Annotated in this window: 51 protein-coding genes and 1 pseudogene (2 of these 52 cut by a window edge); 28 read left to right on the forward strand and 24 right to left on the reverse strand. The window is 71.4% G+C overall.

Annotated features, from left to right (window positions below; translation table 11 throughout):
• The 9 genes from ACIBBB_RS31700 to ACIBBB_RS31740 all read left to right on the forward strand — a co-directional run.
• Positions 1 to 2,473, forward strand: the 3' portion of a protein-coding gene (locus ACIBBB_RS31700; protein WP_398988117.1) for a S8 family peptidase. It extends 1,307 nt beyond the left edge of the window; only the last 2,473 of its 3,780 coding nucleotides appear in the window; the start codon falls outside the window, past its left edge; the stop codon is at positions 2,471 to 2,473.
• A gap of 140 nt (positions 2,474 to 2,613) precedes the next feature.
• A complete protein-coding gene (locus ACIBBB_RS31705) occupies positions 2,614 to 3,618 on the forward strand; it encodes a helix-turn-helix domain-containing protein (RefSeq protein ID WP_398988119.1) in 1,005 nt (334 codons plus the stop codon).
• 186 nt (positions 3,619 to 3,804) lie between these two features.
• Positions 3,805 to 4,656, forward strand: coding sequence for a HipA family kinase (locus ACIBBB_RS31710; RefSeq protein ID WP_398988121.1), 852 nt, complete (start codon positions 3,805 to 3,807; stop codon positions 4,654 to 4,656).
• Positions 4,653 to 5,036, forward strand: coding sequence for a DUF3037 domain-containing protein (locus tag ACIBBB_RS31715; protein ID WP_398988123.1), 384 nt, complete (start codon positions 4,653 to 4,655; stop codon positions 5,034 to 5,036). Before ACIBBB_RS31710 ends, ACIBBB_RS31715 begins: the two co-directional genes overlap by 4 nt.
• Positions 5,037 to 5,199: 163 nt before the next feature.
• Entirely contained in the window at positions 5,200 to 5,961 is a 762-nt protein-coding gene (fabG, locus tag ACIBBB_RS31720; RefSeq protein ID WP_398988125.1) for a 3-oxoacyl-ACP reductase FabG, read from the forward strand.
• 17 nt (positions 5,962 to 5,978) lie between these two features.
• Positions 5,979 to 6,755 carry an SDR family oxidoreductase gene (locus ACIBBB_RS31725; RefSeq protein WP_398988127.1) on the forward strand — a complete coding sequence of 259 codons (777 nt, stop codon included), beginning with the start codon at positions 5,979 to 5,981 and terminating at the stop codon, positions 6,753 to 6,755.
• A 107-nt stretch (positions 6,756 to 6,862) separates the two neighbouring features.
• Entirely contained in the window at positions 6,863 to 8,443 is a 1,581-nt protein-coding gene (locus ACIBBB_RS31730; protein WP_398988129.1) for an ABC transporter substrate-binding protein, read from the forward strand.
• A 69-nt stretch (positions 8,444 to 8,512) separates the two neighbouring features.
• The gene (locus ACIBBB_RS31735) at positions 8,513 to 9,196 is read left to right on the forward strand and encodes a uracil-DNA glycosylase (protein WP_398988131.1); all 684 of its coding nucleotides are present in this window, start codon (positions 8,513 to 8,515) and stop codon (positions 9,194 to 9,196) included.
• Positions 9,197 to 9,317: 121 nt separating this feature from the next.
• Positions 9,318 to 9,773 (forward strand): hypothetical protein, encoded by a 456-nt coding sequence (locus tag ACIBBB_RS31740; protein ID WP_398988133.1) that lies wholly within the window; start codon positions 9,318 to 9,320, stop codon positions 9,771 to 9,773.
• A 10-nt stretch (positions 9,774 to 9,783) separates the two neighbouring features.
• Here the strand turns inward: ACIBBB_RS31740 and ACIBBB_RS31745 are convergent, their stop codons facing one another.
• A complete protein-coding gene (locus ACIBBB_RS31745) occupies positions 9,784 to 10,218 on the reverse strand; it encodes a hypothetical protein (protein WP_398988135.1) in 435 nt (144 codons plus the stop codon).
• A gap of 245 nt (positions 10,219 to 10,463) precedes the next feature.
• Between ACIBBB_RS31745 and ACIBBB_RS31750 the strand changes: the two genes are divergently transcribed.
• On the forward strand, positions 10,464 to 11,369 hold the full coding sequence (locus tag ACIBBB_RS31750; protein ID WP_398988136.1) for a Gfo/Idh/MocA family protein: 906 nt from the start codon (positions 10,464 to 10,466) through the stop codon (positions 11,367 to 11,369).
• On the opposite strand, the gene lnt is transcribed toward ACIBBB_RS31750, so the two are convergent.
• From lnt to ACIBBB_RS31770, 4 genes are all read right to left on the reverse strand, one after another.
• A complete protein-coding gene (lnt, locus tag ACIBBB_RS31755; protein WP_398988138.1) occupies positions 11,293 to 12,894 on the reverse strand; it encodes an apolipoprotein N-acyltransferase in 1,602 nt (533 codons plus the stop codon). The two genes, ACIBBB_RS31750 and lnt, sit on opposite strands and share 77 nt — an antisense overlap.
• A 139-nt stretch (positions 12,895 to 13,033) precedes the next feature.
• Positions 13,034 to 13,495 (reverse strand): nuclear transport factor 2 family protein, encoded by a 462-nt coding sequence (locus tag ACIBBB_RS31760; RefSeq protein ID WP_398988140.1) that lies wholly within the window; start codon positions 13,493 to 13,495, stop codon positions 13,034 to 13,036.
• A 187-nt stretch (positions 13,496 to 13,682) separates the two neighbouring features.
• Entirely contained in the window at positions 13,683 to 13,853 is a 171-nt protein-coding gene (locus tag ACIBBB_RS31765) for a hypothetical protein (protein ID WP_398988142.1), read from the reverse strand.
• 247 nt (positions 13,854 to 14,100) lie between these two features.
• Complete coding sequence (locus ACIBBB_RS31770; RefSeq protein WP_398988144.1) at positions 14,101 to 14,973, reverse strand: undecaprenyl-diphosphate phosphatase; 873 nt, start codon at positions 14,971 to 14,973, stop codon at positions 14,101 to 14,103.
• A gap of 382 nt (positions 14,974 to 15,355) precedes the next feature.
• Between ACIBBB_RS31770 and ACIBBB_RS31775 the strand changes: the two genes are divergently transcribed.
• The 4 genes from ACIBBB_RS31775 to ACIBBB_RS31790 are packed head-to-tail and all read left to right on the forward strand — an operon-like array spanning position 15,356 to position 21,525.
• Positions 15,356 to 17,236, forward strand: a complete 1,881-nt coding sequence (locus ACIBBB_RS31775) for a methylmalonyl-CoA mutase family protein (protein WP_398988146.1) — start codon at positions 15,356 to 15,358, stop codon at positions 17,234 to 17,236.
• Positions 17,233 to 19,434: a methylmalonyl-CoA mutase gene (gene scpA, locus ACIBBB_RS31780; protein WP_398988148.1), complete on the forward strand. Its 2,202-nt coding sequence runs from the start codon at positions 17,233 to 17,235 to the stop codon at positions 19,432 to 19,434. The genes ACIBBB_RS31775 and scpA overlap by 4 nt, the downstream gene beginning before the upstream one ends.
• Positions 19,435 to 19,438: 4 nt before the next feature.
• Positions 19,439 to 20,455 carry a methylmalonyl Co-A mutase-associated GTPase MeaB gene (gene meaB, locus ACIBBB_RS31785; RefSeq protein WP_398988150.1) on the forward strand — a complete coding sequence of 339 codons (1,017 nt, stop codon included), beginning with the start codon at positions 19,439 to 19,441 and terminating at the stop codon, positions 20,453 to 20,455.
• Complete coding sequence (locus ACIBBB_RS31790; RefSeq protein ID WP_398988152.1) at positions 20,452 to 21,525, forward strand: enoyl-CoA hydratase/isomerase family protein; 1,074 nt, start codon at positions 20,452 to 20,454, stop codon at positions 21,523 to 21,525. The genes meaB and ACIBBB_RS31790 overlap by 4 nt, the downstream gene beginning before the upstream one ends.
• 118 nt (positions 21,526 to 21,643) lie before the next feature.
• Here the strand turns inward: ACIBBB_RS31790 and ACIBBB_RS31795 are convergent, their stop codons facing one another.
• The 5 genes from ACIBBB_RS31795 to ACIBBB_RS31815 form a co-directional block, all read right to left on the reverse strand.
• On the reverse strand, positions 21,644 to 22,552 hold the full coding sequence (locus tag ACIBBB_RS31795; RefSeq protein WP_398988154.1) for a class I SAM-dependent methyltransferase: 909 nt from the start codon (positions 22,550 to 22,552) through the stop codon (positions 21,644 to 21,646).
• An 82-nt stretch (positions 22,553 to 22,634) separates the two neighbouring features.
• On the reverse strand, positions 22,635 to 23,744 hold the full coding sequence (locus ACIBBB_RS31800; RefSeq protein WP_398988156.1) for an NAD(P)-dependent alcohol dehydrogenase: 1,110 nt from the start codon (positions 23,742 to 23,744) through the stop codon (positions 22,635 to 22,637).
• A complete protein-coding gene (locus ACIBBB_RS31805; RefSeq protein WP_398988158.1) occupies positions 23,741 to 25,150 on the reverse strand; it encodes an aldehyde dehydrogenase family protein in 1,410 nt (469 codons plus the stop codon). Before ACIBBB_RS31805 ends, ACIBBB_RS31800 begins: the two co-directional genes overlap by 4 nt.
• Positions 25,151 to 25,158: 8 nt before the next feature.
• Positions 25,159 to 25,935 (reverse strand): (5-formylfuran-3-yl)methyl phosphate synthase, encoded by a 777-nt coding sequence (locus tag ACIBBB_RS31810; RefSeq protein ID WP_398988160.1) that lies wholly within the window; start codon positions 25,933 to 25,935, stop codon positions 25,159 to 25,161.
• A 238-nt stretch (positions 25,936 to 26,173) separates the two neighbouring features.
• On the reverse strand, positions 26,174 to 26,923 hold the full coding sequence (locus ACIBBB_RS31815; protein ID WP_398988162.1) for a TVP38/TMEM64 family protein: 750 nt from the start codon (positions 26,921 to 26,923) through the stop codon (positions 26,174 to 26,176).
• 140 nt (positions 26,924 to 27,063) lie between these two features.
• Here ACIBBB_RS31815 and ACIBBB_RS31820 point away from each other — a divergent pair, with 140 nt between their 5' ends.
• From ACIBBB_RS31820 to ACIBBB_RS31835, 4 genes and pseudogenes are all read left to right on the forward strand, one after another.
• The gene (locus tag ACIBBB_RS31820; protein WP_398988165.1) at positions 27,064 to 27,762 is read left to right on the forward strand and encodes a DNA alkylation repair protein; all 699 of its coding nucleotides are present in this window, start codon (positions 27,064 to 27,066) and stop codon (positions 27,760 to 27,762) included.
• Between the two features lie 97 nt (positions 27,763 to 27,859).
• Positions 27,860 to 27,997 carry a hypothetical protein gene (locus ACIBBB_RS31825; protein ID WP_355187196.1) on the forward strand — a complete coding sequence of 46 codons (138 nt, stop codon included), beginning with the start codon at positions 27,860 to 27,862 and terminating at the stop codon, positions 27,995 to 27,997.
• Positions 27,998 to 28,093: 96 nt separating this feature from the next.
• Positions 28,094 to 29,268 (forward strand): annotated as a pseudogene (tuf, locus tag ACIBBB_RS31830) (elongation factor Tu).
• A 96-nt stretch (positions 29,269 to 29,364) separates the two neighbouring features.
• Positions 29,365 to 30,210 (forward strand): spermidine synthase, encoded by an 846-nt coding sequence (locus ACIBBB_RS31835; RefSeq protein ID WP_398988167.1) that lies wholly within the window; start codon positions 29,365 to 29,367, stop codon positions 30,208 to 30,210.
• A 96-nt stretch (positions 30,211 to 30,306) separates the two neighbouring features.
• On the opposite strand, the gene ACIBBB_RS31840 is transcribed toward ACIBBB_RS31835, so the two are convergent.
• Positions 30,307 to 31,362: a hypothetical protein gene (locus ACIBBB_RS31840; protein WP_398988169.1), complete on the reverse strand. Its 1,056-nt coding sequence runs from the start codon at positions 31,360 to 31,362 to the stop codon at positions 30,307 to 30,309.
• Positions 31,363 to 31,455: 93 nt separating this feature from the next.
• Here ACIBBB_RS31840 and ACIBBB_RS31845 point away from each other — a divergent pair, with 93 nt between their 5' ends.
• The gene (locus ACIBBB_RS31845; protein ID WP_398988171.1) at positions 31,456 to 31,908 is read left to right on the forward strand and encodes a DUF4442 domain-containing protein; all 453 of its coding nucleotides are present in this window, start codon (positions 31,456 to 31,458) and stop codon (positions 31,906 to 31,908) included.
• Between the two features lie 223 nt (positions 31,909 to 32,131).
• Positions 32,132 to 32,818, forward strand: a complete 687-nt coding sequence (locus ACIBBB_RS31850; RefSeq protein ID WP_398988173.1) for a DedA family protein — start codon at positions 32,132 to 32,134, stop codon at positions 32,816 to 32,818.
• Between the two features lie 10 nt (positions 32,819 to 32,828).
• Here the strand turns inward: ACIBBB_RS31850 and ACIBBB_RS31855 are convergent, their stop codons facing one another.
• The gene (locus ACIBBB_RS31855; protein ID WP_398988175.1) at positions 32,829 to 33,359 is read right to left on the reverse strand and encodes a gamma carbonic anhydrase family protein; all 531 of its coding nucleotides are present in this window, start codon (positions 33,357 to 33,359) and stop codon (positions 32,829 to 32,831) included.
• Between the two features lie 205 nt (positions 33,360 to 33,564).
• Here ACIBBB_RS31855 and ACIBBB_RS31860 point away from each other — a divergent pair, with 205 nt between their 5' ends.
• A complete protein-coding gene (locus ACIBBB_RS31860; protein WP_398988177.1) occupies positions 33,565 to 34,791 on the forward strand; it encodes a cytochrome P450 in 1,227 nt (408 codons plus the stop codon).
• A gap of 83 nt (positions 34,792 to 34,874) precedes the next feature.
• Here the strand turns inward: ACIBBB_RS31860 and ACIBBB_RS31865 are convergent, their stop codons facing one another.
• The 5 genes from ACIBBB_RS31865 to ACIBBB_RS31885 all read right to left on the reverse strand — a co-directional run bounded on the left by ACIBBB_RS31865 (position 34,875) and on the right by ACIBBB_RS31885 (position 39,529).
• Positions 34,875 to 36,173 (reverse strand): cytochrome P450, encoded by a 1,299-nt coding sequence (locus ACIBBB_RS31865; RefSeq protein ID WP_398988179.1) that lies wholly within the window; start codon positions 36,171 to 36,173, stop codon positions 34,875 to 34,877.
• Complete coding sequence (locus ACIBBB_RS31870) at positions 36,170 to 36,784, reverse strand: GTP-binding protein (RefSeq protein WP_398988181.1); 615 nt, start codon at positions 36,782 to 36,784, stop codon at positions 36,170 to 36,172. The genes ACIBBB_RS31865 and ACIBBB_RS31870 overlap by 4 nt, the downstream gene beginning before the upstream one ends.
• Positions 36,765 to 37,124 (reverse strand): DUF742 domain-containing protein, encoded by a 360-nt coding sequence (locus ACIBBB_RS31875; protein ID WP_398988183.1) that lies wholly within the window; start codon positions 37,122 to 37,124, stop codon positions 36,765 to 36,767. The genes ACIBBB_RS31870 and ACIBBB_RS31875 overlap by 20 nt, the downstream gene beginning before the upstream one ends.
• Positions 37,121 to 37,552: a roadblock/LC7 domain-containing protein gene (locus ACIBBB_RS31880; protein WP_398988185.1), complete on the reverse strand. Its 432-nt coding sequence runs from the start codon at positions 37,550 to 37,552 to the stop codon at positions 37,121 to 37,123. Before ACIBBB_RS31880 ends, ACIBBB_RS31875 begins: the two co-directional genes overlap by 4 nt.
• 156 nt (positions 37,553 to 37,708) lie before the next feature.
• On the reverse strand, positions 37,709 to 39,529 hold the full coding sequence (locus ACIBBB_RS31885) for a sensor histidine kinase (protein ID WP_398988187.1): 1,821 nt from the start codon (positions 39,527 to 39,529) through the stop codon (positions 37,709 to 37,711).
• A 364-nt stretch (positions 39,530 to 39,893) separates the two neighbouring features.
• On the opposite strand from ACIBBB_RS31885, the gene ACIBBB_RS31890 reads away from it, so the two are divergent.
• Positions 39,894 to 40,637 (forward strand): acyltransferase, encoded by a 744-nt coding sequence (locus tag ACIBBB_RS31890; protein WP_398988189.1) that lies wholly within the window; start codon positions 39,894 to 39,896, stop codon positions 40,635 to 40,637.
• Positions 40,638 to 40,659: 22 nt separating this feature from the next.
• Here the strand turns inward: ACIBBB_RS31890 and ACIBBB_RS31895 are convergent, their stop codons facing one another.
• Entirely contained in the window at positions 40,660 to 41,526 is an 867-nt protein-coding gene (locus ACIBBB_RS31895; protein WP_398988191.1) for an EamA family transporter, read from the reverse strand.
• 95 nt (positions 41,527 to 41,621) lie between these two features.
• Between ACIBBB_RS31895 and ACIBBB_RS31900 the strand changes: the two genes are divergently transcribed.
• Together ACIBBB_RS31900 and ACIBBB_RS31905 are read left to right on the forward strand one after the other, a co-directional pair.
• A complete protein-coding gene (locus tag ACIBBB_RS31900; protein ID WP_398988193.1) occupies positions 41,622 to 42,194 on the forward strand; it encodes a helix-turn-helix domain-containing protein in 573 nt (190 codons plus the stop codon).
• A gap of 53 nt (positions 42,195 to 42,247) precedes the next feature.
• Entirely contained in the window at positions 42,248 to 42,811 is a 564-nt protein-coding gene (locus ACIBBB_RS31905) for a YbaK/EbsC family protein (RefSeq protein ID WP_398988195.1), read from the forward strand.
• A gap of 36 nt (positions 42,812 to 42,847) precedes the next feature.
• On the opposite strand, the gene ACIBBB_RS31910 is transcribed toward ACIBBB_RS31905, so the two are convergent.
• Entirely contained in the window at positions 42,848 to 43,255 is a 408-nt protein-coding gene (locus tag ACIBBB_RS31910; protein ID WP_398988197.1) for a CoA-binding protein, read from the reverse strand.
• A gap of 78 nt (positions 43,256 to 43,333) precedes the next feature.
• Here ACIBBB_RS31910 and ACIBBB_RS31915 point away from each other — a divergent pair, with 78 nt between their 5' ends.
• Genes ACIBBB_RS31915 through ACIBBB_RS31925 form a run of 3 tightly spaced genes read left to right on the forward strand, consistent with a single transcriptional unit; the run spans position 43,334 to position 48,196 of the window.
• Positions 43,334 to 43,960 carry a YigZ family protein gene (locus ACIBBB_RS31915; RefSeq protein WP_398988199.1) on the forward strand — a complete coding sequence of 209 codons (627 nt, stop codon included), beginning with the start codon at positions 43,334 to 43,336 and terminating at the stop codon, positions 43,958 to 43,960.
• A gap of 49 nt (positions 43,961 to 44,009) precedes the next feature.
• Positions 44,010 to 45,176, forward strand: a complete 1,167-nt coding sequence (locus ACIBBB_RS31920; RefSeq protein WP_398988201.1) for an exonuclease SbcCD subunit D — start codon at positions 44,010 to 44,012, stop codon at positions 45,174 to 45,176.
• Complete coding sequence (locus ACIBBB_RS31925) at positions 45,173 to 48,196, forward strand: AAA family ATPase (RefSeq protein WP_398988203.1); 3,024 nt, start codon at positions 45,173 to 45,175, stop codon at positions 48,194 to 48,196. Before ACIBBB_RS31920 ends, ACIBBB_RS31925 begins: the two co-directional genes overlap by 4 nt.
• A gap of 242 nt (positions 48,197 to 48,438) precedes the next feature.
• On the opposite strand, the gene ACIBBB_RS31930 is transcribed toward ACIBBB_RS31925, so the two are convergent.
• Together ACIBBB_RS31930 and ACIBBB_RS31935 are read right to left on the reverse strand one after the other, a co-directional pair.
• Complete coding sequence (locus tag ACIBBB_RS31930) at positions 48,439 to 50,121, reverse strand: DUF885 domain-containing protein (RefSeq protein ID WP_398988205.1); 1,683 nt, start codon at positions 50,119 to 50,121, stop codon at positions 48,439 to 48,441.
• 43 nt (positions 50,122 to 50,164) lie between these two features.
• Complete coding sequence (locus tag ACIBBB_RS31935) at positions 50,165 to 50,665, reverse strand: Lrp/AsnC family transcriptional regulator (protein ID WP_398988207.1); 501 nt, start codon at positions 50,663 to 50,665, stop codon at positions 50,165 to 50,167.
• Between the two features lie 69 nt (positions 50,666 to 50,734).
• On the opposite strand from ACIBBB_RS31935, the gene ACIBBB_RS31940 reads away from it, so the two are divergent.
• Complete coding sequence (locus tag ACIBBB_RS31940; RefSeq protein ID WP_398988288.1) at positions 50,735 to 51,985, forward strand: trans-sulfuration enzyme family protein; 1,251 nt, start codon at positions 50,735 to 50,737, stop codon at positions 51,983 to 51,985.
• Here ACIBBB_RS31940 and ACIBBB_RS31945 read toward each other — a convergent pair.
• The 3 genes from ACIBBB_RS31945 to ACIBBB_RS31955 all read right to left on the reverse strand — a co-directional run.
• Complete coding sequence (locus ACIBBB_RS31945) at positions 51,906 to 53,321, reverse strand: GNAT family N-acetyltransferase (protein ID WP_398988209.1); 1,416 nt, start codon at positions 53,319 to 53,321, stop codon at positions 51,906 to 51,908. The genes ACIBBB_RS31940 and ACIBBB_RS31945 overlap by 80 nt on opposite strands.
• Positions 53,322 to 53,532: 211 nt before the next feature.
• The gene (locus ACIBBB_RS31950; protein ID WP_398988211.1) at positions 53,533 to 55,137 is read right to left on the reverse strand and encodes an alkaline phosphatase D family protein; all 1,605 of its coding nucleotides are present in this window, start codon (positions 55,135 to 55,137) and stop codon (positions 53,533 to 53,535) included.
• Between the two features lie 187 nt (positions 55,138 to 55,324).
• Positions 55,325 to 55,924, reverse strand: the end of a protein-coding gene (locus ACIBBB_RS31955) for a PLP-dependent aminotransferase family protein (RefSeq protein WP_398988213.1). The gene runs 924 nt beyond the window's last position; the window shows 600 of its 1,524 coding nt (coding positions 925-1,524); its start codon lies beyond the right edge, outside the window; the stop codon is at positions 55,325 to 55,327.

The following is a 55,924-nucleotide window of genomic DNA, read 5'->3' on the forward strand; positions in this document are numbered from 1 at the left end:
GGACGAGAGCTATGTGGCGGCATCGGGGACGTCGATGGCCACGCCCCATGTGGCGGGAGCCGCGGCTCTGCTGGCCCAGCGGTATCCCGACTGGTCGGCCGCGCGGATCAAGGACGCGCTGATCAGTACCGCGCGCACCGTCGCCGGCCAGCAGGTCACCGAACAGGGTGGTGGCCGTATCGACCTGGCCGCCGCGGCGCTCGGTCCGGTGACCGCCACCGGCACCGTCGCGCTCGGCCCGTTCGAGGCCGGTACAGGTGAGACCCGTACCAGAACGCTGCGCTACACCAACACCTCCGAGGAGGAGGTCACGCTCTCGCTCGGTCTGAAGCTGGCGACCACCGGTGGCCGGGAACCCGCGGCCGGTGCTGTGCGCCTGGGCGCCGACTCCGTACGTGTCGGGCCCGGCTCGACGGCCGAGGTGCCCCTCACCGTGGACCCCGCCCGCGCCGCGCAGGGCGACTACTACGGGCACGTGACCGCGACGCCGTCGGACGGTTCGGCCACCGTCCACACCACGGTGAGCCTGGTCGTGCAGGGCCCCACCCACAAGCTGACCGTCAGGACGTACGACCACGAGGGCCAGCGCGTCCAGGCGCTGCCGACGATCTGGGGCGCCAACGGGTTCGTGGGGTACACCGATACCGAATCCGCCGTGGCCGAGGTCGAGGAGGGCACGTACCAACTCGACTACTCCACCCTGGACACGGCGAGTGACGGACAGGAACTGCGTCATGTCGTCCTGCCCGAGGTGAAGGTCACCAAGGACATGCCCGTCACCCTCGACGCGCGCCGTACGACGCTGGTCGACATCCGCACACCACGCCCCGCCGAGCAGCGGGGCATCCTCAGCTACCAGACGTACCGGAAGATCGACGGACACGGCCTGATCCAGGGCACGATGTACTTCGACCTCGCCAAACGCCTGTACGTCAGCCCCACCCCCGCCGTCACGGACGGCACGTTCGAGTTCGCGTCCCGCTGGCAACTCAGCGCGCCTCTCCTGGAAACGACGGTGCCGGGTACCGAACTCGACCTGAACGCCTACTACATGCCCACCTCCCCGCTGTTCGACGAGCAGGGAGCGCGTCTCGCCGCAGTCGACGCGGGCGGCGCGAATGACCCCGAGTTCGGGAAAGCACGCGGCAAACTCGCCGTCGTCACCAACGAGGAGGGGAAGGACGAGGGCGAACTCGCCGAGAAGGCGGCGGCGGCCGGTGCCCGTGGTCTGATGCTCGTCCACTTCAGCGACATCGCCTGGACCCGCTGGCGGCCGGACGGCGAACGCCGGGCTCTGCCCACCGTACGGGTCGGCGCGAAGGTGGGCGCCGAGCTGCTGAAGCGGATCGAAAAGCGCTCCACGTCGGTGCGGTTCAGCGGCACCGCGCGCAGCCCGTACCTCTACGACGTCATGCAGGTGTCCTCCCAGCGGATTCCGGAACGTGTGGTGCACACGGTGTCGGAGCGCAACAGCGCGGTCGTGCGCACCTCGTACGCCGACAACGGCGGATCACCGTGGGCGGCCGAACAGCGTTTCGCCCGGCGGCCCTACCAGGACGCGGCGTGGTTTCAGTACACCCGCCACGTACCGACCGGCTTCGAACGCACCGAGTACGTCAGTGCGGGCGACACCAGCTGGCAGCATCTGGTGCACCACGAGACCACTTTCGACGTCGACGCGCCGCTGAACGCGGGCATGAGGGACACGGCCCGCACCTACCGGCCGGGTGAGCGCACGTCCGAGGTGTGGCAGGGCGCGCTGGTCCGGCCGTCCATCCCGCGCGGCACGAGGAACCCGTCGGTCCGTGAGGGGAACGTGCTCTCGCTGCGGATCCCGGAGTTCACCGACTCGACGGGCGGGCACTGGTCGCGGCTGCTCGCCGGCGGCGGCGGGATCGGCACCTCCGGTCAGGCGCGGAACGGTCAGCCGGGCGACACCGCGGCGGCCGTGCTGTACCGCGACGGGAAGAAGACCGCCGAGGCCGAAAGCGCCTGGACGGACTTCACCGTGCCGTCCGGCGCGGCCGACTACCGGCTGGACCTGACGACGTCACGGGTGTCCCCCGAGTGGGCCTTCGGGACGGCGACCGAGACTTCGTGGTCGTTCCGCTCCGGGGCCGCGAGTGGGACGGCGGCGCTGCCGCTGCTCCAACTCGACTACGACGTGCCCGTCGACGTCCGCAACTCGGTCGGCCCCGGCCGGTCCCATTCCGTGGGGCTGACCGTCCGCGCCCAGGACGGACTGGCCGCGCCGCGCGGTGTGAGCGTCGATGTCGAGGCGAGTTATGACGACGGCGACAGCTGGGAGCGTGCCACGGTGAGGAGCCGCGGATCCGACACCTTCTCGGCGAAGATCTACGCACCGAAGCGGCAACGGGACGACGCCTACGTCACGTTGCGTGTCACCGCGAAGGACTCCGCGGGCAACCGTGTCCGGCAGACCGTCGAACGCGCGTATCTCCACCGCGGATAGCGGGGAGCCGTTGCGCACGGGTGGGCAGGCGGTGGAAGCCGTTTGCCCACCCGTGCGCTGTGCACACGATGCAGTACGGTATTCAACGTTCGAGGGTGCGTGAATTGAGCGCGTGGGGGCCGAGGTCTCAGGAGGGCGCAGTGGCGCTGGAGGCCGCCGGGGTGTCGGCAGTCGAGGAGGTCGTCTACCGGCTTCTCATAACGACCGGTCCGCTCAAGGCCGCCGACGTCGGCGAGCGCGTCGGTCTGGAGGTCGTGGAAGCCCGGAGCGTGCTGACCGATCTCGCGGCCAAGGGCATGGCCAGCCACACCGACGGTGTGCCGCGTCAGTACCGGGCGACTCCCCCGGACGTGGCGCTCACCCCCCGGCTGAAACGCAACTCCGACGCGTTGGACCGGGCCCGCGTCGAAGTCACCAGTCTCCTGGAGACCTACCGGGACACCGCACGCCGCCAGGACGCGGGCCAGCTCATCGAGGTCATCACCGGCGGTGAGGCCCTGCGTCAGCATCTGCGGCAGATCCAGGCGAGCGCGCGCGACGAGATGCTCTGGTTCTGCAAGGCCCAGTACGTGGCCATGCCGTCGGGCAGCAACGACGCGGAGTTCGACGCGCTGGGCCGGGGCGTGACCTACCGGGTGCTGTACGAGAAGGCCTTCTTCGACGACGAGGGCGCGGTCGACAACGTCGTCGAGGGCGTGCGTGCCGGGGAGATCGCCAGATCCGTCCCCCATCTGCCGCTGCGGCTCGCCGTGGCCGACCGTGCCATCGCCGTCTGCCCGTTGGTGCCCGGGGGGCCGCAGGGCAGCCCCGACGAGCCGACGGCCGCGCTGGTCCGGGACAGCAACCTCCTGGCCGCCCTCATCGCCCTGTTCGAACGCTACTGGGAGGACGCCGTCCCGCTGGACGTCGACGACTCGGGGGCGGTCGCCGGGACGGACGGGGTCGGCGCACCGGACCCGCTCTCCTCCATCGACAGGCGGCTGCTGTCCCTGCTCGTGGCGGGCGTGGCCGACAAGGCGATCGCCAGCCAGATGGGGCTGAGCCGGCGCACCGTGCAGCGTCATATCCAGCACATGATGGAGCTCGCCGGAGCGACCACCCGTATGCAGCTCGCCTGGCAGGCGGCCAGGCGGGGCTGGCTGTGACGGGGCCGGGGTGAATACGTCGGGGCAAGCCGGTGGGGCGGGGGAGTCCGTCGTGACCTTGGCGCGGTGGCTCGGGCATCCCTCACCCGCGATCACCCTCGGTTACTATGCTCACTTCATGCCGGAGGCCGGAAGCAGGGCGCACCGCGATCGACGGACCACTGATGAGATGGATGGCCTGAGAAAGTGTTGAACGAGGTCGCTGCGACCCGCTATGTCACCCCCTTGCGTGAGGGCGGCTCGCTCCCCGGGATCGTCGAGGCCGACGATCTCGGGACGTACGTCATGAAGTTCACCGGCGCGGGGCAGGGGCGCAAGACGCTCGTCGCCGAGATCATCTGCGGGCAGTTGGGGCGGCGGCTCGGGTTGCGGGTGCCGGAGTTGGTGACCATGCAGCTCGACCCGGTCATCGGTCTCGGGGAGCCCGACGAAGAGGTGCAGGATCTGCTGAAGGCGAGCGGTGGGCTGAACCTCGGGATGGACTTCCTGCCCGGGTCGCTGGGTTTCGATCCGCTCGCGTACGAGGTGGGGCCGGCCGAGGCCGGCCGGATCGTGTGGTTCGACGCGCTCATCAACAACGTCGACCGGTCCTGGCGCAACCCCAACATGCTTGTCTGGCACGGCGATCTGTGGCTCATCGACCATGGCGCCACCATGATCTGGCACCACAACTGGCCCGGCGCCCAGGCGTCGGCCGCGAAGCCGTACGACGCGTCCGACCATGTCCTCGCGCGGTTCGGCCCCGACATCGCCTCGGCCGCCGCCGAACTCGCGCCGCTCGTCACCGAGGAGCTGCTGACCGAGGTCACCGCCGACGTGCCGGACGAATGGCTCGTGGACGAGCCCGGGTTCGACACCACGGACGCGGTACGGCGCGCCTACGTCGCGGCGCTGCTGCCGCGCGCGGCGACCATCCATGAACGTCTCACCCTCGACGCGCCCCCCAATGCGCGCCCCTCGGGGGCACCCGGCTGGCTGACCGAGCACCTCACGCCCTGGCCGCATCCCACGAAGAAGGCCGGAGGAGAGGGCCGATGAACGGACGCGATGTGTTCGAGTACGCGCCGCTGCGCGTCGTACCGAGGGTCGAGCGCGGGGAGTTCATCAACGCGGGCGTCCTCGTGTACTGCCGTGCCAAGTCGTTCGTTGCCGCCCGTACGCACCTGGACGAGTCCCGGCTCAAGGCGCTGGCGCCGGACGCCGATGTGGCGGGCGTACGGGCCGCGCTGCGCGCCGTCGAGAACGTCTGCGCGGGCGGGGACCCCGCCGGGCAGGCCGCGCGCGACGACGCGGGGCGGCGGTTCCGCTGGCTGATCGCCCCCCGTTCGACGGTCGTCCAGCCCGGTCCCGTACACACGGGGCTGACGCTCGACCCTGCGGCGGAGGCCGAGCGGCTGCTGGACCTGCTGGTGCGGTAGGACCCCGGCGGGCGGGTGGGCTCCCGCGGTGTGACATACGTTCACCGCCCCGTGTGCCGTTGACACCGGGTGTCAGGGCTTCTAGCGTCACGGCAGCTGAATACTAAGCGGTCGCTCAGTGCACTCGTGCCGACACCGCGATCCAAGGACGAGGAGAAGCAGCATGTCCACCACCGAGCAGCGTGTCGCCGTCGTGACCGGCGCGGCGCGGGGGATCGGCGCCGCGACCGCGGTCCGTCTCGCGGCCGAGGGCCGGGCCGTCGCCGTACTCGACCTGGACGAGGCGGCCTGCGAGGAGACCGTCGGCACCATCACCGCCGCGGGCGGCAAGGCCCTCGCCGTCGGCGGCGACGTCTCCGACTCCGCCCAGGTCGAGGCCGCCGTCGCGCGCGTCGCCGCCGAGCTGGGCGCGCCCACGATCCTCGTCAACAACGCGGGCGTGCTCCGGGACAACCTCCTCTTCAAGATGAGCGAGTCCGACTGGGACACCGTGATGAACGTGCATCTCAAGGGCGCCTTCCTGATGGCCCGCGCCTGCCAGCAGCACATGGTGGAGGCCAAGTTCGGCCGTATCGTCAATCTGTCGTCCAGTTCGGCGCTCGGGAACCGCGGCCAGGCGAACTACTCCGCGGTCAAGGCCGGCCTCCAGGGCTTCACCAAGACCCTGGCCAAGGAGCTCGGCAAGTTCGGCGTCACGGCCAACGCCGTGGCCCCCGGGTTCATCGTCACCGAGATGACGGCCCAGACCGCCGCCCGCGTCGGCATGGGCTTCGAGGAGTTCCAGGCGGCGGCGGCCACCCAGATCCCCGTCCAGCGGGTCGGCGTCCCCGACGACATCGCCAACGCGATCGCCTTCTTCACGGGCGAGAACGCCGGATTCGTCTCCGGCCAGGTGCTGTACGTCGCCGGCGGACCCCTCAACTGAAGCGGAAGGTGTCGGACATGACGGAACAGCCGAAGGAAGCGGCCCGGCCCGACAGCGGCAAGGTCGCTCTGATCACGGGCGCCAGCCGGGGTATCGGTTACGGCATCGCCGAGGCGCTCGTCGCCCGCGGCGACCGGGTGTGCATCACCGGACGGAACGAGGAAGCGCTCAAGGAGGCCGTGGAGCGTCTGGGACCCGACCGGGCCATCGGCTTCCCCGGCAAGGCCCACGACGAGGCCCACCAGGCCGCCGCGGTCGACCGCGTCATGGAGGCGTTCGGCCGCGTCGACTTCCTGGTGAACAACGCCGGCACGAACCCGGTGTTCGGCCCGATCGCCGATCTCGATCTCAACGTGGCGCGCAAGGTGTTCGAGACCAACGTCATCTCGGCCCTGGGCTTCGCCCAGCTGACCTGGCGCGCCTGGCAGAAGGATCACGGCGGTGCGATCGTGAACATCGCCTCGGTCGCGGGGGTGTCCGCGTCGCCGTTCATCGGCGCGTACGGGATGAGCAAGGCGGCGATGGTCAATCTGACCCTCCAGCTGGCTCACGAGTTCGCGCCCGGCGTGCGCGTCAACGCCATCGCGCCGGCCGTGATCAAGACCAGGTTCGCGCAGGCGATCTACGAGGGCCGGGAGGCGGAGGCCGTGGCCGCCTACCCGCTGGGGCGCCTCGGTGTGCCGGAGGATGTCGGCGGCGCCGCGGCGTTCCTCACGTCCGACCAGTCGGACTGGATCACCGGGCAGACGCTGGTCGTCGACGGCGGAATTTTTCTCAACGCTGGTGTGCACTGACATATTTTGTCAGTGAATGCTCCAAGTGCCCCATCAGACCTGCATATTGAACCGATGGGGCGCTGCGGTATGGTCGCCCGACTCGTGGCTGAACAAGGAGCGTGCACGTGTTCAACCGGACCAGTCTGCAGGCGGCTGCAGCCCTCGCGTCCATATCCCTGCTGGCCGGATGTGGCCTGTTCTCGGCGGACAGCGCCGGCGAGGACGAGAAGATCACGATCGGTACCACCAGTGAGCCGAGCACGCTCGACCCGGCCGCCGCGTGGGACAACTCGTGGGAGTTGTACCGGAACGTCTTCCAGACCCTGGTGGCGTTCCCCACGGGTAGTACGACTCCGCAGCCCGACGCGGCCGACAACTGCAAATTCACGGACTCGACGAACAAGGTCTACCGCTGCGAACTCCGCGAGGGGCTGACGTTCTCCAACGGCCACAAGCTCGACGCCGAAGCCGTCAAGCACTCGTTCGACCGCATCGTGAAGATCAACGTGAACGGTGGTCCCAACGGACTCCTCGCGTCGCTCAAGGGCGTCACCACGGACGGCGACCTGACCGTCACGTTCACCCTGAACAAGCCCGACGCCACGTTCCCGTTCGTCCTCGCCGCCCCCGCGATGTCCATCGTCGACCCGGAGGAGTACCCGGCCGACAAGCTCCGGGAAGACGGCAAACTCACCGGCTCCGGCCCGTACACGCTTGAGTCGTACACCGCGGGCAGCAACGCCGAACTGGCCGAGAACACCAGCTACAAGGGCTTCGCCGACCGTAAGAACTCAGCCGTCAAGATCCAGTACTTCCAGGACTCCGACAAGATGTTCGGCGCCCTGAAGAAGAAGGAGATCGACGTCATCTACCGAGGCCTGACCTCGGAGGAAGTCGTCGAGCTCGAACAGAAGAAGGAAGAGAACGATCACCTTCAGCTGATCGAGACCGTCGGCGCCGACATCCGCTACCTGGTGTTCAACCCCAAGGACGAGTCGGCGGCGAAGCTGCCCGTACGGCAGGCCGTGGCCCAGGTGGTCGACCGCGACGCCCTGGTGGCCAAGGTCTACCAGGGCACCGCCGAGCCGCTGTACTCGATGGTCCCCAAGGGCATCTCCGGGCACGCCACGAGCTTCTTCGACAGATACGGCGACCCGGACGTCAGCAAGGCGCAGTCCATCCTTGAGGACGCGGGCGTCGAGACGCCGGTGCCGCTGACCCTCTGGTTCACGACCGACCGTTACGGCTCCGGCACGGTGGCCGAGTTCGCGGAGCTCAAGCGCCAGCTGGAGGCGTCCGGCCTCTTCAAGATCACGCTGAAGAGCAAGCCCTGGAAGGACTTCCAGGCGGGCTTCCAGAAGGGTGAGTACCCGGTCTTCGGCCGAGGCTGGTTCCCCGACTTCCCGGACCCGGACAACTTCGTGGCCCCCTTCGTCGGCAAGAACAACGCGCTCAGCACGCCCTACGAGAGCCCTGAGATCACCACGGAGCTGCTGCCGCAGTCGCGGCGCGAGAGCGACCGGGGCGCGGTGATCGAGCAGTTCGAGCGCGCCCAGGAGATCTTCGTCGACGACGTCCGGCTGCTTCCGCTGTGGCAGGGGAAGCTCTACGTCGCGGCGTCGCAGGAGATCAGCGGCGGCGAGCGCGCGCTCGACCCGCAGACGGTCATGCAGCTCTGGGAGTTCAGCCGGAAGGCCAGCTGGTAGCGGCGATTGTCAGTGCTCACCGGTAGATTCAGGAGTGGCCCAACTGATCGTTTACCGGAGGTTGTTGACGTGACCGACACCGACATGCTGCCCGAGTCCTGGCGTGGCGTCCTCGGCGAAGAGCTCCAGAAGCCCTACTTCAAGGAGCTCACCGAGTTCGTCGAGGAAGAGCGGGCGAAGGGGCCGGTCTACCCCCCGCGCGAAGAGGTGTTCGCCGCGCTCGACGCCACGCCGTACGACCAGGTCAAGGTCCTTGTCCTCGGCCAGGATCCGTACCACGGCGAGGGCCAGGGCCATGGTCTCTGCTTCTCGGTGCGGCCCGGGGTGCGCACTCCTCCCTCCTTGCGGAACATCTACAAGGAAATGAAGGAGGAGCTGGGCCACCCGGTGCCGGACAACGGCTATCTGATGCCGTGGGCCGAGCAGGGCGTGCTGCTGCTCAACGCCGTTCTGACGGTGCGGGCCGGTGAGGCCAACTCGCACAAGGGAAAGGGCTGGGAGCAGGTCACTGACGCGGTGATCCGCGCGGTGGACGCCCGGCCCGATCCCGCTGTCTTCGTGCTCTGGGGTGCGTACGCGCAGAAGAAGCTGCCGCTGATCGACGAGTCGCGGCACGTGGTGGTGAAGGGCGCGCATCCCTCGCCGCTGTCGGCGAAGAAGTTCTTCGGCTCGCGCCCGTTCACCCAGATCAACGAGGCGATCGCCGCGCAGGGGCACAAGGCGATCGACTGGCGCATCCCCGACCTGGGCTGACCGGGTCCCGCCCCGCCCGGCGGTCCGCGCCGGGCGGGTGAGCCTGTGCCCGAATGCCGGTCGGGACGGTTAGCGTCGGGCCGGACGGGATCGACCGGGCGGGCGCGGGAGGCGGCAGGCGATGGAGCGGCGCGAGGTGTCGGAGGACGCCGTCCTGACCAGGATCGGGCAGGCGGTCATGCTGCTCCACGGCGGTGACCGCGAGGAGGCGCGCAACCGGTTCGGCGAGCTGTGGACCGAGATCGGCGAGTCCGGCGACCCGCTCCACCGCTGCACGCTCGCGCATTACATGGCCGACACGCAGGACGATCCCGGCGACGAACTGGCCTGGGACCTGCGCGCCCTGACCGCGGCGGAGGGACCGGCCATGTCCCTCGCCTCACCGGCGGTGCGCGCCTTCTACCCCTCGCTCCATCTCAACCTGGCCGCCGACTATGTGAAACTCCAGCGCCCCGACGCGGCGCGACTGCACCTCTCCCGGGCGCGCGCCGCCGTGAACGCGCTCGGGGACGACGGGTACGGGAACGGGGTCCGGACCGCGATCGGCCGGCTGGAGCGGCAGCTGCTCGACGACTGAGCGACGTGCCTCAGTCGCCGTACGTCTCCTCGCAGAGACGGCTCTCCGGGCTGTCCGGCTTCCAGCCCCCGTACCGCTCACCGAGCGCGCACAGCTCCCCGCCCGTGTCCGGCAGCGCCGTCGGGGGCGCCGGGGCGGGCCGTGCGGTGGTCGGCGCGGACCGTTGTACGGCCGCCCGGCGGCGGGGCGGCTCGGGTGGCGGCCGTACGGCCGCCGACGTGGCCTGCAGTTTCGGAGGCGGCGTGCGCGCGAGTGGGGCCGCGGCCTCCAACGCCTCGCGCGCCGGCGGCTGCACGATCCGCGGCGCCACGGTGCGCCGGGGCGGGGCCTCCCGTACGGCTCCGACGCCCGTCCCGGCCTCGGGCTCCACGGCCACGCAGGCGGAGACCCCGCCGACCGCCACACCGAGCAGGAGTACCGCTGTCGTTCTCGTTCGCCGTGTCACCGGGACAACTCTGCTGGCCGGGCGGCGTGTCGGAGACATAACGGCGCGCTGTGACCCGCACGGGTGACGCGGCCCGCGCGCGTGTTGCCGTCGCCGTCCCCCGGCGTGCCTCCGAGCGCCTCCGCGGGCGTCGCCGACCGGCCGTCCCGGCATCGCCCGTATGCTGCGGATCAGGGTCCGCCCGGCGGACCCCCGCGCACCGGCGCGGGAGAGCAGGACCGCGGCACGGCGACAGGGAGACCCACGTGAAGGTCGGCTGCATAGGGCTCGGCGACATCGCCCGGAAGGCGTATCTGCCGGTGCTCACCACGCTGCCCGGGATCGAGCTGCATCTGCACACCCGTACCCCTGCCACCCTCGCGCGGGTCGGCGACACCCACCACATCCCGGGCGAGCGGCGCCACGCCGACCTCGACTCGCTTCTCGCCCAGGGGCTGGACGCGGCGTTCGTCCACGCGCCGACCTCCGCGCACGCCGAGATCGTCACCCGGCTGCTGGAGGCCGGTGTGCCGACCTTCGTCGACAAGCCCCTCGCCTACGAACTCAAGGACTCCGAGCGCCTGGTCGCCCTCGCCGAGGAGCGCGGGACGAGCCTCGCCGTCGGCTTCAACCGTCGCTTCGCGCCCGCCTACGCGCAGTGCCTCGAACATCCGCGCGATCTGATCCTCATGCAGAAGAACCGCATCGGCCTGCCCGAGGACGCCCGCGTCCTCGTCCTGGACGACTTCATCCATGTCGTGGACACCCTGCGCTTCCTGCTCCCCGGCCCCGTCGAGCACGTCGACGTCCGCGCCCGGGTCCGGGAGGGCCTGACGCACCACGTCGTGCTCCAGCTCTCCGGCGACGGCTTCACCGCCATCGGGATGATGAACCGGATGAACGGCTCGACCGAGGAGATCCTCGAAGTCTCCGGACAGGACACCAAGCGGGCCGTCCACCACATCGCCGAGATCGTCGACCACAAGGGCCAGCCCAGCGTCCGCAGGCGCGGCGACTGGGTGCCGGTCGCCCGGCAGCGCGGCATCGAGCAGTGCGTGCTGGCGTTCCTCGACGCCGTACGCGCGGGGAAGACGCTCAGCGGCCGGGACGCTCTTTCGACGCACGAGCTGTGCGAGCGTGTGGTGCTGGCCGCTCGCGCCCAGGCCGTCTGAGCGACCGGGCCCCCTCGAAGGCGCAGAGAGCCGCGAGAACGGCCAGCGCGCCGTACAGCGGCCAGGCGCCGAGGTCGACGAACGCGGTGGTGCCGCGCGCCAGCGGAACCTCGTAGACGGCGCTCGCGCTGCGATCCGTACCGAGCGGGGTGCCGACCCGCTTGCCCTCCGGGCCGTACACCGCGCTGATGCCGGTGAGTGTGGCGTGCACCGTCGGGCGGCCCGTCTCGGCCGCCCGCAGCGCGGCCAGCGTCGCGTGCTGCTCGGGCGCCCAGCTCTGCTGGAAGGTCGACGTCGCCGACTGCGCGACGAGCAGTTGCGCGCCGTCCCTGACCAGCGCCCGGCTCATGTCCGGGAACGCCGACTCGAAGCAGATCAGCGGGCCGATCCGCAGCCTCTCCTGCCAGGGACCGGGCAGCACCATCACCACCTGATGTGTGCCGCGTCTGCGGTCCTGGGACGCCGCCTTGCCCACGGACGTCGCCCAGCCGAGCGCGTCGCGCATCGGGATGTACTCGCCGAACGGCACCAGGCGCATCTTGTCGTAGCGGTCGCCCGTCAGCCCGTCGGGACCCACCAGTACGGCGCTCTTGAAGATCCCCGTGCGCCCCGCCTCGTCGGAGCCGGGAGCGTCCATGTTGATCAGGACCGGGGAGCCGACCCGGCGTGACAGCGCGGCGATACGGTTCGCCAGATCGGGCCGGTTGGTGAGATCGCGGCCGACGCTGCTCTCGCCCCAGACCACGAGATCGAGATCCTGTCCGTCGAGCGAGCGCGTCAGCTCCTCGCTGCGGTCGAAACGCCGCTCTACGCCCGCGATGACACCGGGCTGGACGATGGCGATACGGGCGTGCCCGGCGTTCTCCGGGAGCGGTGCCCAGATCCAGGCGACGGTCACGGCGACGGCGCACGCCACGAGGCACGCGACGGCGGTCGTACGGGCCGTGGAGACCGTCAGCAGCACGGTCAGCGCCGTGTTCACGGCGACCACCAGAAGACTCACCAGCCATACGCCTCCGACCGAGGCGAGCCGTAGCGCGGGCGCCACGTCCCACTGACTGGCGCCCAGCAGCCCCCAGGGACCGCCGAGCCCGTCGAAGGACCGCACCGTCTCGATGATCAGCCAGCCCGACGGCAACACCGCCAGCGCGGCGACCGTACGCCGGACCGACGGACGTCCGCGGAGCATCACGCGGACCAGCCAGCCCCACGGCCCCCACAGCAGCCCCAGAAACCCGCCCAGCACCAGGATGAACACGTGCAGGCTCGGGATCAGCCACTGATGGACGGCGAGCATGAAGCCCAGCCCACCGATCCAGCCGTCCAGGAACGCGCGCCGGCCAGTCGGAGCCGTACGCAGCATCATCATCCACGGCACGAGAGCGATGTACGCGAACCACGCGATGTTCGTCTCGGGAAAGGCGAACGCGGGCAGCGCTCCGGCCACCAGGGCCGCGAATCCTCGCCACACCGGCGAATGGGAACGACGGACCCATGCCTCCCGCCGGTCGACCGGAACCCACATGCCGTGCCCCCTCGTCCCGCCCGTGAGCGGTGCAGATCAGCGGTACGGGTCAGTGTGGGGGAGAGAAGGCGCGGGAGGACAGAGCTTCCCCGGTGTGTCCGCCCCTCGTCGGGTCGGCCGCCGCCGTCGCCACCGGCGGTCAGCCCCCGGCGGTGCCACCGGCGCCGCGCCGCGCCTTCTCCCCGGCCACGACGGTGTGCAGCAGCCAGCCGTCATCCGTACGGGTGAGCCCGAAGGTGTAACGGCTGATGGCGAGGGTCGCCTCGCCGGACTCCGGGAACAGCGTGCTCAGGTTGTCGGCCCGTACCTCGGCGCGGTCGCCGCCCGGATATCCGTCGACGTTCTCGAAGGTCAGCCGGCGATTGCCGATCAGGTGCTGGCGTACGGGGAAACCGCCCAGGACGCCGGCGAGCCAGTCGGCCACCTCGGCGGCCGACCCCTCGATTCCACCGGCGCCGCGGTGGTCGGCGCGTCCGTCGGACGTGAAGAGCGCGAGAAAGCCGGGCCAGTCGCCGTCGTCCAGGGCCGTCGCGTAGCCGCTGATCACCTCGTCGACGGCCAGCCGGTCCATCACGGTCGCGAGATCCACACGCTGCGTCATCTGATCATTCTCCGGCAGTGGAGGCCCCAGGCCAAGAGGTCGGCGGATCCGCCGATCATCCGGTCCTGAGGATCGGCCGGATCCGTCGGGGACACATGCGGATATAGGGGAAAGGCCCGGCCCCGCGGTGTCACCGCGGGACCGGGCCTGACTCCCGACTGTCGAAACGCGCCCCTGGGCGTGCGCCCTACGCGGCCTCGTCGACCGCGTCGTGCAGGGCCGCCGCCCATTCCAGCAGCAGGACTTCGTACTCCTCGGCCGGCCACGTGCCGTCGGCCGCGTCGACCAGGGCGCGGATGCGCTCGTTGGCCGCGATGGCGCCGGACGCCGCGGAAGCGGTGGAGGAAGTTGTGGACATATGGCAACCGTACGGGCTGCCGCCCGGTTCCCGCGCCGTTCCGGGAGCGGGATAGCTCACACGCCGACAGGGCAACCCCACGGTGCGTCAGCTTCGGGCCCTGTCGCACCAAGGGTTCCGGCCGTCGCCCGGCGGTCCGGGGGCGGGCGACGCCCGGACGTGTCCTTGCGCACACCCCGGGCGCGGACGACGGCGTGGGACCGGCCTGGAGGCCGGGAAGAAGAGGGGGAGACCCGGCGTCGGGCGGTCAGCCGGCGGACTCGCCCGCGTGCGGGCTCAGGGTGTCCGTGCCGACGAGTGCGAACAGCACGATGCCGAGCAGGATCCGGTAGATCACGAACGGCATGAAACTTTTCGTGGTGATGAACTTCATGAACCAGGCGATAACGGCATATCCAACGATAAAGGCGATGATCGTCGCGAAGATCGTCGGCCCCCATGAGACATGCCCCTCGCCTGCGTCCTTCAACTCGAAGGCGCCCGAGGCCAGTACGGCCGGGATGGCGAGCAGGAACGAGTAACGCGCCGCCGCCTCACGGGTGTAGCCCATCAGCAGTCCGCCACTGATCGTCGCACCCGACCGGGAGACACCCGGAACCAGCGCCATGGCCTGGCAGAACCCGAAGATCAGACCGTCCCTGACGTTCAGTTCCTTCAGCGTCTTGCGCTCCTTGACGGCGCGGTGCTTCCCGCCCGTCTCGTCGCGCGCCGCCAGCCGGTCCGCGATGCCGAGGATGACACCCATCACGATCAACGTCGTCGCGATCAGCCGCAGATCACGGAAGGGCCCCTCGATCTGGTCCTTGAACGTCACCCCGAGCACTCCGATGGGGATCGACCCCACGATCACCAACCACCCCATCTGCGCGTCGTGGTCGGAGCGCATCGCCTTGTTCGTCAGCGAGCGGGACCAGGCCGAGACGATCCGGGCGATGTCCTTGCGGAAGTAGATGAGGACCGCCGCCTCCGTACCGATCTGCGTGATCGCGGTGAACGCCGCACCCGGATCGTGCCAGCCCGCGAAAGCGGCGGTCAGCCGCAGATGCGCGCTGGAGGAGATGGGCAGGAACTCGGTCAGCCCCTGGACGAGTCCGAGGATGAGTGATTCGAACCAAGACATTGGGTGCTACGCCATCCAAGAAAAGATCGTGCACCGGCCGGTGTGAACACGGGGCAGTGGCGGGTTGCGGACTGAAAAAGTTGGCGCGCGTAATCGCTCGTCTGCGCGGGTGTACGGAGGGGCCCGTCACGCGCCGGTCTGGGGCAGCGTAGCCGTTGATGATTATGAGACGGCGCCAGCCCCCTGCGCGGGCGGGGGACACACGGCGACGAGGGCAGCACCGAGGGCGACACATGGCGTGAATTCGAGGGTCGAGGAGGGGCCGTTGAGGGGGTCGCTAGGGGGCGCATAGGGGAGCAGTCAGGGGGCGTACAGGGGGGAGGGCAAGGTCACACGGGTCCAACCTGATGGCTTGGAGATGCCCTGCCCTACCATCTCGGCCATGACGCTCCTGCCCGACAGCGGGCTATCGCTGGCAGCTGAGTTCCCCGAGCCGACCCATGAGCAATGGCAGGGTCTGGTGGAGGGGGTACTCCGGAAAACCGGTCGGAACGTCTCGGGGACCGACGCCGAGGACGCACTCTCGACAACCATCGAGGACGGGCTGACCACCCGTCCCCTCTACACCGCCGCCGACGACCCCGGGGACGGCGGTCTGCCGGGCTTCGCGCCGTTCACCCGGGGCGGCACCCCCGGCGGCCCGACGCCGAGCGGCTGGGACGTACGCCAGCGCCACGCGCGGACCGACGCGGCGCGCACCAACGAGGCCGTACTGGAAGACCTGGCCAACGGCACCACCTCGCTGTGGCTGGCCGTGGGAGAGACGGGCGTGCCCGTCTCCGCGCTGGGCGACGCCCTCGACGGCGTCTATCTCGACCTCGCCCCGATCGCGCTCGACGCGGGGGACGAATTCCCTGGCGCCGCCGCCGAGTTGCTGCGTCTTCTCGACGACCGCGACGTCCCGCGGGACGAGGCGCGCGGCACCCTCGGCGCCGACCCGCTCGGCCGCCTCGCCCGCACCGGCGACGAGACCCCCGGCCTCCAGGACGCCGCCGCGGAACTCGCCCGGCTGTGCCACCGCGAGTACCCCGGACTGCGCGCCCTCGTCGTCGACGCCCTTCCCTACCACGAGGCCGGCGGCTCGGCCGCCCAGGAACTCGGCTGCTCGCTCGCCGCCGGCGTCGCCGCGCTGCGCGACCTCGACGCCGCCGGACTCCCCTTCGAAGCGGCCTGCGGCCAGCTGGAGTTCAGGTACGCGGCCACCGCCGACCAGTTCCTGACCATCGCCAAGCTGCGCGCCGCGCGCCGGCTGTGGGCCCGGGTCGCCGAGGTCGGCGGAGCGGGACCGGCCGGCGCCGCACAGCGCCAGCACGCCGTCACCTCCTCGGTGATGATGACCCGCCGCGACCCGTGGGTGAACATGCTCCGAACCACGGTCGCCTCGCTGGCCGCCGGGGTCGGCGGCGCCGACGCCGTGACCGTCCTGCCTTTCGACCACACCCTCGGACTGCCGGACAGCTTCGCCCGGCGGATCGCCCGCAACACCTCGACCATCCTCATCGAGGAGTCCCACCTCGGCCGCGTCATCGACCCGGCGGGCGGCTCCTGGTACGTCGAGCGGCTCACCGACGACCTCGCGCACGCCGCCTGGGCCTGGTTCCAGGAGATCGAGCGGGCGGGCGGCCAGCGCGCCGCGCTGCGCGACGGCCTGGTCGCGACACGCCTCGCCGCGACCTGGGCGGCCCGCTCCGAGAAGCTGGCCCGCCGGCGCGAACCGGTCACCGGCGTCAGCGAGTTCCCCCAGCTCGCCGAGACCCCCGTCGTACGCGACGCACCGCCCCCGGCCCCGGCCGGCGGACTGCCCACCGTCCACCGCGACGACGCCTTCGAGACTCTGCGGTCCCGCTCCGACGCGCATCTCGCGTCGACGGGCGCCCGCCCGCGCGTCCTGCTGGCCGCGCTCGGCCCCGCGGCGGCGCACACGGCGCGCGTGACCTTCGCGTCGAACCTCTTCCAGTCCGGCGGCATCGAACCGGTCCACGACCCGGTCACCGTCGACGCCACCACCGTGGCCGACGCCCTCACCGCCTCCGGCGCGACCATCGCCTGCCTCTGCTCCAGCGACCCGCTCTACGCCGAGCAGGCCGAAGAGGTCGCCGCGGCACTGAAATCGGCCGGCGCCACCCGCGTGTACCTCGCGGGCCGCCCCGGCGAACAGCGAGAGACCTTCACCCGGGCCGGAGTCGACGAGTTCGTCGCCGCCGGCGACGACGCCGTCGCCGTACTCTCCGCCGCCCTCGACCACCTTGGAGTGGCGCGATGACCGTCCCCGACTTCACCGGCATCGACCTGGGGCCCGCCGCGGCCACGGGCGCGAACGAGGACCGCTGGCGCGCCGCAGTCAAGGAGAGCACCGGCAGGAGCGACGCCGACCTCGTCTGGAACACCCCCGAGGGCATCGCCGTCAAACCGCTCTACACCCCGGGGGACCTCGCGGGCCTCGACTTCCTCGGGACGTACCCCGGCATCGCGCCGTATCTGCGCGGCCCCTACCCGACGATGTACGTCAACCAGCCGTGGACGATCCGCCAGTACGCGGGATTCTCCACCGCCGAGGAGTCCAACGCCTTCTACCGGCGCAACCTCGCCGCCGGGCAGAAGGGCCTCTCCGTCGCCTTCGACCTGCCCACCCACCGCGGCTACGACAGCGACCACCCGCGCGTGACCGGTGACGTCGGCATGGCGGGCGTCGCCATCGACTCCATCTACGACATGCGCCAGCTCTTCGACGGCATCCCGCTCGACAGGATGACGGTGTCGATGACGATGAACGGCGCCGTCCTGCCCGTACTCGCGCTCTACATCGTCGCGGCCGAGGAGCAGGGCGTACCACCGGAGAAGCTGGCCGGGACCATCCAGAACGACATCCTCAAAGAGTTCATGGTCCGCAACACCTACATCTATCCGCCCGCGCCCTCGATGCGGATCATCTCCGACATCTTCGCGTACACCTCGCAGAAGATGCCGCGCTACAACTCGATCTCCATCTCCGGCTACCACATCCAGGAAGCCGGCGCGACGGCCGATCTGGAGCTCGCCTACACCCTCGCCGACGGCGTCGAGTATCTGCGCGCCGGACTCGACGTGGGCCTCGACGTCGACGCGTTCGCGCCCCGGCTCTCCTTCTTCTGGGCCATCGGCATGAACTTCTTCATGGAGATCGCGAAACTGCGCGCGGCGCGGCTGCTCTGGGCGAGGCTCGTCAAGAAGTTCGACCCGAAGAACACCAAGTCCCTGTCGCTGCGCACCCATTCGCAGACCTCCGGCTGGTCACTCACCGCGCAGGACGTCTTCAACAACGTCCCCCGTACGTGTGTCGAGGCGATGGCCGCCACCCAGGGCCACACCCAGTCGCTGCACACGAACGCACTCGACGAGGCCCTGGCCCTGCCCACCGACTTCTCCGCGCGCATCGCCCGCAACACCCAACTGCTGCTCCAGCAGGAGTCCGGCACCACCCGCGTCATCGACCCCTGGGGCGGCAGCGCCTACGTCGAGAAGCTCACGTACGACCTCGCGCGCCGCGCCTGGCAGCACATCGAGGAGGTCGAGGAGGCCGGCGGCATGGCGCAGGCCATCGCGGCCGGCATCCCCAAGCTCCGGATCGAGGAGGCGGCGGCCCGCACCCAGGCCAGGATCGACTCCGGGCGCCAGCCGGTCATCGGCGTCAACAAGTACCTGGTCGAGACCGACGAGCGGATCGAGGTCCGATCGGTCGACAACTCCTCCGTACGGACACAGCAGATCGCCAAGCTGCGCCGGCTCCGCGACGAGCGCGACGAGGCGGTCTGCCAGGACGCGCTGCGCGCCCTCACCGGCGCCGCCGAGGCGGGCTCGACCCCGGGCCTCGACGGCAACCTGCTGGCCCTCGCAGTGAGCGCGGCGCGCGCCAAGGCCACCGTCGGCGAGATCTCCGACGCCCTGGAGAAGGCGTACGGGCGCCACTCCGGCCAGATCCGTACCATCTCCGGTGTGTACAGGAACGAGGCCGGGACGTCACCGGCGGTCGAGCGAACCCGGGTCGCCGTCGAGGAGTTCGAGGAGGCCGAGGGGCGCCGCCCGCGCATCCTGGTCGCCAAGATGGGCCAGGACGGCCACGACCGCGGCCAGAAGGTCATCGCCACCGCCTTCGCCGACCTGGGCTTCGACGTCGACGTCGGCCCGCTGTTCCAGACGCCCGGCGAGGTCGCGCGGCAGGCCGTCGAGGCCGACGTGCACATCGTCGGGGTGTCGTCGCTGGCCGCCGGACACCTCACGCTGGTGCCCGCCCTGCGCGAGGAACTCGCCAAAGAGGGCCGCGAGGACATCATGATCGTCGTGGGCGGTGTGATCCCGCCCGGAGACATCGACGAGCTGCACCGCGCGGGCGCCGCCGCCGTCTTCCCGCCCGGCACGGTCATCCCCGACGCCGCCCAGGATCTGCTCACGACCCTGGCCGCCGCTCTCGGCCACGAGCGGTGAGCCGGTGGCTCCTCGGAACACCATCGACATCGACGCCTACACCAAAGGCGTGCTCGACGGCTCCCGTTCGGCCGTGGCCCGCGCCATCACCCTGGTGGAGTCGACCAGGGCCGACCACCGGGAACTCGCCCAGCGGCTCCTGACCGCGCTGCTGCCCTACTCGGGCACGGCGCGCAGGATCGGCATCAGCGGTGTGCCCGGCGTCGGCAAGTCCACCTTCATCGACGCCCTCGGCACCATGCTCACCGGCCTCGGGCACCGGGTCGCCGTCCTCGCCGTCGACCCGTCGTCCACCAGGACGGGCGGCTCCATCCTCGGGGACAAGACGCGCATGGAGCGCCTGGCCGTCGACCCGGCGGCCTTCGTCCGTCCTTCACCCACGGCGGGCACCCTCGGCGGCGTCGCGAAGGCGACCCGCGAGACGATCATCGTGATGGAGGCGGCGGGGTACGACGTGGTGCTCGTGGAGACCGTCGGCGTCGGCCAGTCGGAGACCGCCGTCGCGAACATGGTCGACTCCTTCCTGCTGCTGAGCCTCGCCCGCACCGGCGACCAGCTCCAGGGCATCAAGAAGGGGGTGCTGGAGCTGGCCGACCTCATCGCCGTCAACAAGGCCGACGGGCCGCACGAGCGGGACGCCAGGTCCGCCGCGCGCGAACTCGCGGGCGCGCTGCGCCTGATGCACCCGGTCGACGCGGCCTGGACGCCGCCGGTACTGAGTTGCAGCGCCCGTGAGGGAACGGGGCTCGACACCGTCTGGGAACGCCTGGAACAGCACAGGAAGGTCCTCGACACCAGCGGTCGCCTCCAGGGCAAGCGGAGTGACCAGCAGGTCGACTGGACCTGGTCGATGGTCCGTGACCATCTGCTGGACCGGCTGCGGAGCCATCCGGGCGTACGCTCGCTCGCTCCCGGGCTCGAACAGTCCGTACGGGAGGGCACGTTGACCGCGACGCTGGCCGCCGAGCGGATCGTGGAGGCACTGGAGCTGCCGGCGGACGCGGGGGGAGGGGCACGATGACGGCGGGCCCTCCCAAGGAGGACGAGACCGTTCTCGTACGGCGCGAAGGGCGCGTCGGCCGGCTCACGCTGAACCGGCCGCGCGCGCTCAACGCCCTCACCCACGCCATGGTGTCGCGCATCGACGCCGCGCTCACCGCGTGGGAACGGGACCCGTCCGTAAGGACGGTGCTCATCGACGGCGCAGGGACACGCGGGCTGTGCGCGGGCGGCGACATCCGGGCGATCTACGAGGACGCGCGGACGGGCGGTACGGCCTCGCCCGCCTTCTGGCGCGACGAGTACCGCCTCAACGCCCGGATCGCCCGCATCCCGGGGCCGTACGTCGCCTTCATGGACGGCATCGTGATGGGCGGCGGCGTCGGCGTCTCGGCGCACGGGAACGTCCGGATCGTCACCGAACGCTCCGAGGTCGCCATGCCCGAGACCGGCATCGGCCTCGTGCCGGACGTCGGCGGTACGTATCTGCTCTCCCGGGCGCCCGGCGAACTCGGCACGCATCTCGCCCTCACCGGCGCGGCGGTGGGTGCGGCCGACGCGATCCTCTGCGGGCTCGCGGACCACTGCGTCCCCTCCGGCCGGCTGCCCGCACTCGCCGCCGAACTCGCCTCCACGGACGTGCCGGTGGCCGTACGGCGCCACGCGACGACGCCGCCCGAGGGGGAGTTGGCCGACGACCGTGAGTGGATCGACGCGTGTTACGCGGCCGACTCGGTGGAGGAGATCGTGGGCCGCCTCTTCGCCGGCGGGCACCACGCGGCGAAGCAGGCGGCGGAGACGATCCTCACGAAGTCGCCGACGGCCCTGAAGGCGACGCTGGCGGCCCTGCGGGCGGCGCGGGAGCTGGGGACGCTGGAGGAGGTGCTGGACGCGGAGTACCGCGCGTCCTGCGCGGCGCTGCGGACACCGGACCTGGTGGAGGGGATCCGCGCTCAGGTGATCGACAAGGACCGGATGCCCGGGTGGGTTCCGGGGGAACTGGAACGGGTCACCTACGAGGACGTGGCCCGCTTCTCGGCGGTCCCGCCGGGCGGGGACCTCGGGTTGGCGAGGCCGGAAGCCGGTTCATAGCCCCAGCGTTTCGCCTTCGCCTTCGCCTTCGCCTTCGCCTTCGCCTTCGCCTTCGCCTTCGCCTTCGCCTTCGCCTTCGCCTTCGCGTTCACGGCCTCGGTGAGGATGAGGCGCGGCGTCACGACCGGGGCTTGTCCGCGAACACCCAGCGGTTGCCCTCCAGCGCGTCGTTCGGCTCCGGCAGCGGGCCGCGGCCGTGGCGGCGGGTGAAGTGGAACGGGGTGTGGACCGCCGTGGACCAGCCCCTGCCCGCCAGATCCGCCGCGGAATCGGGCCGCGGCTCCCCGTCGAACAGGTTGAGCAGGTCGATACCGATCTGGTGTCTCGTGGCGGTGTAGAGCGGGCTGTCGCGGTACGCCAGCAAGTCCTTCTCCAGCTTGACCTCGTACGCCAGAGCGCTTCCTCCCGCGCTCAGCCGGTCCACCGTGTCGATGAGGTAGGTCTCGGCGGTCATGGGCAGGTAGAACAGCAGCCCCTCGGCCAGCCAGACGCTCGGCGCGGCCGGGTCGAAGCCGGCCCCGGTCAGTGCGCCCACCCAGTCGGCGCGCAGATCCGTCGGGATCGGCACGCGCACCGCCCTCGGGGTGGCCGACAGCGCGCCGAGCACCTGGTGTTTGAACGCCAGCACGCCTTCCCTGTCGATCTCGTAGATCACGCAGTCGCCGGGCCAGTCGAGCCGGAAGGCCCGCGTGTCCAACCCCGCCCCGAGCAGGACGACTTGGCGGGCACCTCCCGAGTGCACCGACTGAAGCAGGAAATCGTCCAGGACCCGCGTCCGGAGGCCGAAGTAGCGCGCGAAGCGTCCCCACAGCGGGTTCGCGTCCCCGTCCGGCACCTGCCGGATGTGGACGGGCCAGCCCGCGCAGGCCGGTGCCGCGCGCACGAAGTGCTCCGCGTAGACGTCCCGCGCCAGGCTGTCGGGGCGGTGGGTCTCGATCGCCCGCGCCGCGGCGACCAGGAGAGCGGTCAGCCCGACACCCCCGTCCACGCCTTCCGTACTGGTGTTTTCATGCACTGTGCCGGTCATGCGTCCTCCTTGGTACGAGCAGGGACCACGAGAAGCGAGCGATACGGATGAGGGGCCGGCGATCAGATGGGCGGCCGCGCGTTCATCGCTCCCCGCCCTCCGGAATGAGGACGGGTTTGACGACACGGCCCGCTTCGCAATCGCGTTCGGCCTCGTTGATGTCGGCGAGCGGGTACGTACGGATCAGTTGGTCGAAAGGAAACAGCCCGGCCCGCCACAGCCCGGTCAGCCGCGGAATCAGCAGCCCTGGCACCGCGTCCCCCTCGCAGATGTGGGAGATCCTCCGGCCCCGGTCCAGCGTCCCCGGTTCGAGCGGCAGCGCGGTGTGGAACCGTGCCACCAGGCCGAGGTGACCGGTCGGGCGCAGGGCCCTGAGTGCGTCGTTGATCAGCGGTGCGGAGCCGGTGGTGTCCAACGCGTACTGCGCGCCGCCCTCGGTCAGCCGCCTCATACGGTCGGGCAGACCCACCGACGCGGCGTCCAGCGGGACCGCGCCCAGCCGCTCGGCGAGGGCCAGCCGCTCCGGCTGCCGGTCGACGGCCACGGTCACCGCCCCGGCGGCGGTGGCCGCCATCACCGCGGCCAGGCCCACCGCTCCCGCGCCGAGGACCGCGATCGTGTCGCCGGGGCCGGCGCCGAAGGAGTTGATGACCGCCCCGGCGCCGGTGAGGAAGCCGCAGCCGAGCGGTCCGAGCAGTTCGACGGGCAGCGAGGGATCGACCCGCACCGCGTTGCGGGCCGGGACCATCGCGTACTCGGCGAACGAGGACTGGCCGAACCACCGGGGGGCCAGTTCGCCCCCGGCCGCGTCGGTGAACCGTGCCGCGTTCTCCGCGCGCCCTCCGTAGAGGTTGAGCGCGGCGAAGGAGTCGCAGTAGGCGGGGGCCGCGCCCGTACAACTCCGGCACCGTCCGCAGGAGTCGAAGCTCAGCACGACATGGTCGCCGACGCTCGGACCGGTGGCCTGGCCGCCCGTCTCGACCACCACCCCGGCCCCCTCGTGGCCGAGCACGGCGGGCAACGGCGAGCGGCCCGCCGAACGACGGACCGCGAGATCGGTCCGGCACATCCCGCAGCCCGCGATCCTGACCAGGATCTCGCCGTCGGCCGGTCCCGCGTTCAGGATCACCTCCTCAAGGGCGAAACGGTTCTCGTACGAGCGCAGGACCGCCGCGCCGAACCTCCTTCTCACGCCGCCCCCGGACGGTGCACGACAAACGGCCTGAGGTTTCCGTAGAGCCCCCACGGCCCGCCCGCGACGCCGACACCGCTGTCCTTGATGCCCGCGAACGGCTGGGCGAGGGAGAGCTCCGCGTGATGGTTGATCCACGCCGTCCCGCACTCCAGCCGGTCGGCCACCGCCTCGGCCCGGTCGAGATCGGTCCCCCATACGGAGCCGCCCAGCCCGAAGCCGGTGCCGTTGGCCGCCTCGACGGCCTCGTCGAGGCTCCCGTACGGCAGCACCGGCAGGACCGGGCCGAACTGCTCCTCCGTCACCACAGTGCCGGCAGGCGGGACATCGGCCAGGATCGTCGGGGCGAAGAAGTAGCCCGGCCGGTCCAGCCGGTGGCCGCCGGTCACGGCTCGGGCGCCCGCCGACACGGCCTGGTCCACGCACCGTTCCACTCTGGCCAGTTGAGCCGCGTTGTTGACCGGCCCCAGCTGCGAGCCCGGGTCGAGCCCGGCTCCGACGACCACGGCCCTGGCGTGCTGTGCGAGGGCCTCTACCACCCGCGAGTAGAGCCGGGCCGGGGCGTAGACCCGCTTGACCGCCACGCAGACCTGCCCGCAGTTGCGGAACGCGGCCCAGAACAGCCGCTCCGCGATCCGCTCCACATCGACATCGTCCAGCAGGACAGCGGCGTCGTTGCCGCCCAGTTCCAGGGTGACCCGGGCGAGCGAGGCCGCCGCGCCCTCCGCGACGGCCCGCCCGGTGGCGACCGAGCCGGTGAAGGTCACATGACGGATCCCCGGGTGGGACGCGAGGCGGGCGCCGAGGGGTTCGTGCCCCGTGACGACCGTCAGTACGTCCTCGGGGAGGGCGCCGGCGACGACTGACCCCAGCAGCCGGGTGGCGAGGGGCGTGAACGGGGAGGGCTTGAGCACCATCGTATTGCCCGCCGCGAGCGCGGGCGCGAACTTCGCCGACGCGAGCTGGAGGGGGAAGTTCCACGGAACGATCGCGGCGGTGGGCCCGAGCGGTCGCCAGCGGACCTCGCTGCGTACCGGCCGACCGTCCATGATCTTCCGGGGCCGGGGCCGGGGGACCAACTCGGCGAAGTAGCGCAGGCGCGCCGCCGTGCGGGCGACCTCCGCGTACGACTCGGCCAGGGGTTTGCCCTGTTCCCGGGTGAGCAGCGGAGCGAGGTCGGCCCCGGCCGCCTCCACGGCGTCGGCGGCCGTGAGCAATGCCTTGGAACGGGCGAGGGAGTCGGACCGCCAGCCGCGCCAGGCCTCGTGAGCCCGCTCGACGACGGTGTCCAACTCCTCCGGCCGCCGGGCGGGAGCCTCGTCGAAGGCCTCGCCCGTCGCCGGATCGAGGACGGCGAAGCGCTCACCGCCGGCCGCCGTCGCGCGACCGCGCGGGCTTGTCGGCATGCCGGCGGTCAGCTCGCGGCGGCGACGGTCGCCGCGTGCTCGTGGGCATGCCGGTCCATCTCCGCCCGGAAGGCTGCCACCAGATGCGGCTGGATCCTTCCGGTGGTGCGGTCACCTCCCTCGCAGACCGCCCCGCGTACGCCCACGATGTCCGTGCCGATGCGCGTCAGCGCGGCGAGGTCGGCCGCCTTGACGCTGCCCGCGAGGGCGGCCAGCAGACCGGCCTCGTGGGCCAGCCTGACGAACTCCGCGCAGACGTCGGGCGGCAGGTGGTCGAAGAGCCGGGTCCCGTCCTTGACGGCGGTGTCGAGCATGGCCGCGTCGGAGCCGGACCGGCGGGCGATGTCGGGCAGCGAAAGCGGGTTGACGCAGCCGATCCGGTGGGCGTCGGCGTAGCCGGAGGCGACGACGAACGCGTCCGGACGGTAGTCCTTCACGGCCCGGACGACCCCGCGCATGACATCGGTGGCCTGTTCGGGGGTCGTGCATCCGTAGAGGCCGACCTTGATGTACGTGGCGCCGGAGACAACCGCGCCGAGCGCCGCCTGGGCCACCGTGCCGGGCTTGTACGGTACGTCCCCCACGGTGGCGGACACCGGCTTGTCCGCCGGGACCGCGTCACGGATCTCCTTGATGACCCAGGGGAAGTTCGCGCCGAGCGAGCCCTCGGCCGGTCTTTTGACATCGACGATGTCGAGGTGCTCCGCCGCCTTCGCGCAGTCGAGGGCCTCTTCGACACCGTCGGGAGAGATGAGAAGCAACACCGTGGGTTCCTTCCACCGCATGTCCTCCTGCCGGAGGGCAGGTATGCGGAGTCGTCTGGATCACGTGCGGTGCGCTCATCATTTCCGGGGCCCCATGATTCGCGGCAGGGCGCGCGGAGTACCGGACGGGTCATTGCCCCGCCCCGCCCACGCCCCCGGCGTGCGCAGGAACTCGCCCCGACCGGGGGGCCCACAGACGTTCCAGGTCCTGTCCGGCGGATCTTCGCGTCCTGGCCGACGAAGACCCGCCGGACAGGGCCTAGGCGACCGGCTCCGGTACCCGTTCCTCCGTGGGGGGCCGGGGCGCCGGGGCGAGGCGCAGGCGGTGGCGTTTGCGCCAGGCGACCACCGCCGCCGCGGCCCCCGTCAGCACGATGAAGCCCATCGAGACCAGGAACGCCGGCGACGTCGGCGACCCCGCCTCGCTTCCCGCGACCACGTACGCGGCCGTGTTCGGGATCGTCCCGAGGGCCGTCGCCAGCAGATACGACCGCCAGCGCATACGCGATATCGCCGCACAGTAGTTGGCGGCCTGGAACGGCACCCCGGGGAACAGCCGGATCACCATCATCGAGCGGAAGCCGTGCTTGCTCAACTGCCCGTCCGCCGCCGTCAGCCAGCGGCCCCGCAGCAGCGGACGCAGCGCCTCCTGACCGAGGAAACGGCCGAGCCCGAACGCGATCGCCCCGCCCAGCACCGTGCCCGCCATGGCCGCCGGGAGCCCCAACTGCGAACCGAACACAGCGCCCGCCGCGAGATTCAGCAGCGGACGCGGTACGAAGGCCGCCGTGCACAGCCCGTACGCGAGGGAGAACAGCACCACGGCGACGCCGCCGCTCAGCTCCGGCCAGCCGGCCGAGACGAGCTTCTGCGGCTCGTAGACCAGCACCGCGGCCCCCGCGCACGCCAGCACGAGTACCAGAAGAGAGAGCCTGGACCAGGGTGAGAGCAGCACCCTCGTACAGCGGACCGTAAGGCCGGCGAACGACCTGTCGACAGGGTCGAGCATGCGGGGAGACTAACCGACGAGGAGTTGTGATCGCCGTCAAGGGCCGCGAGACAAGCGCCACTCGGGACTCGACCCGGTCCCCTTCGGGGACGTACGCCGGCCCCCGCCCATTGTCGGTGGCGGCGCATAGCCTGCACGCCATGACCCTCGCTCCGCCGCCCAGCGCGCTCGCCGACACCGTCCTCGAACGGCTCACCGTCGGCTATGCCACAGCCGCCGATCCGGTACAGGCCGAGCGGTCCGCCGCCTATCTCAAGGGCGTCGCCCCCTTCCTCGGCATCCCCGCACCCGAACGCCGCGCGCTGTCACGGCAGGTGCTCGACTCACTGCCGCGTCCTGAGGAGACGGACTGCGCGGCGATCGCGCTGCGCTGCTGGGAGCTGCCCGAACGGGAGTACCAGTACTTCGCGGTCGACTACCTCCGCCGATACGTCGGGCGCCTGTCGTCCGGCTTCCTCCCGGTCGTACGGCATCTGGTCTCCACGGCGCCCTGGTGGGACACCGTCGACCTCCTCGCCGCCCATCTCGCGGGTGGGCTGGTCGCCGCAGACCGCGCGCTCGTGACCGAGATGGACGCCTGGATCGAGGACGAGAACCTCTGGATCGCGCGCACCGCGCTGCTGCACCAGCTCACCTACAAGCAGGCAACGGACACCGAGCGGCTGTTCGGCTACTGCCTCCGGCAGTCCGGGCACCCCGACTTCTTCATCCGCAAGGCGATCGGCTGGTGCCTGCGCGAGTACGCCAAGACGGATCCCGCCGCCGTCCAGGGCTTCGTGGCGGGTGCCCGCGACCGGCTCTCCCCCCTCTCCGTACGCGAAGCCCTGAAGAACCTCTGAAGAACGTCTGAGCGAGGGCGGGTAGCGGGCGGCGGGCGGCGGGCGGCGAAAGAAAACCTGTCGACGGCCCGCCGCCGGGTCGGACATCATCAACGACATGTTCCGGTACGCCTTCCACGCAGCGTCGTCCGCGGTCGCGGACGCGCCGAAGGCTGCCGCATTCCTCGCAGCGCACGCCGAAGCGGCGGCAGCGGAGGCCGCCGCGGCGGCGCCCCTCGACGGCGCCCGAAGCTGACCCTTCCCGGATCGTCCGGCGGACCCCACAGGGGGAGGGTCGGCAAGGCCCCGGGGTCCCTACACGCTTCGAGTTCCTGGAAGGAACACGTCAGCCATGCCCAAGACGGCATACGTGCGCACCAAACCACACCTCAACATCGGCACCATGGGCCATGTCGACCACGGCAAGACCACACTGACCGCGGCCATCACCAAGGTCCTCAGCGAGGGACCGGCACGTTCGTGCCGTTCGACCGCATCGACCGGGCCCCGGAGGAGGCTGCGCGCGGCATCACGATCAACATCGCGCACGTGGAGTACGAGACGGACACCCGGCACTACGCGCACGTCGACATGCCCGGCCACGCCGACTACATCAAGAACATGGTCACCGGCGCCGCCCAGCTCGACGGCGCGATCCTTGTCGTGTCCGCGCTCGACGGGATCATGCCGCAGACCGCCGAGCACGTACTGCTCGCCCGCCAGGTCGGCGTCGACCACATCGTCGTCGCCCTCAACAAGGCCGACGCGGGCGACGACGAGCTGACCGACCTCGTCGAGCTCGAAGTACGCGAACTGCTCAGCGCGCACGGGTACGGCGGGGAGAGCGTCCCCGTCGTCCGGGTCTCCGGGCTCCGGGCGCTGGAGGGCGACCCGCGCTGGACCGAGGCGGTGGTGGCGCTGCTGGACGCGGTCGACACGTACGTGCCGATCCCGGTCAGGTACACGGACGCGCCGTTCCTGCTCCCGGTGGAGAACGTCCTGACCATCACCGGCCGCGGCACGGTCGTCACCGGTGCCGTCGAGCGCGGCACGGTGCGCGTGGGGGACCGGATCGAGGTGCTCGGCGCCGAGTCCGGGCCCCAGCTCAGTACCGTCACCTCGCTGGAGACCTTCGGGAAGCCGATGGAGTCCGCCGAGGCAGGCGACAACGTCGCTCTGCTGCTGCGCGGCATGCCGCGCGACGCGGTCCGCCGGGGCCATGTGGTGGCCGCGCCGGACAGCGTCGTACCGAGCCGGCGCTTCACCGCGCAGGTGTACGTCCTGTCGGCGCGTGAGGGCGGGCGTACGACGCCGGTCACGACGGGCTACCGGCCGCAGTTCTACATCCGTACGGCGGACGTGGTCGGCGACATCGACCTCGGCGAGCTCGCCGTCGCGCGGCCCGGTGACACCGTCACCCTGACCGTGGAGCTGGGCAGGGACGTGCCGCTGGAGTCCGGGCTCGGCTTCGCGATCCGCGAGGGCGGACGCACGGTCGGCGCGGGCACGGTGACCGAGCTGATCTGACCGGACCTGTCGGACGCGCAGGCCGCGCCCTTCTCCTCCACCCCGGAGGGGACGGGCGCGGTCGGCTCCGCACGGCACGGCACGCACAATGGGACGGTGAGCGAAGCCATCCCCGTCATCCGGACCGTCGACCACGGCACCGCCCGACTGCTGCCCGACGTGGACCGCGAACGGGCGTGGCTGCTGACGGTCGACGGCGCGCCCCAGTCGTACGTCGACCTGGACGAACCGACCCATCTCGAATTCGAGTACACCCGGCGCCTCGGGCACGTCGTCGACCGCGCCGCCGACGACGGCGCCCCGCTCACCGTGCTCCATCTCGGCGGCGGGGCCCTCACCCTGCCCCGCTACGTGCACGCCACCCGGCCCGGCTCGGCGCAGGACGTGGTCGACGCCGACGGGGCCCTGCTCGCCCTGGTCGCCGAGGAGTTGCCGCTTCCGGACGACTCCGGGATCACCGTCCACGGCGCCGACGCCCGCGCCTGGCTCGCCACGGCACCGGCCGGTTCGGTGGATCTGCTCATCGCCGACGTCTTCGGCGGCTCACGGGTGCCCGCCCATCTCACGTCCGTGGAGTACGCGCGCTCCGCCGAGCGGGCGCTACGAGCCGACGGCCTCTACGCGGCCAACCTCGCCGACGGTGCGCCTTTCACCTTTCTGAAGTCCCAACTGGCCACCTTCGCCTCGGTGTTCGAGGAGCTGGCACTTATCGCCGAACCGTCGGTGCTGCGCGGACGCCGGTTCGGCAACGCCGTACTCCTCGCCTCGCACGCGCCGATCGACACGGCGGCCCTGGCCCGCCGTACCGCGTCCGACGCCTTTCCCGCGCGTGTCGAACACGGCGCGTCGCTACGGCGGTTCACCGGAGCCGCGCCGATCGTGCGGGACGCCGACGCGGTGCCCTCGCCCGAGCCGCCCGAGGGCGCGTTCAGCATCGGCTGAGTCGGCTGAGCCCCGCGCGGGTGCGCGGGGCTCGGTGCCGGGTGGCGGACAGGACTCCGGTGCCGGAAACGACTCCGGGCATGCCTGGGAACGGGCCTACTTGGCCAGCCGGACCGTGCTCATGATCTTCATCAGCGTGGCGTCCGGGATCTCGTCGTCCACGCCCTTGGCGCCGTACACGACCCAAGTCGTGTAGTCACCCTTGGCGTTGGTGAAGGTGAAGGCGATCGACTTGCCGTCGCTGTCGCACTTCTCCTTCTTGGGAAGGCCCGTGCTCGCGGCCGTCGAGTAGTGCCCCTTGAGCCCCGCCGCGGTCGTGTAGGGCTTGGACTTCTCGACCTTGATCGCCTCCTGCTGCTGGTCCTTAGTGGCTTCCTGGGCGTACGCGGCCCAGACCCAGCTGCCGGACTCGTTGCTGGCGGCGGTCGCCGTGTCCTTGGCGCCCTTGCCGCCCTTGGTGCCCGTCCCGCCGAGACTGACGTCCTCCATCTCGCCGTCCTGGTCGCTGTCCTGCTCGCACCAGTTTGACTTCAGGAAGGCGGGAGCGGAGAAGGTGATGGCGGGCGAGCCGTCACCCTTCTCGACGTCCTCGAAGCCCGAGAAGGTGTCGGGCTTCTCGACCACCCAGTCGGCGGGGACGTCGAACTGTGTCCCGTGGTTGGGGTTGGTGACGACCTTCCAGCCCGCGATCGTGGGCTTGCCGACGCTCGACCCGTCGCGCGGGTTGTCCGGCGCCGACGGCTTCGTCTTCGGCTCCTTCGACTCGGACGCCTTCGGGTCCTCGGCGACGTTCGCGCTCTCGTCGTCGCCCTGCGTCACGAAGAAGCCCGTGGCGGCGGCAGCCACGACGACCGCCGACGCCGCGATGATCGCGACCGTCTTCGTGCGCTTCTTGTCCTGCGAGGGACCGGGGCCGTCCGGCCCGCCCGTCTGCCCCGGAACCGCGTACTGGGGCACGGTCGGCTGCTGGTACGGGTTGGGCTGCTGGGCTCCCGGCTGCTGCGGGTAGCCGGGCTGCTGCTGGTAACCAGGCTGCTGGTATCCCGGCTGTTGGTAGGGATTCGGCTGCTGGTACCCCGGCTGCTGGTACGGGTTCGGATTCGGATCCTGCGGGTTTGGCTCGCCCCCGGGCGGCTGCTGTCCTGGCCACATGGCGAGTAACGATAGAGGGGTCGTCCCCGCACTGCTACGGCCGCCCTGTCGCAGGATGGCAACTGAGGCTACCCACGGGTAATATCGAGCCGCATGAGTTCTGATCAGATGACCGTCGGCGAGATGCTCGCCGCCACCGTCCCCATGGCGAAGACCCTCAACATGGAGTTCCTCGAAACCACCGCCGAGCGCGCCGTCGTACGGCTGCCGGACCAGCCGCCCTTCCACAACCATGTGGGAGGCCCGCACGCCGGCGCGATGTTCACCCTCGGCGACACCGTCAGCGGCGCCGTGGTGCTCGCCGCCTTCGGAGACCAACTCACCCGCGCCGTACCGCTCGTCGTCAAGGCCGAGATCGGCTACAAGAAGCTCGCCATGGGCGTCGTCACGGCGACGGCCACCGTGGACCGGCCGGTGGCGGAGGTCGTCGCCGAACTCGACGAGGGCGGGCGCCCCGAGATACCCGTCACCGTCGTCTTCACCCGCGAGGACGGCGCCGTCACCGGAGAGATGACCATCGTCTGGACGCTGCGTCTCAACACCTGACGGGACCGGCGCCGGCGAGCGGCCCCACGACCGGGGCCGGTCATCGGCGGGTGTCGCGCACAGGTAGGCTGCCCGGCGAGCGCCTGGAAGGCGCTCGCCGGGCAGCGGCACAGCAGCGGCACAGCAGCGGCACAGCAGCGGCACAGCAGCGGCACAGCAGCGGCACAGCAGCGGCACAGCAGCGGCACAGCAGCGGCACATCCGACACGGAAGGAATCCGGTCTTGCACGTCCAGGAGTGGCTGGAGACCGTACCCGCGATCAGCGTCTACATCCTGGTCGGCGTCGTGATCGGGCTCGAAAGCCTCGGCATCCCGCTGCCGGGTGAGATCGTCCTCGTCAGCTCGGCGCTGCTGGCCTCGCAGCACGGTGACATCGACCCGTACATCCTCGGCGCGTGCGCCACCGCGGGCGCGATCATCGGGGACTCGATCGGCTACGCCATCGGCCGCAAGGGCGGCCGGCCACTGCTCGCCCGGCTCGGGAAGAAGTTCCCGAGCCACTTCGGAGAGCCGCAGATCGCGATGGCCGAGCGGTCGTTCCAGAAGTGGGGCATGTGGGCCGTCTTCTTCGGCCGGTTCGTCGCACTGCTGCGGATCTTCGCCGGGCCGCTCGCGGGTGTGCTGCGCATGCCGTACTGGAAGTTCCTCATCGCCAACGTCCTCGGCGGAATCCTCTGGGCCGGCGGCACGACCGCCGTCGTCTACTCGGTGGGTGTCGTCGCCGAGGCATGGCTGAAGCGCTTCTCCTGGCTGGGCCTCGTACTCGCCGTGCTGATCGGCATCACCTCGATGCTCGTCATCAAGAACCGGGCCAAGAAGGCGTCGACGCAGGGGCAGGCGGCGGCGCGGACGTCGGCCACGGACGGGCCTGGCCCGCTCGACCCGGAGCCCGTACCCGCCGTCGACTGACGTCCGGCCGTCAGCCTTCGTACACCGCCCGATGGCGCTCGGCCAGCTCCAGATAGACCGCCGCGTTGAGCTTGATGCCCTCGCGCTCCTCCTCGGTCAGCTCCCGCTTCACCTTCGCGGGCACCCCGGCCACCAGCGAACCCGGCGGTACGCGCATGCCCTTCGGTACGAGCGCCTGGGCCGCGACGAGTGAACCGGCGCCGATGTGCGCCCCGTTGAGCACGGCGGCGCCCATGCCGACCAGTACGTCGTCCTCGACGGTGCAGCCGTGCAGTACCGCGTTGTGCCCCACCGACACACGCTCGCCGAGTGTGACGGGGGAGCCGACGTCGACGTGCACGGTGCAGTTGTCCTGGATGTTGCTGTCGGCCCCGATGACGATCGGGCCGCCGTCGGCCCGCAGCACCGTGTGGTACCAGACGCTCGAACCGGCCGCCATGGTCACCTCACCCAGCACCACCGCCGTCGGCGCCACGAACGCCGTCGGATCGATCGCCGGCTCCGTGCCGTCCAGACCCGCGATCAGTGGCCGCTCCGTCATGCCTTCTCCTCCGGTGCCGTTCGGTATCGCCTGCCGCGTCGCACTGTTTCGTACGACGGGTGTCGCCGTGCGCGTACCGGAACCGTAAGCGACGATCCCGCACGCTCCGGCACCAGGCGGGCCGGCACACCTCTGGCTCATCTGACGGCCAATCAATAGCCTTGCGGGAGTGAAATGTCGCCGTCCCTTTGAGCGAGGGAGCTCCATGGCCACCGCACAGCAGGTCCCCGACATCCTGTCGGCCGAGTTCGCCGAGAATCCGTATCCCGCCTACCGCCTGATGCGCGAGAGCGCGCCGCTGATCTGGCACGAGGCCACCAAGAGCTACATCATCTCGCGGTACGAGGACGTGGAACGGGCCTTCAAGGACAAGGCGTCGGCGTTCACCACCGAGAACTACCACTGGCAGATCGAGCCCGTGCACGGGAAGACGATCCTCCAGCTGAGCGGCCGCGAACACGCCGTACGCCGCGCGCTCGTCGCACCCGCGTTCCGGGGCAGCGACCTGGAGGAGAAGTTCCTGCCGGTCATCGAGAGCAACAGCCGCCGGCTCATCGACACCTTCCGGCACACCGGAAGCGTCGACCTGGTGGACGCTTTCGCGACCCGCTTCCCCGTCAACGTCATCGCCGAGATGCTGGGGCTCGACCAGGCGGACCACGCCCGCTTCCACGGCTGGTACACCGCCGTCATCGCCTTCCTCGGCAATCTCTCCGGTGATCCCGAGGTGACCGCGGCGGGTGAACGGACCCGGATCGAGTTCGCCGAGTACATGATCCCGGTCATCCGCGCCCGCCGGGAGAATCTGGGCGACGACCTGCTCTCGACCCTCTGCGCCGCCGAGGTCGACGGGGTGCGGATGAGCGACGAGGACATCAAGGCGTTCTGCAGTCTGCTGCTCGCGGCCGGCGGCGAGACCACCGACAAGGCGATCGCCTCGATCTTCGCGAATCTGCTGGTCCACCCGGAACAGCTCGCAGCCGTACGCGAGGACCGGAGCCTGATAGACCGGGCGTTCGCGGAGACCCTGCGGTTCACCCCGCCGGTGCACATGATCATGCGGCAGACGGCCGAGGAGGTCACGCTCAGCGGCGGCACCATACCCGCGGGCGCCACCGTCACCTGCCTCATAGGCGCCGCCAACAGGGACGGCGACCGCTTCGCCGAACCCGACACCTTCAACCTCTTCCGGGACGACCTGACGACGACCACCGCGTTCTCCGCCGCCGCGGACCACCTGGCCTTCGCGCTCGGGCGGCACTTCTGCGTGGGCGCGCTGCTGGCCAGGGCGGAGGTCCGGGTGGGCGTGGGACAACTGCTCGACGCGATGCCCGATCTGCGGCCGGCCAAGGGGTTCGACCCGGTCGAGCAGGGCGTGTTCACGCGCGGTCCGCAATCGCTGCCGGTGGAGTTCACGCCGGTCGCGAGCTGACCGCGCCGCGGCTTGACGCTTTCTCGGTCGTCGTACTGGCTGCTCCTCCGACCCCGTACGACGACGGAGGACGGCGACACGGCCTAACCCACCACCGGGGTGAACTCCACCGGCAGCGCCGTCAGACCGCGCATCCAGATCGACGGCCGCCACGTCAACTCGCCCGGCTCCACGGCCAGTACGACATCCGGCAGCCGCTCCAGCAGCGTCTCGACCGCCGTACGGGCGATCACGTCGGCCAGCAGCGGCGCCGGATACGGACACCGGTGCTCGCCGTTGCTGAAGGACAGATGCGCCGAGTTCTCCGCGCCGATACGACCCTCCGGCCAGATCCGCGGATCGGTGTTGGCCGCCGCCAGCCCGAGCACCAGACAGTCGCCCGCCCTGATGTGCCGCCCGCCCAGCTGGGTGTCGCGGACCGCCCACCGGCCGATAAAGTTCTGCGTCGGAGTGTCCAGCCACAGCACCTCGTTGAGCGCCTGGCCGACACTCAGCCGCCCGCCCGACACGTTTAGCGCGAACCGGTCGTCGGTCAGCAGCAGACGCAGCGTGTTGCAGATCCAGTTGGCCGTCGGCTGCTGCGCCGCCGCGATGACGGAGATCAGATCCTGCACGATCTCCTCGTCCGCCAGACCCGCCGGATGCCCCAGCATCCGCGAGGTGACGTCCGAGCCCGGCCGGGCCCGTTTGTCCTTCACCAGCCGCTGGATGCGCTCCTGCACCCGTACGTACGCCGACACCGGATCGTCGCCCTCCGCCGCGTCCAGGGACACCCGTAGATCGCGTACGAGCTCCTCGGTGTCGGCGGCGCCGGCCGGCATGCCGCACATCTGGACGGCGGCCCGCATCGGCAGAGCGTGGGCGTACGAGGCCATCAACTCGGCGTCCCCGACGCCCGCGAACACATCGATCAGCTGCTCGGCGATCTGATGGCAGTCATGGGCCAGTTCGAACTGGTCGACCGCCTCCAGGGCCCGGGTGATGACGCCGGCCCGCCGCTTGTGCTCGGCGCCCTCGGCGAACAGCACCGACGGCTGGTGGCCGACGTACGGCAGCAGCGGCCAGTTCGGGGGGATCGCCGCCCATTGGTTCCAGCGGCGGGAGTCCCGGGCGAACAGCTCGTCGTGGCTGGTGACATAGGTGACCTCGGAGTAGCCGAGGACCAGCCAGGCGGGGATCCCGCCGTCCAGCAGGACGGGCGCCACCGGGCCGTGCTCGCGGCGCAGGCCGCGGTAGAGCTGGGACGGTGTCTGCTGGAACTCAAGACCGCTCAGCGGCACCGAGTCGGGGTGCGCGGCGGGGCAGCCGGGCGGCGGCTGCGCCTCGGGGAGCGGGCCCGGCTCGTCGAGGGCTTCGGGGTGGGGGGCGTACGGATCGGTCATGGCGTCAACTCCCGTGCCATCGCCAGTTCGTAAAGGTGGTCCACGAGAGCGATCAGGACGTTCTTGCCGGACGAGCGGACCCGTGCGTCGCAGTTGATCAGCGGGACGTGGTCGGGCAGTGACAGTGCCTGCCGGATCTCGTCGAGCGAGAACGAGGAGACGTCGTTGTCGAACCGGTTGACCGCGACCACGAACGGCGTCTTGTGATGCTCCAGCCGGTCGATCGCGTACCAGGACTCGCTCATCCGGCGGGTGTCGACCAGGACGACCGCGCCAAGCGTGCCCGAGAACAGGCGGTCCCACAGGAACCAGAACCGCTCCTGGCCGGGCGCGCCGAACAGATAGAGCACCACCCGTTCGGTGAGGCTGATCCGGCCGAAGTCGAAGGCGACCGTCGTCGTGGTCTTCGTGGTGAGACCGGCGGTCTCGTCGACACCGACACCGGCCTGCGTCATCACCTCCTCGGTGTTGAGCGGACGGATCTCGCTCACCGACCGGACGAGGGTCGTCTTACCGACCCCGAATCCGCCCACGATCACGATCTTGAGTCCGGTCTCGGCGGCGTCGGCCAGGGGGGTCCGGGCGGGCAGCTCAGAGGTTGCGGAGTCCATGGAGCACCTCCTTCAAGAGGGCAGAGTCGGGCAGGGCGGAGACGGACCGCGCCGCGCGCGGATGGCGGGCGGTGATGCGGCCCGTCGCCCGGAGGTCGCCGAGCAGGATCCGTACGACGGTCACCGGCAGTCTCAGCTCCGCCGAGATCTCCACGACCGCCGTCGGGTGACGGCAGAGTTCGAGGATCGCGCGGTGTTCCGACTGCGTTCCCTGGGTCGGCGCGCACTCGCTGACGATCAGTGTGACCAGGTCGAACGCGTCGTGGTCGGCGCGGCTGCGGCCACCGGTGACGGTGTACAGCCGGTCGGGATCGCCGATGTCGACGGGCCTGCGGATCATGAGGGGGCGATCTCGGAGGCCACCGGGGTCCGGGGCTCGGCGCGCAGATGCTCGCCGATCTGGTCGACCAGCTCGGTCATCTGATGGCCGACCACGCCCGGGTCGGCGCCGTCGGCGGCCACCACCGCGAGATGCGCGCCGTCGCCCGCCTCCACGATGAAGAGCAGGCCGCCGTGGAACTCCGTCATCGAGTGGCGTACGCCGCCCGTGCCGTCACCGAACTCGACGGAGGCGCCCTGCGCGAGGGCCTGGATGCCCGAGCAGATCGCCGCCAGCTGGTCGGCCTGGTCGAGCGTCAGATGGCGGCTCCAGCAGAGCTTGAGACCGTCGCGCGACAGCACCAGGGCGTGCCGGGTGCCGGGGGTGCGCTCCAGCAGGCTCTCCAGGAGCCAGGTCAGGCTGTTGTCAGTCGTCGGAAGGGGGTGCATGGGTTGCGTGGGGCGGGATCCGCCGGGGGAAGCGGATCGTCGGCCCGTGCCTCCAATCTCACGTTCTCGCGTTGCTCGTTCGCTGACGGGGTGGGCGCCGGCCGTGCCGGTGCTTCCGGGGCCGCTTCCGGCGCCGTACGGGGAACGACGAGGGCCTCATGAGGTGTCGCCCGACCTCGGCTCCTGCCCGGGCTCCTGCCCGGGCTCCTGCCCGGCCTTCGTCCGGGGCTCCGTCGTGCCGGGAGCGCCGTCCGCGGGCAGCCGGGAGCGGTGGAAGGCGTCGAACTGCGTTCCGGCGTCGCGCCCGGACGGTACGGGCTTCGGCGCCGCGCCGTCGCGCGTACGGTCCCGCTCACCCGTGCCGTCCGTGGGAGGCCGGTCGCGGTCCGCCGCCGCCATGGTGCGTCCCGGTGGCCGTACGGGCAGTCCGCCCGGCGTCGCCACGCGGGGGCCGTCGACGGGCGCGGCGGGTGACGGCACCGGCGCGGACGGCACCGGCGCGGACGGCACCGGCGCGGACGGCACTGGCGCGGACGGCAGTTCGGCCGGCCGGCGCGTGAGGGCCGGCTCGGGGGCCGTCGGCGCCGGTGCGGGCGCCGCGTGCCGCCCGGACAGTTGGGGCGCCGCGCTCCGGGGCTGGGCGAGGAGCTGCGGCGGAAAGAGGACCACCACTCCGGTGCCGCCGCGTGAGGAGGGACGGAAGTTGACGCTCAGGTTGTACTTCTCGGCGAGCCGCCCGACGACGGCCAGACCGAGCCGGGTGCCCTGGAGCGTCGCCAGGTCGTTCGCCCGTCCCGACACCGACTCCTCGGCGCGGCGCATGGCCGCGTCGGCCATCTTCAGGCCGCTGTCCTCGATGGTCACCACGATGCCCGCCGAGCGTTCCTCGACATAGACGTGCACCTCGTCGATGGGCGGGGAGAAGTTGGCGGCGTTGTCCATCAGTTCGGCCAGCAGGTGCATCACGCCCTCGGCGGCGAATCCCGCGACGGCCGCGGTGCTGGAGCAGTGCAGCCGTACGCGCTGATAGGCGGCGATCCGGCCGACGGCGCCGCGCAGGATGCTCTCCATCCCGATCGGCTTGTTCCAGGCACGGCTCGCCCGGCCGCCCATCAGCAGCGCCAGCCGGTCCGTCATCAGGCCGAGTTGGGAGGTGTTGTGGTCGAGCCGCAGGAGATCGCCGAAGACCTCCTCGCCGTGACGTTCCTGCATCTCGCGGAGGTCGGCGAGCATGCTCACGGCCTTGGCCTGTACCCGGCTCAGGGCTTTGGCGCCGGCCGCCTGGGCCGCGGCGCCGCGCCGCTCACTGACGGCGAAGTCCCGGACGATCGCTTCGGTCAGGACCCGGAGCCGGGGATCGGACGGACGCTTCAGATCGGACAGTACGGTGTCGGCGCCCCGGCCCTCGCAGAGCCCGCCGAGCGCGGTGGGCAGGGTCACCGTCGACAGCAGGTCCAGATCGTCGGCGACCTGGCCCAGCCTGGCCACCGCGGTGTCGTGGTCGGCGAGCGCGGCGGCGACGCGTCGCTCGCCGAGCGCCATCTCGGTGGCGAACGTCCGCAGCACGCGCTCCAGTTGAGGGTCGGCCGGCGGGGGAGTGGCGGCGAGCGTCTCCTCGGTGCTCGCGCCGTCGCGGAGCCGTTTGACCACGGTGGGGAGCGTGACGTTCACCAGATGGGCCGACTCCGCGCCGTTCCTGGCCAGTCGCGCGTGGAGCGCCTGGATCTCGGCGCCTGCCGTCGCCGATCCGCGGCGATGACGCCGCACCGTCAGCACGGCGCCGGCGACGACGGAGGCGAGGACCATCCAGGCGACGACGAGCGTCGTCACCGCCCAACCGCGCGCGGCGGCCGGGGCGGTCGCGGCGGCTGCACCGGCCGCCGCTCCCGCCAGGAGCAGCAGGGCGGGCGGTCCGGCGAGCGACAGGGGGCGCGTTTTGCGTACGCGGTGGGGGCTCGGTGCGACAGGCACTGACATTCCGCGGTCCCTCGGTATTCGAGTGCGGGGGGAACAGACCGGCCGACCGGCGCGCGTCGGCCGTGGTGGGAGGCACCGGTCACCTACCGGAACGGTGATGCTCCGGGTCATGTGTGGCGTTGCCGTGTGTGGCGTTCACGCTACTCAGGCGGCGCGTTGCGGCAGGGGCGCCCGGGGCCAGTGCCCACCAATGAGGGAGTTCGCCGCGAAGTCGCCCACGCGGACGGTGAGGTCGTGGTAGACGCGGGCGGTAGGGCGCGGCACCGCGGGGCGGCCATGGGGGGCTGCCATGGGGCGCGGCCGTGGGGTGAACGTCACAGCAGGGGGCGCCGACCCGCTCCCGCCCCGCCGATACCGTGGGCGGGTGCCCAAGAGCCGAAACACGTTCTCATCGCTGAGCGCCTGGCGCCGCCGCCTTGTCTCGCGCGCCGTCCAGGGCGGCTGGCGGTGGGTCCAGGAGGCGGGCGCGGTCAGCGCGGAGCATCCGGGCAAGCTGCGCTTCCGCCGGATCGGTACCGGGACCCGGCTCGCCTTCCCGCAGGGAACCGTCTTCGGCGAGGCGTGGATCGAGCTGGGTGACCACTGCGTCATAGGTGAACACGTCACCCTGACCGCCGGGATGATGCCCGGCCTCGACCTGGGCGCGGAGCCGATCCTGCGGTTCGGCGACGGCGTCGTCCTCGGCCGTGGCAGCCATGTCATCGCCGACACGGCCGTGACCATAGGCTCGGACACCTACTGCGGGCCGTACGTCTACATCACCTCGACCAACCACAGTTACGACGATCCGCGGGTGCCCGTCGGCAAGCAGTGGCCCCGCACGGAACCGGTCTCCGTGGGGCCGGGCTGCTGGCTGGGCACCGGCGCGGTGATCCTTCCGGGGGCACGGCTGGGGCGCAATGTGGTGGTCGCGGCGGGAGCGGTCGTACGCGGTGAGGTGCCCGACCACTGTGTGGTGGCGGGGGCGCCCGCGCGTGTCGTACGGAGTTGGGACGAGGAGCGGGGCTGGCAGCCGCCGTTGCGTACGCCCGCGCCCGTACCGATCCCGGAGGGTGTCACTCCGGAGCAGTTGCTGGCGCTCTCCGAGCTGGATCCGGACCGGTCCTGATCGGGCCGCTCCGTACGGAGGGTCAGCCCGCCGCCAGCAGGACGGTGCCGATCAGTGCGAGTCCGGCGCCCGCCGCCTGGATCGCGCGCAGTTTCTCCTTGAGGACGCCGCGTGCGGCCAGGGCCGTGATCACCGGATACAGGGAGGCCAGGACGGCCGCGACGGTCACGGGGCCGTTCTGCGCCGCGATCGAGTACGTCCCGTTGGCGGCCACGTCCGCGAGACCGACGAACGCCAGCGCGGGCAGGGCCGTCCGGATCACCCCGCTCCCGCCGACCTCGGGCAGGGCGGGCGCACCCCGCCGTACAGACACGTACAGCGCGGCCCCGCCGACACCGACGTTGGTCACGCGCTGTACGAAGAGTGCCAAAAACAGGCCGGTGACTGTCGTCGACGCCTCGGAGATCAGAGCCATGACCGCGCCGAAGCCGAACGCGGCGACCAGCGTCAGCGCGATCGCCTGGCGCCGGACCGCCGCTCCGCGCAGCTCGGGCCCGCCGGCCAGCACGATGCCCACGACGGCCACGGCGATCCCGGCGACCTGGAGCAGTCCGGGCCGCTCGCCGACGACGAGCCCCACGCCCACCGGTACGACCACGCCGATCGAGGCGAGCGGCGACACCACGCCCATCGGGCCGAGCGCGAGGGCTTTGTAGAAGGCGAGCATGGCGACGGGCCCGACGACTCCGGCGGCGACCGCGTACCAGAGCAGCGGTCCGGCCTCGGACCAGGCGCCGGTCGCGAGGACGATCGCACCGAGGACCACGACGGCTATCGCCTGCGAGACCACGACCACGGTCAGGGCGGGTATGCGCCGGGCGAGCACCCCACCGCCGAAGTCGGCCAGACCCCAGAGCAGGCACGTGGCCAGCGCGAACAGTGCGGTCATGACGCGAACCTCGCCAGTACAGTGTGGTGAACGGTTGGTACACCACACCGTAGTGCAGTCCATTGAACTCTATCATTGAATATATTGGACGGAATGTGTCGGACCTCGATCAGCTGACCCAGTCGCTCGCCCGCAATCTCAAACGGTGGCGCGGCGAGAGAGCATTCACCCTCGACGCCCTGGCGGCCCGGTCGGGCGTCAGCCGGGGCATGATCATCCAGATCGAGCAGGCCCGCACCAACCCCAGTGTCGGCACGACGGTGAAGCTCGCCGACGCGCTCGGCATCAGCATCACCACGCTCCTCGACTACGAGCAGGGCCCGCAGGTCAGGGTCGTACCCGCCGACCAGACCGTCCGTATGTGGTCCACCGAGGCGGGCAGCGCCACCGTCCTGCTGGTCGGAACCGAGGCCCGAGGTCCGCTCGAACTGTGGTCGTGGAAGCTGATGCCGGGCGAACACAGCGACTCCGACGCGCACCCGGAGGGCACGACGGAGCTGCTGCATGTCACCGCGGGTGCGCTGACCCTCGTGGTGGACGGCGTGTCACATCCGGTCGCCGAGGGATCGTCCGCGGTCTTCGAGGCGAACGTGCCGCACACCTACCGCAACGACGGTGAGGTGACGGTCGAGATGACCATGGCGGTCTCCATCCCGCCCGCGCGCTGATCAGCGGGCCGGGCCGTTTCCCGCCTGTCCGGCCGCCTGTTAACTTGACGCCCATGCGCGCCCCCATCGGAGACTTCGACAACGCCCGACCCGCCCCCGACTGCCTCGACCTGCTCACGGAGCCCGTCGCCGCCGCCGTACGGGCCTGGCAGGGCGATGTGCCCGCCGACCAACTGATCTACGTGGACACCGACCCTGAGATCGCGGACACCGCCGCCTTCGTGGAGCACCACGGTGCCGATCTGCTCGGCAGCTCGGCCAACTGCGTCGTCGTCGCGGGCAAGCGCGGCGGCGAGTCCACGCTCGCGGCCTGTCTCGTCCTGTCCCGGACCCGCGTCGACGTCAACGGAGTCGTACGCAAACAACTGGGAGCCCGCAAAGCCTCGTTCGCCCCGATGGACACCGCGACCGGCGAGACGGGCATGGAGTACGGCGGCATCACCCCGATCGGCCTCCCCACCGGCTGGACCCTCCTCGTGGACGCCGCGGTGGTGGACACCGAATGGGTCCTGATCGGCAGCGGCCGCCGCCGGGGCAAGCTGATCGTCCCGGGCAAGGCGTTCGCCACCCTGCCGGGGGTAGCGGTGCTCGACGGCCTGGGGGTCACCACGGCCTGACGACCGCGACCACCATCCGAAGCACTTCCGAGACGCTCAGCCCAGCAGTGGGATCTCGATCGCCGGGCAGCGGTCCATCACCATGTCGAGGCCGGCCGCCCGCGTACGCTCGTACGCCCGGTCGTCGATCACCCCCAGCTGGAACCACACCGCCTTCGCGCCGATCGCGACCGCCTCGTCCGCGACCATGCCCGCCAGTTCGCTGTTGACGAACACGTCCACCACGTCGACCGGGAAAGGGATCTCCGCCAGCGACGCGTACCCCTTCTCGCCGTGGACCGACTCCGCCTTCGGGTGGACCGGGACCACCCGCTTGCCGAAGCGCTGGAGCACCGCCGCCACGCCGTAAGCCGCCCGGGACCTGTTGCCCGACAGGCCCACCACCGCCCAGGTGTCGCCCGTGGAGGTCAGGATTTTGCGGATCGTCTCATCGTCTGCGTACATGCAGGAGACAACCGAGACCACGGTCCCGCAATTCCCCCGCCGTACCCGGACCGGGGGCTGGGGGCCTAGGGTGGCGCGATGCATGAGCAGTACCGCACCGTCGCCCGACGGGGTATCCACGAGACCGAGGCCAACCGGTCGCGCTTCATCTGCGCGCTCGCTCCCGCCACCACCGAAGAGGAGGCGCAGGACTTCGTCGCCGTCGTACGCCGGGAACACCCCACCGCCACACACAACTGCTTCGCCTACGTGATCGGCCCCGACGCCTCCGTACAGAAGGCGAGCGACGACGGGGAGCCCGGTGGCACCGCCGGTGCGCCCATGATGCAGATGCTGATGCGCAGGGACGTGCGTTACGTCGTCGCGGTCGTCACCCGCTACTACGGAGGCGTGAAGCTCGGCGCGGGAGGGCTGATCCGCGCGTACGGAGGCGCCGTGGGTGAAGCCCTCGACGCGGTCGGCACCGTCACCCGGCAGCGCTACCGGCTGGCCACGATCATCGTCGACCACCACCGGGCCGGAAAGCTGGAGAACGAACTCCGGGCCACCGGCCGCGCCGTACGCGACGTGCGGTACGCGGAGATAGTGACCATCGGGATCGGACTGCCGGACGCCGACGTCGACGCCTTCCGGGCCTGGCTCGCCGACACCACCGCCGGAACCGCCCTGCTGGCACTGGGCGGTGAGGCATACGGCGACCTGTGATGCCTGAAGCCACCCGTGATGTCCGACCCCACCGTTACTCTCAAGGATCATGAGATTCCTGCACACGTCGGACTGGCACCTGGGACGGTCACTCCACCGGGTCAGCCTTCTCGACGCACAGGCGGCCTTCCTCGACCATCTCGTGGCGACCGCGCTGACGCGGGAGGTGGACGCAGTCCTCGTGGCGGGCGACGTGTACGACCGGGCGGTGCCGCCGCTCTCCGCCGTCGAGCTCTTCGACCGGGCCCTGCACCGGCTCGCGGAGGCGCGTGTGCCCACGGTGATGATCTCCGGGAACCATGACTCGGCCCGCCGCCTCGGCGTCGGCGCCGGTCTCATCGACCACGCGGGCATCCACCTGCGCACCGACCCCGCGCGCTGCGCCACCCCCGTCGTGCTCCCCGACGCCCACGGCGAGGTCGCCTTCTACGGACTGCCGTATCTCGAACCGGCCCTGGTCCGTGAGGAGTTCGCAGCGGCGAAGGCCGGCCACGAAGCGGTGCTGGCGGCGGCACTCGACCGCGTACGGGCCGACCTCGCCCAGCGCCCGCGAGGCACCCGCTCCGTCGTCCTCGCGCACGCCTTCGTGGCCGGCGGCGCCGCCAGCGACAGCGAACGCGACATCACCGTCGGCGGCGTGTCCGCCGTGCCCGCCGGCACGTTCGACGGCGTGGACTACGTCGCCCTCGGCCATCTGCACGGCTCACAGGCCCTCACCGAGCGCGTCCGCTACTCCGGTTCACCCCTCGCGTACTCCTTCTCCGAGACCGACCACCGCAAGACCATGTGGCTCGTGGACCTCGGCCCCGGCGGCGAGATCGACGCCATAAGGATCGACTGCCCCGTGCCACGCCCCCTGGCCCGCCTCCGCGGCGCCCTCGCCGACCTCCTGGACGACCCGGCGCTCACCCGCCACGAACAGGCCTGGATCGAGGCGACACTCACCGACCCCGTGCGTCCCGCCGAACCCATGGCGCGCCTCGCCGAACGCTTCCCGCACACCCTCAGCCTCGTCTTCGACCCCGACCGGGGCGACGAGGACATCGTCACGTCCTACGCGCGGCGCCTCGAAGGCCGCAGCGACCAGGAGATCGCCGAGGACTTCGTCGCGCACGTACGGGGCGGGGCCGGGCCCGACGACCGGGAACGGACGGTGCTGCGCGGCGCCTTCGATCACGTACGGGTCGAGAACGCCGTGCGCGAGGTGACCGGATGAGACTCCACCGGCTGAGCATCACCGCCTTCGGCCCCTTCGCCGACACCCAGGAGGTCGACTTCGACACGCTCTGCGCCGCGGGGATCTTCCTTCTGCACGGCGCGACCGGCGCCGGAAAGACCTCCGTGCTCGACGCCGTCTGCTACGCGCTGTACGACGCCGTGCCCGGCGCGCGCCAGCTCAAGGGCGGCGCCGCCAAGGACGCCTCCCTGCGCAGTGACCACGCCCCTGCCGGCACCTACACCGAGGTCCAGCTCGAACTGACCCTCGGCGGGCGGCGGTTGGAGATCACCCGCCGCCCCGCGCAGACACGCCCCAAGAAGCGCGGCACCGGCGTCACCACCGAGAAGGCGCAGAGTCTGCTGCGGGAGTACGACACCCCGAGCACCGGCTGGCGCGCGCTGAGCCGCTCCCACCAGGAGATCGGCGAGGAGATCGGCCAGCTGCTCGGCATGAGCCGGGAGCAGTTCTGCCAGGTCGTCCTCCTGCCGCAGGGCGATTTCGCGCGCTTCCTGCGCGCCGACGCCGAGGCGCGCGGCAAGTTGCTCGGCCGTCTCTTCGACACCCGCCGGTTCGCCGCCGTGGAGGACCGGCTCGCCGAGCTGCGCAGGGGCGCCGAACAGCAGGTACGTGCCGGGGACGAGCGGCTGCTCGGCGTCGCGCAGCGCATCGCCCAGGCGTCCGGCGCGGGTGGCGAACAGCCCCTGCCCACACAGCATCCCGGAGATCCGGGCCTCGCCCCCGCCGTCCTGGAGTGGGCGGCCGTCGCCCGCTCCACGGCGTACGAACGCGCGGACATCGCCGAGTCGGCCCTCGCGGGCGCCGAGAGCAGGCAGGCGGCGGCGCGCCGGCTGCTCGACTCGACACGTGAACTGGCCAGGCTGCAACAGCGGTTCGCCGACGGACAGCGCCGGGCCGAAGCCCTCGAAGCCCGCCGTCCTCAGTACGAGGCGGCGCGGGACCGGCTGGAACGGGCCCGCAAGGCCGACAGGGTCGCCCCCGCCCTCGCCCTGCGCGAGGACGCCGAGCGCGCGCACCGCACGGCAGCCGCCGCCCTCGACCGGGCACGCGCCCGCCTCCCCGCCGAACTCACCGACACCGGCGCCGACCATCTCTCCGCGCTGGAGCGGAAGATGATCGAGGAGCTGGGCCGTGTCGACGCCGCCCGGGGCGCCGAGCGGCGCAGCGCCGAGATCAGCCGTGAGCGCGCCGAGCTGGACCGTCAGGCGCGCGCCGACGAAGAACTGCTGGCGGACGCCGCGGGCTGGCTCGCCGACTGGGACGCCACCCGCCGCGGCCACCAGGAACGGATCGAGACGGGCCAAGAGGCCGCGACCCGCGCCGAACAGCTCGCGGGACAGCTCGAACCGGCGCGCGGACAACTCGGCGCCGCCCGCGCGCGCGACGCGCTCGAAACACGGGCCGCCGCGTCGCGGAGCCTCCTCAACAGCGCCCGCCAGCGCGCCAACGACGCCAAGGAGACCTGGCTCGACCTCCGCGAGCGCCGGCTGCGCGGCATCGCCGCCGAACTCGCCGCCGGTCTCGTGGCCGGTGAACCCTGCGCGGTCTGCGGCTCCGCCGACCACCCGGCCCCCGCGCGCCCCGGCGCGGGCCAGGTCGACCAGGCGGCGGAGGACGCCGCGTTCGCCGCTTCCCGAGGTGCCGAGGAGGCGGTGGCGGCGGCCGAGCGCGAACACGCCTCCGTACGAGAGGAGTTCGCGGCCGCCCGGTCGACGGCAGGCGGATCCACCGTCGCCGAACTGGCCGCACTCACCGAGCGCCTGGGCCGCGAGCACGCCGAGGCGCACCGCCTCGCCGCCGGTACGCACGCGGCCCGCGAGGCGCTCGCCCGTGCCGAACGCGAGCGCGAGGATCGGCTCACCGCACAGCAGTCGGCCGAGAAACGCGTAGCGGCCCGTACCTCACGGCGCGAAGCGCTCGACAGCGAACAGACCGTCCTCGAATCGGATCTGGTCCGCGCCCGGGGCGACGCCGGCAGCGTCGCCGCGCACGCCGAACTGCTGGCGGACAGGGCACGGCTGCTCGCCGAAGCGGCCGACGCCGTACGGGACGTCGACACCACGGCCCAGAGGCTCAAGGACGGAGACGACCGGCTCGCGGACGCCGCTTTCCGTGCCGGGTTCGACACCCCGCGCGACGCGGCGGCGGCCATGCTGTCCGAAGTGGAGCAACGCGGCCTGACCCACCGGATGGACGACTGGCAGGCCGGGGCGGCCACCGTCGCCGACCGGCTCGCCGAGTCCGACGCGCGCGACGCCGCCGAGCGACCGCCCGCCGGGCTGGACGCGGCGCTCATGTCGTACGAGACGGCCGAGGCCGCGCTGCGCGCCGCCTCCTCGGCGCTCGACGAGGCCCGCGGCCGGAGCGCCCAGCTGGCCGGGCTGTCGGGGCAGGCCGAGGAGGAGGTACGGCGCCTCGGCCCGCTCCGTACGGAGTACGAGAAGGTGGCCCGCCTCGCCGCGCTCACAGCCGGCACGTCCACCGACAACGACCGCAAGATGCGCCTGGAGTCGTACGTCCTGGCCGCCCGGCTCGAACAGGTCGCCGCGGCGGCCACCGCGCGGCTGCTGCGCATGTCCTCGGGCCGCTACACCCTGGTCCACTCGGACGCGAGAGGCGGTGGCGGGAAGCGGTCCGGACTCGGACTCCATGTGGTCGACTCCTGGACGGGCAGCGCGCGGGACACGGCGACCCTCTCGGGCGGGGAGACGTTCTTCGTCTCCCTCGCCCTCGCACTCGGCCTGGCCGACGTCGTCACCGACGAGGCGGGCGGCGCGCGCCTGGACACCCTCTTCATCGACGAGGGCTTCGGCAGCCTGGACGACCAGACGCTGGACGAGGTCCTGGACGTACTGGACTCGCTGCGCGAACGCGACCGCAGCGTCGGGATAGTCAGCCATGTCGCCGACCTCCGCCGCCGGATCCCGACCCAGCTGGAAGTGACGAAGTCACGGCGGGGCTCGACGGTCAGTCTCCGCACGGGTGGCACCGACGGCTGAGGGAACCCGCCCGGGACAGCCCTTACCTCCACCACCATGTGCCGCACGACGAGACGCAGCCCTGGGGAGCGGACCCCGACGGTCCCGACGGTGTCGCCGCCGGGGTCCGCGAAGCCCTCGGCCACCCGGGTGCCACCATGGGGCCGTGCGTGGCCGTGCGTGGCCGTGGGAAGCCCCGGGGGCCGGGGGGCCCGGAGTCGTACGAGGGGGTGCCCCGGCGCCGTGACGCCGGGCGCCGCGGCTCAGAGCTTGGACAGCTCGTCCACCAGATCGTCCAGCCCCAGCGACCCCTGCGACAGCGCCGCCATGTGCCACGCCTTCGCGTCGAACGCGTCGCCGTGCCGCTCGCGCGCGTTCGCGCGGCCCAGCAGCCACGCCCGCTCACCCAGCTTGTAGCCGATCGCCTGAGCGGGCATCGACAGATAGCGGGTCAGCTCGCTCTCCACGAACTCCGCCGGCCTGCCGCTGTGCATACCGAAGAACTCCTGCGCCAGAGCGGGCGTCCAGCGCTCACCCGGGTGGAACGGCGAGTCCTCGGGGATCTCCAGCTCCAGATGCATGCCGATGTCCACGATCACCCGGCAGGCACGCATCATCTGCGCGTCGAGATAGCCGAGCCTGCGCTCCGCGTCCGGCAGGAAGCCCAGCTCGTCCATCAGCCGCTCCGCGTACAGCGCCCAGCCCTCGGCGTTCGCGCTGACACCGCCCACGGACGCCTGGTAGCGGGAGAGCTGGTCGGCGACATGCGTCCACTGCGCGATCTGGAGGTGATGGCCGGGGACGCCCTCGTGGTACCAGGTCGAGACCAGGTCGTACACCGGGAACCGCGTCTCACCCATCGTCGGCAGCCAGGTGGTGCCGGGGCGGGAGAAGTCCTCCGAGGGGCCGGTGTAGTACGGCGCCGCCGCGCCGCCGGGCGGGGCGATGCGGGACTCCACCTTCCGTACCCGGTCGGCGAGTTCGAAGTGCGTGCCGTCCAGCGCCTCGATGGCCTCGTCCATCAGGGACTGGAGCCACTCGCGTACCTCCTCCACCCCCTCGATGTGCTGCCCGTGCTCGTCGAGATGGGCCAGCGCCTCCCAGGGGGACGCGCCGGGAAGGATCTTGACGGCCTCGGTGGTCATCTCGGCGTACAGCCGGTGGTACTCGGACCAGCCGTAGGCGTACGCCTCGTCGAGATCGATGTCGGTGCCGTTGAAGTACCGCGACCAGCGGGCGTAGCGCTCACGGCCCACGGTGTCGGGCGCGGACTCGACGGCCGGCGCGTACACGTCGCGCATCCAGTCGCGCAGTTCGACGACGGCGCCGGTGGCGGCGACCGCCGCCGCGTCCAGCTCCGTACGCAGCGAGTCGGGACCGGCCGAGGCGAACTCCTCGAACCAGCCGCGGCCGTCGCCCGCCCACTCCGTGAGCTGGGCGACGAACGTCGCGGTCGGCCGGGGCCCGCCCAGCAGTCTCCGCTCCAGGCCGAGGGCCAGCGACTCGCGGAACCCGTTCAGCGCGGCCGGTACGGCGCTCAGGCGCTGGGCCACAGCCGCCCAGTCCTCGTCCGTCTCGGTGGGCGTCACGGTGAAGATCTCGCGGACGGAGTGGGCGGGGGAGTGGATGTTGCTGACGGCGCGCAGATGCTCCTGGGCGTCGTGGACGGCGAGTTCGGCGGTCAGCCGTTCGCGAAGAAGCCTGGCGCAGCGGCGTTCCTGGTCGCTGTCGGCCTCCGGCAGCTTCGTCGCGATGTCGAGTTCGGCGAGGGTCTCGCGGGCGAGGTCGGCGAGCGCCCGCGCTCCGGCCGGTGAGTAGTCGGGAAGGCGGCCGGAACTGGCCGCGACGCCCAGGAAGGTACCGGTGATCGGATCGAGTTCGATGAGTGCGTCGACATAGGCGTCGGCGACCTGGCGGGGCAGCGCGCTGCTGGAAGTGTCTGGCATGGGCCACATCCTCTCCGAGCGAGGACCGCGCCGTCACCCCACTTCAGGACCGCGTCGGCGGCGGATTGGCTGATGAAGGGGGCATAAGGGGACCGCAGTCCCACTGCTGGAAGACCAATCGCGTCTCGACACGGGCCACTTCGGGCCGTGAGGTGAATTCGTCCACCACGAGCCGCTGGAGGTCCGCGGTGTCCGCCACCGCCACATGGACCAGATAGTCGTCGGGCCCGGTCAGATGGAACAGCGCGCGGGACTCGGGCAGGCCACGTATCCGTTCCACGAACGGCTTGATCAGCTCACGGCGGTGCGGCCGGACCTGCACGGACAGCAGAGCCTGGAGCCCACGGCCGAGTTTGGCCGGATCGAGGCGCAGCTGATGCCCCAGGATCACCCCGGACCGCCGCAGCCTCGTCACCCGGTCCAGACAGGTCGACGCGGCCACCCCGACCTCGGCGGCGATCTCCCGGTAGGTGGTCCGCGCGTCGTTCTGCAACAGGCGCAGAATGTGCAGATCGACCGGGTCAAGTACGACCGACTCGCTCATCCGGCGAACGTAGCACGGAGGATCCCCCATGCTTCCCGCCGGATGTTCAGAGTGGGTCCCATGGACCCCATGGATGCCGGCGGCACGGCCGATCCCGTAGCCGCCCCCCTCGCCGGGACGTTCTCCCGGCCCCTTCCCCGAGCGCTCGCGACCGAGGCCGTGCACGCGGGGCGCGAGGATCTCGCGCGGCTCGGTGTGCACGCGGCGCCGATCGATCTGTCGACGACCTACCCCTCGTACGACACCCGTGCCGAGGCCGCGCGGATAGACGAGTTCGCCGCCACCGGCGCACGCCCCGAAGGACCGCCCGTCTACGCGCGCCTCGACAACCCGACGACGGCCCGGTTCGAGACGGCGCTCGCACGGCTGGAGGGCACCGAGAGCGCGGTCGCCTTCGCCAGCGGCATGGCGGCGCTGACGGCGGTCCTGCTCGTACGGTCGGGCATGGGGCTGCGCCATGTCATCGCGGTGCGGCCTCTGTACGGATGCAGCGACCACCTCCTGACCGCCGGGCTCCTCGGTACGGAGGTCACCTGGACCGATCCGGCGGGCATCGCCGACGCGATCCGCCCGGACACCGGGCTGGTGATGGTCGAGACCCCCGCGAACCCGACCCTCGCGGAGGTCGACATCGCCGCCGTCGCCCACGACTGCGGCTCGATTCCGCTGCTGGTCGACAACACGTTCGCGACGCCCGTCCTGCAACGGCCCGTCGAGCACGGCGCGCGGCTCGTGCTGCACAGCGCGACGAAGTATCTCGGGGGCCACGGCGATGTCCTCGGCGGTGTGGTCGCGTGCGACGAGGAGTTCGCGCGGGGACTGCGACAGGTGCGGTTCGCGACCGGTGGTGTCCTGCACCCGATGGCCGGTTATCTGCTGCTGCGCGGTCTGTCCACACTGCCGGTACGGGTACGGGCCGCCTCGGCCACCGCGGCCGACCTGGCCCGCAGACTGGTGACCGACCCGCGCATCGCCCGGGTGCACTACCCCGCCATCGGCGGCGCGATGGTCTCCTTCGAGGTGTACGGGGACCCGCACGAGGTGATCGCGGGAGTGCGGCTGATCACTCCGGCGGTGAGCCTGGGCAGCGTGGACTCGCTCATCCAGCATCCGGACTCCATCAGCCACCGCGTCGTGGCGGAGGGAGACCGGCGGTCGGCCGGGGTGAGCGACCGGCTGCTGCGGATGTCGGTCGGCCTGGAGGACGTCGAAGACCTCTGGCGGGATCTGACCGAGGCGCTCAGCGCCCGGCCTGGTCGCGCAGGGCGATCTCCTGAGTCCCGTACGGTGCCTCGTCCGTCCCCTTCAGCCGGGCGGTGACGACGAGCGTGCCACCCTCTATCTGGTAGTCGAGGGGCAGACCGAGTCCGCGCATCGCGGCGACCATCCCGGTGTTGGACGCCTGCGTGACGGCGTACACGCTGGTGGAGCCCGCCTCGACGGCGAGCGCGATGAGCCGGCCGAGCAGCTCGGAGCCGATACCGCGCCGCTGCCAGGCGTCCTCGACGATCAGCGCGACCTCGGTCTCGTCGCCGTCCCAGAGCAGATGGCCGAGCGCGACGAGGCGTCCGGACGCCGTCTGGACCTTGAGCGTCCGCCCGTGGCGCGGGCTCAGCAGATGGTCCAGATAGCGGTCGGTGTCGTCGACGGGCCCGTGGTAGCGCAGGCCCAGGGTGTGCTCCGAGCAGCGCTCGTGCATCGCCGACGCCGCGTCGACGTCGCTCTGGTCCGCGCGGCGCACGGTGATCGCGTTGCCCTCGGGCAGCGTCAGGACGTCCCGGCCGCGCGGGACGCGCGGGCCGAGGCGCGCGTCGAGCTCGACCAGGGCGCGGGCCCTGGCGAACTCGGCGGGGGTGAACGGAAGGTGGTGGCGCTCGACGCTGATCACGCCGCCGTTCGGGTCGCGCATCCGCATCGTGGTGCCCTCCAGGATGCCCTCGACGGGGGCGTACTCGCCGGTCGGCCGGCCGGTGAGGGAGACGGCGGGAAGCGAGTGGATCGTGCAGCGGCCGAGCAACTGGCGCAGGGCCAGGGGCAGTTCGGCGGCGTCCAGGGCCGTACGGGTGGCGAGGCCGAGCACCCGGGTGGGGGCGTCGACGAGCTCGTGCGCGTCGGCGCGCTCGATCCAGATGTCGCTGCCGCCCGCGCGGGAGATCTCGTCGGTGAGCCGGCGCGCGGGCAGCGAGGCGGGCGCGCGCAGCAGGAACTCGTCCACCGTGCCGGTGGCCAGCGGGTGGGTCTGGAGCGTAAGGATGTCCACCCCGCGGCGGGCGAGGACGGTGCAGAGCGCGGCCAGCGAACCGGGGGCGTCGCGCACCGTGGCACGCATCCGCCAGAGCGCGGTGGCGCTGTCGGCCTCGTCGTCGGTCTCGGCGCCGGCCCGCAGGTCGCCCCACTCGCCCGACGGCGCGTCAGCAGGGTGTGCGTCGAGGGGGTGTGCGCCATGGTGCCGTGACCACCAGGTGTGGAATCCGGCCGTGATGGCAAGGGCGATCGCGGAGGCGACCAGCAGGATGGGGCCGTCCGGTCCGTGCACGATCATGTTCGCGACAGCGTCGGCGACCGCGACCGCCGTGAACAGGGCGGCCAGCTCGACGAGATCCCGGCGCCAGTGGTGGGGGCGGCGGGCACTCTTCGATGGAGTCACATCGGTCATGACCTCACTGTGACCCAATGGTGTTGCGCGATCACGAACGTACTGTGACTGATGGGTAAAAGATGCTTCTGTTCCCCCATCAACTACTTTTGGCCGATTTATGGCGTGCGTTGGCCATCCCCGTGCACACCGGTGAGATTACCTGCTCCCGGACGCGCGGGCACCTCGCGGTACCCGCGCGTTCGTACGGCCTCCCGGAGGAGTCGGGGAGCTACTGGCCGACCCGGCCCGGCTTCAGCACCTTGCTGAACAGCACCTTGTTCCCCTGCGCCCGCAGCCGCACCGTCAACTCGCCGCTGCCGCCGTCGATGTCGACCTCGCCGAAGTACTGCGACGACTCCATCGGCGAGACGTTCGCCCGGTCCGGGGCCTGCACGAAGACGCGGTTCGGCCCGAACGTCGAGTCCAGCGCGTTCGCCTGGAAACCGCCGGCCGCCAGCGGGCCCGACACGAACTCCCAGAACGGCGCGAAGTCCTTGAAGGCCGCCTTCTCCGGCTCGTAGTGCTGCGCCGACGTGTAGTGCACGTCCGCCGTCAGCCACACCGTGCCGGTGATCCGGCGGTGCTTGATGAACCGCAGCAGATCGGCGATCTGGAGCTCCCGCCCCAGCGGCGCGCCCGGGTCCCCCTGCGCGATGGCCTCGATGTTCGCCGTGCCGTCCGGTACGACGAGTCCGATCGGCATGTCGGCCGCGATCACCTTCCACACCGCGCGCGAACGCGACAACTCACGCTTCAGCCATTCGAGTTGCTCGGCGCCCAGGATGCCCGTGGTGTCGTCGGCCTGCCGGCCGGGGGAGTTGGCGTTCCGGAACGAGCGCATGTCCAGTACGAACACGTCGAGCAGCGGCCCGTACCGCACCACCCGGTGCACCCGCCGGTCCTCGCCGCGCGCCTGGAGCGTGGTCACGGGGAAGTACTCGCCGAACGCCTGGAACGAGCGCGCCGCCAGCACGTCGACGTCCTTCTCCTGATACCGGACGTCGTCCAGGATCTGGCCCGGGTACCAGTTGTTGCGCACCTCGTGGTCGTCCCACTGCACGATCGTCGGCACCTGCGCGTTGAACCGGCGGACGTTCCGGTCGAGCAGGTTGTAACGGAACTGCCCCCGGTACTCGTTCAGCGTCTCGGCGACCTTCGACTTCTCCTCGGTGACGATGTTGCGCCAGATCCGCCCGTCCGGCAGCGTCACCGACGGCTCCAGCGGGCCGTCCGCGTAGACGGTGTCGCCGCTGCACAGGAAGAAGTCCGGATCGAGCCTGCGCATGTCGTCGTACGCGCGGTAGCCGCCGATGTCCGGGTTGATGCCCCAGCCCTGGCCGGCGATGTCGCCCGACCACAGGAAGCGCACACCTTGCCGGCGCCGCGCCGGAGCCGTACGGAACGTGCCGTACACCGGCTCGCCCGTACGCCGCGGGTCGTCGGGATCGGCGAGCGTCACCCGGTAGTGCACCTGCTCACCTGCGGGCAGCCCGCGCAGCGGCGTCGTCCCCGTGAAGTCGCTGCCGGCGCCGAGGACCGGGCCGTGCCACGTGCGGCTGTGGCGGAAGGAACTGGTCGCCGAGGTCTCCACCACCATCCGCGCCGGACGGTCGGAACGGATCCACACCAGACCGGAGGACGAGGTGACGTCGCCCACCTGGACACCCCAGTCGGCGGTCGGCCGGCCGGAGAGCGCCTGGGCGGGTGCGGCGCCCGCGACGGTCCCGGCCACGGCCGCGGCGGTCGTCGGCAGGGCCAGTGCGGCGGAGGCGGCGAGGGAGCCGCGCAGTACGGTGCGGCGGTCCGTGGCGGGATTCCGGGGGCTGTTCGTCATCGATGTGCCTCCTGCGGCGGGATCGGTGCGGGCTTCGGTGCGGGTCTCGGCGCGACCGCTGGTGGCGGTGCGTCGAGAAGGCCAGGTGTGGGGGCGGTGTGCCTGGTGTGACGTGCCATACGTAGCGCCCGGCAGCGGCCGGTACGCGAACCCCGGGTGAACAACCCGCCCACGGGAGCGGTGCGGATCAGCCCCGCCCGACCGCCCGCGCCAGCAGCCCCACCCCGCGCGTGATCTCGGACGGCGACCGGTGCGCGTACCCCATGACCAGCCGCACCTTGCCGTCGTCCGGGCGCGCCGTCCCGTGGTACGCCAGCGGGCGCAGCGCGACACCGGCCGCCGCCGCCCGCGCCAGGAACCGCGCCTCGGGGCCGTAACGCTCCGGCAGCAGCGCGATGATGTGCAGGCCCGCCGCGATGCCGCTGACCTCGGTGCCCGGGAAGTGCTCGCCCAGCGCCGCTGTCAGCGTGTCCCGGCGCCGCTGGTACGCCGGCCGGCAGCGGCGCAAGTGGCGGTCGTAGCCGCCCTGTTCGACGAAGTCCGCGAGCAGCGCCTGCTCCAGCACGGGGTTGCCCAGGTCCATGGTGCGCTTGCGCTCGACCAGTTCCTCCGTGAGCTCCTGAGGCGCCAGCAGCCAGCCGATCCGCAGCCCCGGGGCCATCGACTTGCTGACCGAGCCCATGTACGCGACGCGCTCCGGGTCCAGGCCCTGCAACGCGCCGACCGGCGCCCGGTCGTAGCGGAAGTCCCCGTCGTAGTCGTCCTCCAGGACGAAGCCGTCCACCGA

The sequence above is a fragment of the Streptomyces sp. NPDC051217 genome, assembly GCF_044455465.1.
GTDB lineage: Bacteria > Actinomycetota > Actinomycetes > Streptomycetales > Streptomycetaceae > Streptomyces.

Coding starts and splice junctions, on each gene's coding strand:
- ACIBBB_RS31845 (WP_398988171.1), top strand. CDS start 31,456: ATGAGTTCTGATCAGATGACCGTCGGCGAGATGCTCGCCGCCACCGTC.
- ACIBBB_RS31920 (WP_398988201.1), top strand. CDS start 44,010: ATGAGATTCCTGCACACGTCGGACTGGCACCTGGGACGGTCACTCCAC.
- ACIBBB_RS31925 (WP_398988203.1), top strand. CDS start 45,173: ATGAGACTCCACCGGCTGAGCATCACCGCCTTCGGCCCCTTCGCCGAC.
- ACIBBB_RS31875 (WP_398988183.1), bottom strand. CDS start 37,124: ATGATCCGCAGGCCCGTCGACATCGGCGATCCCGACCGGCTGTACACC.
- fabG (WP_398988125.1), top strand. CDS start 5,200: ATGTCCACCACCGAGCAGCGTGTCGCCGTCGTGACCGGCGCGGCGCGG.
- ACIBBB_RS31935 (WP_398988207.1), bottom strand. CDS start 50,665: ATGAGCGAGTCGGTCGTACTTGACCCGGTCGATCTGCACATTCTGCGC.
- ACIBBB_RS31770 (WP_398988144.1), bottom strand. CDS start 14,973: ATGTCTTGGTTCGAATCACTCATCCTCGGACTCGTCCAGGGGCTGACC.
- ACIBBB_RS31905 (WP_398988195.1), top strand. CDS start 42,248: ATGCGCGCCCCCATCGGAGACTTCGACAACGCCCGACCCGCCCCCGAC.
- ACIBBB_RS31760 (WP_398988140.1), bottom strand. CDS start 13,495: ATGACGCAGCGTGTGGATCTCGCGACCGTGATGGACCGGCTGGCCGTC.
- ACIBBB_RS31790 (WP_398988152.1), top strand. CDS start 20,452: ATGACGGCGGGCCCTCCCAAGGAGGACGAGACCGTTCTCGTACGGCGC.
- ACIBBB_RS31910 (WP_398988197.1), bottom strand. CDS start 43,255: ATGTACGCAGACGATGAGACGATCCGCAAAATCCTGACCTCCACGGGC.
- ACIBBB_RS31725 (WP_398988127.1), top strand. CDS start 5,979: ATGACGGAACAGCCGAAGGAAGCGGCCCGGCCCGACAGCGGCAAGGTC.
- scpA (WP_398988148.1), top strand. CDS start 17,233: ATGACCGTCCCCGACTTCACCGGCATCGACCTGGGGCCCGCCGCGGCC.
- ACIBBB_RS31870 (WP_398988181.1), bottom strand. CDS start 36,784: ATGGACTCCGCAACCTCTGAGCTGCCCGCCCGGACCCCCCTGGCCGAC.
- ACIBBB_RS31950 (WP_398988211.1), bottom strand. CDS start 55,137: ATGACGAACAGCCCCCGGAATCCCGCCACGGACCGCCGCACCGTACTG.
- ACIBBB_RS31825 (WP_355187196.1), top strand. CDS start 27,860: ATGTTCCGGTACGCCTTCCACGCAGCGTCGTCCGCGGTCGCGGACGCG.
- ACIBBB_RS31715 (WP_398988123.1), top strand. CDS start 4,653: ATGAACGGACGCGATGTGTTCGAGTACGCGCCGCTGCGCGTCGTACCG.
- ACIBBB_RS31880 (WP_398988185.1), bottom strand. CDS start 37,552: ATGCACCCCCTTCCGACGACTGACAACAGCCTGACCTGGCTCCTGGAG.
- ACIBBB_RS31795 (WP_398988154.1), bottom strand. CDS start 22,552: ATGACCGGCACAGTGCATGAAAACACCAGTACGGAAGGCGTGGACGGG.
- ACIBBB_RS31885 (WP_398988187.1), bottom strand. CDS start 39,529: ATGTCAGTGCCTGTCGCACCGAGCCCCCACCGCGTACGCAAAACGCGC.
- ACIBBB_RS31855 (WP_398988175.1), bottom strand. CDS start 33,359: ATGACGGAGCGGCCACTGATCGCGGGTCTGGACGGCACGGAGCCGGCG.
- ACIBBB_RS31895 (WP_398988191.1), bottom strand. CDS start 41,526: ATGACCGCACTGTTCGCGCTGGCCACGTGCCTGCTCTGGGGTCTGGCC.
- lnt (WP_398988138.1), bottom strand. CDS start 12,894: ATGTGGGTTCCGGTCGACCGGCGGGAGGCATGGGTCCGTCGTTCCCAT.
- ACIBBB_RS31860 (WP_398988177.1), top strand. CDS start 33,565: ATGGCCACCGCACAGCAGGTCCCCGACATCCTGTCGGCCGAGTTCGCC.
- ACIBBB_RS31740 (WP_398988133.1), top strand. CDS start 9,318: ATGGAGCGGCGCGAGGTGTCGGAGGACGCCGTCCTGACCAGGATCGGG.
- ACIBBB_RS31805 (WP_398988158.1), bottom strand. CDS start 25,150: ATGCCGACAAGCCCGCGCGGTCGCGCGACGGCGGCCGGCGGTGAGCGC.
- ACIBBB_RS31930 (WP_398988205.1), bottom strand. CDS start 50,121: ATGCCAGACACTTCCAGCAGCGCGCTGCCCCGCCAGGTCGCCGACGCC.
- ACIBBB_RS31915 (WP_398988199.1), top strand. CDS start 43,334: ATGCATGAGCAGTACCGCACCGTCGCCCGACGGGGTATCCACGAGACC.
- ACIBBB_RS31820 (WP_398988165.1), top strand. CDS start 27,064: ATGACCCTCGCTCCGCCGCCCAGCGCGCTCGCCGACACCGTCCTCGAA.
- ACIBBB_RS31810 (WP_398988160.1), bottom strand. CDS start 25,935: ATGCGGTGGAAGGAACCCACGGTGTTGCTTCTCATCTCTCCCGACGGT.
- ACIBBB_RS31765 (WP_398988142.1), bottom strand. CDS start 13,853: ATGTCCACAACTTCCTCCACCGCTTCCGCGGCGTCCGGCGCCATCGCG.
- ACIBBB_RS31775 (WP_398988146.1), top strand. CDS start 15,356: ATGACGCTCCTGCCCGACAGCGGGCTATCGCTGGCAGCTGAGTTCCCC.
- ACIBBB_RS31865 (WP_398988179.1), bottom strand. CDS start 36,173: ATGACCGATCCGTACGCCCCCCACCCCGAAGCCCTCGACGAGCCGGGC.
- ACIBBB_RS31840 (WP_398988169.1), bottom strand. CDS start 31,362: ATGTGGCCAGGACAGCAGCCGCCCGGGGGCGAGCCAAACCCGCAGGAT.
- ACIBBB_RS31945 (WP_398988209.1), bottom strand. CDS start 53,321: ATGACCGATGTGACTCCATCGAAGAGTGCCCGCCGCCCCCACCACTGG.
- ACIBBB_RS31815 (WP_398988162.1), bottom strand. CDS start 26,923: ATGCTCGACCCTGTCGACAGGTCGTTCGCCGGCCTTACGGTCCGCTGT.
- ACIBBB_RS31940 (WP_398988288.1), top strand. CDS start 50,735: ATGGATGCCGGCGGCACGGCCGATCCCGTAGCCGCCCCCCTCGCCGGG.